The sequence below is a fragment of the Burkholderia lata genome (genome assembly GCF_000012945.1).
In the GTDB taxonomy this organism is placed as follows: domain Bacteria; phylum Pseudomonadota; class Gammaproteobacteria; order Burkholderiales; family Burkholderiaceae; genus Burkholderia; species Burkholderia lata.
The window spans coordinates 230,687-288,357 of sequence record NC_007509.1 but is presented as its reverse complement, the minus strand read 5'-3'; the positions used below and the strand labels follow the sequence as shown (position 1 = coordinate 288,357).

The 57,671-nt window shown below is 65.9% G+C and carries 48 protein-coding genes and 3 pseudogenes (1 of these 51 cut by a window edge); 18 read left to right on the top strand and 33 right to left on the bottom strand.

Annotated elements, in window-relative coordinates; translation table 11 throughout:
* Window positions 1-40 precede the first annotated feature (40 nt).
* From BCEP18194_RS01215 to BCEP18194_RS01175, 9 genes are all read right to left on the bottom strand, one after another.
* Entirely contained in the window at window positions 41-1,153 is a 1,113-nt protein-coding gene (locus BCEP18194_RS01215) for a porin (RefSeq protein ID WP_011349458.1), read from the bottom strand.
* Window positions 1,154-1,419: 266 nt separating this feature from the next.
* Window positions 1,420-2,250 (bottom strand): aspartate/glutamate racemase family protein, encoded by an 831-nt coding sequence (locus BCEP18194_RS01210; protein WP_011349457.1) that lies wholly within the window; start codon window positions 2,248-2,250, stop codon window positions 1,420-1,422.
* Between the two features lie 51 nt (window positions 2,251-2,301).
* Window positions 2,302-3,273, bottom strand: a complete 972-nt coding sequence (locus BCEP18194_RS01205) for a PDR/VanB family oxidoreductase (protein ID WP_011349456.1) — start codon at window positions 3,271-3,273, stop codon at window positions 2,302-2,304.
* A gap of 230 nt (window positions 3,274-3,503) precedes the next feature.
* Window positions 3,504-4,748, bottom strand: coding sequence for an aromatic ring-hydroxylating oxygenase subunit alpha (locus BCEP18194_RS01200; RefSeq protein ID WP_011349455.1), 1,245 nt, complete (start codon window positions 4,746-4,748; stop codon window positions 3,504-3,506).
* A gap of 53 nt (window positions 4,749-4,801) precedes the next feature.
* Window positions 4,802-5,164: a hypothetical protein gene (locus tag BCEP18194_RS41560; protein ID WP_011349454.1), complete on the bottom strand. Its 363-nt coding sequence runs from the start codon at window positions 5,162-5,164 to the stop codon at window positions 4,802-4,804.
* Between the two features lie 161 nt (window positions 5,165-5,325).
* Window positions 5,326-5,781 carry a nuclear transport factor 2 family protein gene (locus tag BCEP18194_RS01190; RefSeq protein ID WP_011349453.1) on the bottom strand — a complete coding sequence of 152 codons (456 nt, stop codon included), beginning with the start codon at window positions 5,779-5,781 and terminating at the stop codon, window positions 5,326-5,328.
* Window positions 5,782-6,142: 361 nt separating this feature from the next.
* Window positions 6,143-7,054, bottom strand: coding sequence for an AraC family transcriptional regulator (locus tag BCEP18194_RS01185; protein WP_041492409.1), 912 nt, complete (start codon window positions 7,052-7,054; stop codon window positions 6,143-6,145).
* A 50-nt stretch (window positions 7,055-7,104) separates the two neighbouring features.
* Window positions 7,105-7,683 carry a DUF2889 domain-containing protein gene (locus BCEP18194_RS01180; protein WP_041492557.1) on the bottom strand — a complete coding sequence of 193 codons (579 nt, stop codon included), beginning with the start codon at window positions 7,681-7,683 and terminating at the stop codon, window positions 7,105-7,107.
* The gene (locus tag BCEP18194_RS01175) at window positions 7,680-9,128 is read right to left on the bottom strand and encodes an MmgE/PrpD family protein (RefSeq protein WP_011349450.1); all 1,449 of its coding nucleotides are present in this window, start codon (window positions 9,126-9,128) and stop codon (window positions 7,680-7,682) included. The genes BCEP18194_RS01180 and BCEP18194_RS01175 overlap by 4 nt, the downstream gene beginning before the upstream one ends.
* Before the next feature lie 568 nt (window positions 9,129-9,696).
* On the opposite strand from BCEP18194_RS01175, the gene BCEP18194_RS01170 reads away from it, so the two are divergent.
* Entirely contained in the window at window positions 9,697-10,491 is a 795-nt protein-coding gene (locus tag BCEP18194_RS01170) for an SDR family NAD(P)-dependent oxidoreductase (protein WP_011349448.1), read from the top strand.
* A gap of 173 nt (window positions 10,492-10,664) precedes the next feature.
* Complete coding sequence (locus BCEP18194_RS01165; RefSeq protein ID WP_011349447.1) at window positions 10,665-12,176, top strand: aldehyde dehydrogenase; 1,512 nt, start codon at window positions 10,665-10,667, stop codon at window positions 12,174-12,176.
* A 384-nt stretch (window positions 12,177-12,560) separates the two neighbouring features.
* Here BCEP18194_RS01165 and BCEP18194_RS42225 read toward each other — a convergent pair whose 3' ends face one another.
* The gene (locus BCEP18194_RS42225) at window positions 12,561-12,692 is read right to left on the bottom strand and encodes a hypothetical protein (protein WP_279626882.1); all 132 of its coding nucleotides are present in this window, start codon (window positions 12,690-12,692) and stop codon (window positions 12,561-12,563) included.
* A 77-nt stretch (window positions 12,693-12,769) separates the two neighbouring features.
* Complete coding sequence (locus BCEP18194_RS01155; protein WP_081436518.1) at window positions 12,770-14,113, bottom strand: AraC family transcriptional regulator; 1,344 nt, start codon at window positions 14,111-14,113, stop codon at window positions 12,770-12,772.
* 433 nt (window positions 14,114-14,546) lie between these two features.
* Between BCEP18194_RS01155 and BCEP18194_RS01150 the strand changes: the two genes are divergently transcribed.
* Window positions 14,547-17,321, top strand: a complete 2,775-nt coding sequence (locus tag BCEP18194_RS01150; RefSeq protein WP_244272829.1) for a LuxR C-terminal-related transcriptional regulator — start codon at window positions 14,547-14,549, stop codon at window positions 17,319-17,321.
* A 76-nt stretch (window positions 17,322-17,397) separates the two neighbouring features.
* Here BCEP18194_RS01150 and BCEP18194_RS40965 read toward each other — a convergent pair whose 3' ends face one another.
* From BCEP18194_RS40965 to BCEP18194_RS41965, 14 genes and pseudogenes are all read right to left on the bottom strand, one after another.
* A complete protein-coding gene (locus tag BCEP18194_RS40965; RefSeq protein ID WP_157687087.1) occupies window positions 17,398-17,547 on the bottom strand; it encodes a hypothetical protein in 150 nt (49 codons plus the stop codon).
* A gap of 7 nt (window positions 17,548-17,554) precedes the next feature.
* Window positions 17,555-17,968 (bottom strand): zinc-binding dehydrogenase, encoded by a 414-nt coding sequence (locus BCEP18194_RS01140; protein WP_050781528.1) that lies wholly within the window; start codon window positions 17,966-17,968, stop codon window positions 17,555-17,557.
* A 29-nt stretch (window positions 17,969-17,997) separates the two neighbouring features.
* A complete protein-coding gene (locus BCEP18194_RS40960; RefSeq protein ID WP_157687085.1) occupies window positions 17,998-18,294 on the bottom strand; it encodes a hypothetical protein in 297 nt (98 codons plus the stop codon).
* An 18-nt stretch (window positions 18,295-18,312) separates the two neighbouring features.
* Window positions 18,313-19,467, bottom strand: a pseudogene (locus tag BCEP18194_RS01135) (aldehyde dehydrogenase family protein).
* Window positions 19,468-19,546: 79 nt separating this feature from the next.
* Window positions 19,547-20,191, bottom strand: coding sequence for a hypothetical protein (locus BCEP18194_RS38595; RefSeq protein ID WP_011349440.1), 645 nt, complete (start codon window positions 20,189-20,191; stop codon window positions 19,547-19,549).
* Window positions 20,166-21,317: a thiolase family protein gene (locus BCEP18194_RS01125; RefSeq protein WP_011349439.1), complete on the bottom strand. Its 1,152-nt coding sequence runs from the start codon at window positions 21,315-21,317 to the stop codon at window positions 20,166-20,168. Before BCEP18194_RS01125 ends, BCEP18194_RS38595 begins: the two co-directional genes overlap by 26 nt.
* A gap of 24 nt (window positions 21,318-21,341) precedes the next feature.
* Window positions 21,342-21,761 carry a hypothetical protein gene (locus BCEP18194_RS01120; protein WP_011349438.1) on the bottom strand — a complete coding sequence of 140 codons (420 nt, stop codon included), beginning with the start codon at window positions 21,759-21,761 and terminating at the stop codon, window positions 21,342-21,344.
* A gap of 33 nt (window positions 21,762-21,794) precedes the next feature.
* Window positions 21,795-22,916: pseudogene (locus BCEP18194_RS01115) on the bottom strand (acyl-CoA dehydrogenase family protein).
* Between the two features lie 23 nt (window positions 22,917-22,939).
* The gene (locus BCEP18194_RS01110; protein ID WP_011349435.1) at window positions 22,940-23,920 is read right to left on the bottom strand and encodes an NAD(P)H-dependent flavin oxidoreductase; all 981 of its coding nucleotides are present in this window, start codon (window positions 23,918-23,920) and stop codon (window positions 22,940-22,942) included.
* A gap of 2 nt (window positions 23,921-23,922) precedes the next feature.
* A complete protein-coding gene (locus tag BCEP18194_RS01105; RefSeq protein ID WP_011349434.1) occupies window positions 23,923-24,690 on the bottom strand; it encodes a crotonase/enoyl-CoA hydratase family protein in 768 nt (255 codons plus the stop codon).
* 9 nt (window positions 24,691-24,699) lie between these two features.
* A complete protein-coding gene (locus BCEP18194_RS01100) occupies window positions 24,700-25,500 on the bottom strand; it encodes an SDR family NAD(P)-dependent oxidoreductase (protein ID WP_011349433.1) in 801 nt (266 codons plus the stop codon).
* Window positions 25,497-27,029, bottom strand: a complete 1,533-nt coding sequence (locus BCEP18194_RS01095) for a class I adenylate-forming enzyme family protein (protein ID WP_041492406.1) — start codon at window positions 27,027-27,029, stop codon at window positions 25,497-25,499. The genes BCEP18194_RS01100 and BCEP18194_RS01095 overlap by 4 nt, the downstream gene beginning before the upstream one ends.
* 172 nt (window positions 27,030-27,201) lie before the next feature.
* A complete protein-coding gene (locus BCEP18194_RS01090; protein WP_011349431.1) occupies window positions 27,202-27,990 on the bottom strand; it encodes an enoyl-CoA hydratase/isomerase family protein in 789 nt (262 codons plus the stop codon).
* 770 nt (window positions 27,991-28,760) lie between these two features.
* Window positions 28,761-29,141, bottom strand: coding sequence for a hypothetical protein (locus BCEP18194_RS41965; protein ID WP_041492405.1), 381 nt, complete (start codon window positions 29,139-29,141; stop codon window positions 28,761-28,763).
* Here BCEP18194_RS41965 and BCEP18194_RS41960 point away from each other — a divergent pair.
* A pseudogene (locus tag BCEP18194_RS41960) lies at window positions 29,115-29,384 on the top strand (hydroxymethylglutaryl-CoA lyase); the annotation flags it as partial. The gene BCEP18194_RS41965 and the pseudogene BCEP18194_RS41960 sit on opposite strands and share 27 nt — an antisense overlap.
* A 129-nt stretch (window positions 29,385-29,513) precedes the next feature.
* Here BCEP18194_RS41960 and BCEP18194_RS01070 read toward each other — a convergent pair.
* Entirely contained in the window at window positions 29,514-30,650 is a 1,137-nt protein-coding gene (locus BCEP18194_RS01070) for a TIGR03364 family FAD-dependent oxidoreductase (RefSeq protein ID WP_425266309.1), read from the bottom strand.
* Between the two features lie 651 nt (window positions 30,651-31,301).
* Here BCEP18194_RS01070 and BCEP18194_RS01065 point away from each other — a divergent pair.
* Window positions 31,302-32,471, top strand: a complete 1,170-nt coding sequence (locus tag BCEP18194_RS01065) for a porin (RefSeq protein ID WP_041492403.1) — start codon at window positions 31,302-31,304, stop codon at window positions 32,469-32,471.
* A 163-nt stretch (window positions 32,472-32,634) separates the two neighbouring features.
* Here BCEP18194_RS01065 and BCEP18194_RS01060 read toward each other — a convergent pair whose 3' ends face one another.
* Complete coding sequence (locus BCEP18194_RS01060) at window positions 32,635-33,207, bottom strand: hypothetical protein (protein WP_011349426.1); 573 nt, start codon at window positions 33,205-33,207, stop codon at window positions 32,635-32,637.
* 573 nt (window positions 33,208-33,780) lie between these two features.
* The gene (locus tag BCEP18194_RS01055) at window positions 33,781-34,662 is read right to left on the bottom strand and encodes an endo alpha-1,4 polygalactosaminidase (RefSeq protein WP_011349424.1); all 882 of its coding nucleotides are present in this window, start codon (window positions 34,660-34,662) and stop codon (window positions 33,781-33,783) included.
* A gap of 599 nt (window positions 34,663-35,261) precedes the next feature.
* On the opposite strand from BCEP18194_RS01055, the gene BCEP18194_RS01050 reads away from it, so the two are divergent.
* Window positions 35,262-36,395, top strand: coding sequence for a GNAT family N-acetyltransferase (locus BCEP18194_RS01050; protein WP_244272823.1), 1,134 nt, complete (start codon window positions 35,262-35,264; stop codon window positions 36,393-36,395).
* Between the two features lie 36 nt (window positions 36,396-36,431).
* Window positions 36,432-37,433 carry a fatty acid desaturase family protein gene (locus tag BCEP18194_RS01045; protein WP_011349422.1) on the top strand — a complete coding sequence of 334 codons (1,002 nt, stop codon included), beginning with the start codon at window positions 36,432-36,434 and terminating at the stop codon, window positions 37,431-37,433.
* Window positions 37,434-37,665: 232 nt separating this feature from the next.
* Here the strand turns inward: BCEP18194_RS01045 and BCEP18194_RS01040 are convergent, their stop codons facing one another.
* Window positions 37,666-38,880, bottom strand: coding sequence for a chitinase (locus BCEP18194_RS01040; RefSeq protein WP_244272821.1), 1,215 nt, complete (start codon window positions 38,878-38,880; stop codon window positions 37,666-37,668).
* A gap of 694 nt (window positions 38,881-39,574) precedes the next feature.
* On the opposite strand from BCEP18194_RS01040, the gene BCEP18194_RS01035 reads away from it, so the two are divergent.
* Entirely contained in the window at window positions 39,575-40,978 is a 1,404-nt protein-coding gene (locus BCEP18194_RS01035) for a GGDEF domain-containing protein (RefSeq protein ID WP_011349420.1), read from the top strand.
* A gap of 97 nt (window positions 40,979-41,075) precedes the next feature.
* Here BCEP18194_RS01035 and BCEP18194_RS01030 read toward each other — a convergent pair whose 3' ends face one another.
* The 4 genes from BCEP18194_RS01030 to BCEP18194_RS01015 all read right to left on the bottom strand — a co-directional run bounded on the left by BCEP18194_RS01030 (window position 41,076) and on the right by BCEP18194_RS01015 (window position 47,419).
* Window positions 41,076-41,750, bottom strand: coding sequence for a lytic polysaccharide monooxygenase (locus tag BCEP18194_RS01030; RefSeq protein WP_041492549.1), 675 nt, complete (start codon window positions 41,748-41,750; stop codon window positions 41,076-41,078).
* Between the two features lie 418 nt (window positions 41,751-42,168).
* On the bottom strand, window positions 42,169-42,783 hold the full coding sequence (locus BCEP18194_RS01025; protein ID WP_041492402.1) for an HD domain-containing protein: 615 nt from the start codon (window positions 42,781-42,783) through the stop codon (window positions 42,169-42,171).
* A gap of 63 nt (window positions 42,784-42,846) precedes the next feature.
* A complete protein-coding gene (locus BCEP18194_RS01020; protein ID WP_011349417.1) occupies window positions 42,847-43,896 on the bottom strand; it encodes a patatin-like phospholipase family protein in 1,050 nt (349 codons plus the stop codon).
* A gap of 76 nt (window positions 43,897-43,972) precedes the next feature.
* Window positions 43,973-47,419 carry an adenylate/guanylate cyclase domain-containing protein gene (locus BCEP18194_RS01015; protein WP_011349416.1) on the bottom strand — a complete coding sequence of 1,149 codons (3,447 nt, stop codon included), beginning with the start codon at window positions 47,417-47,419 and terminating at the stop codon, window positions 43,973-43,975.
* A 542-nt stretch (window positions 47,420-47,961) separates the two neighbouring features.
* Between BCEP18194_RS01015 and BCEP18194_RS01005 the strand changes: the two genes are divergently transcribed.
* From BCEP18194_RS01005 to BCEP18194_RS00960, 10 genes are all read left to right on the top strand, one after another.
* Window positions 47,962-49,656 carry a 5-guanidino-2-oxopentanoate decarboxylase gene (locus BCEP18194_RS01005; RefSeq protein WP_011349414.1) on the top strand — a complete coding sequence of 565 codons (1,695 nt, stop codon included), beginning with the start codon at window positions 47,962-47,964 and terminating at the stop codon, window positions 49,654-49,656.
* The gene (locus tag BCEP18194_RS01000; protein WP_011349413.1) at window positions 49,653-51,125 is read left to right on the top strand and encodes an aldehyde dehydrogenase family protein; all 1,473 of its coding nucleotides are present in this window, start codon (window positions 49,653-49,655) and stop codon (window positions 51,123-51,125) included. Before BCEP18194_RS01005 ends, BCEP18194_RS01000 begins: the two co-directional genes overlap by 4 nt.
* Before the next feature lie 149 nt (window positions 51,126-51,274).
* Window positions 51,275-52,372: an ABC transporter substrate-binding protein gene (locus BCEP18194_RS00995; protein WP_011349412.1), complete on the top strand. Its 1,098-nt coding sequence runs from the start codon at window positions 51,275-51,277 to the stop codon at window positions 52,370-52,372.
* A gap of 4 nt (window positions 52,373-52,376) precedes the next feature.
* Window positions 52,377-53,300 carry an ABC transporter permease gene (locus BCEP18194_RS00990; RefSeq protein ID WP_011349411.1) on the top strand — a complete coding sequence of 308 codons (924 nt, stop codon included), beginning with the start codon at window positions 52,377-52,379 and terminating at the stop codon, window positions 53,298-53,300.
* Window positions 53,297-54,139, top strand: a complete 843-nt coding sequence (locus BCEP18194_RS00985) for an ABC transporter permease (protein WP_011349410.1) — start codon at window positions 53,297-53,299, stop codon at window positions 54,137-54,139. Before BCEP18194_RS00990 ends, BCEP18194_RS00985 begins: the two co-directional genes overlap by 4 nt.
* A gap of 40 nt (window positions 54,140-54,179) precedes the next feature.
* Entirely contained in the window at window positions 54,180-55,250 is a 1,071-nt protein-coding gene (locus BCEP18194_RS00980) for an ABC transporter ATP-binding protein (RefSeq protein ID WP_011349409.1), read from the top strand.
* Between the two features lie 51 nt (window positions 55,251-55,301).
* Window positions 55,302-56,126 (top strand): transporter substrate-binding domain-containing protein, encoded by an 825-nt coding sequence (locus BCEP18194_RS00975; RefSeq protein WP_011349408.1) that lies wholly within the window; start codon window positions 55,302-55,304, stop codon window positions 56,124-56,126.
* Window positions 56,127-56,169: 43 nt separating this feature from the next.
* Complete coding sequence (locus BCEP18194_RS00970) at window positions 56,170-56,934, top strand: amino acid ABC transporter permease (RefSeq protein ID WP_011349407.1); 765 nt, start codon at window positions 56,170-56,172, stop codon at window positions 56,932-56,934.
* Entirely contained in the window at window positions 56,931-57,587 is a 657-nt protein-coding gene (locus tag BCEP18194_RS00965; RefSeq protein ID WP_011349406.1) for an amino acid ABC transporter permease, read from the top strand. The genes BCEP18194_RS00970 and BCEP18194_RS00965 overlap by 4 nt, the downstream gene beginning before the upstream one ends.
* 40 nt (window positions 57,588-57,627) lie before the next feature.
* A protein-coding gene (locus tag BCEP18194_RS00960) for an amino acid ABC transporter ATP-binding protein (protein WP_011349405.1) crosses the window boundary here: on the top strand, window positions 57,628-57,671 show its 5' portion. It continues 682 nt past the right edge of the window; the window shows 44 of its 726 coding nt (coding positions 1-44); the start codon lies at window positions 57,628-57,630; the stop codon falls past the right edge of the window.

The following is a 57,671-nucleotide window of genomic DNA, read 5'->3' as shown; positions in this document are numbered from 1 at the left end:
CCCCTCGTTGCCGCTCACCGCGCCCCCGCCATGCTCGCAATCAGAACCGCTTGTTGATTCCCAGAACCGCACCGACTGTCGTACCCGGTACGCCGTACAGCGCATTGTCGATCGACAGGCCGAGGCGCTCATGGCCGTGATTGTTGGCCGCCCCGATCTCCGCATACAGCGACGTCGATTTCGACAGGAAGTATCGCGCGGTCAGCGCCCCGACGAGGCCATGATTGGCCGAATCGTGCGGATCCCGGACATACCACAAGCCAGAGTTGATATTCAGCTGCGGGAGCACGTAACAGTCGAACCCCACGTTCCAGACGTTGTTGCCGCCCCCGCTCGCGACACCGTTGGCGACGGTTGTCGGGACCTTGTAGCTGGTGAACGAGCCCTTCGCCGTGAACGCGCCGAAGTTGTAGAGCACGCCGATCATGCGACCGGAGAACGGCTGCTGGAACGTCGTCAATCCGGCGTTGTTCTTTCCTTCACTGGAGTCGTACATCGCCGCATTCACGACCAGCCCGCTGTACTGGTATCGAACGGCGACCGAATACTGCTGCCCCGCGCGGAAATCCCCGGGCATCCCGCCGGGCGCATACATGATGCTGGTGGAGAAGCCGGCGAACTGCGAGCTCGTATAGGTGACGGCGTTCGGATTGAACGTGCCGGAAAACGTCTGGTCGGCGTACACCGAAAACGCGGTGCCAAACTGTCCGGCATTGCGCGGATCCGACTCGTAAATCGCGAGCACGAAAGGCGAATACTGCACGCCGGCCTTCAACTGGCCGAATGCGCCATCGAGCGCGAGCCACGCCTGGCGACCGAAGAAATTGCCGTTGCTGTTGTCGAAACCGCCATTGACGAGGCTGACGCCGCTCTCCAGCTTGAACGTCATCTTCATCCCGCCGCCCAGGTCCTCCTTCCCCTGCAAACCGAACGCGGACGGCTCGAGCCCCGCGTTGATGAGACTGAACTGCTTGCCCGCGTTGCCCTGGGCCGTCGAACCCAGCGTCTTGTTCGTGAACAGAAGACCGACATCCAGCGTTCCGTAAAGAGTGACGCTGCTCTGTGCGCATGCGCAAGCAGGCAGCATCGCGATGCCGAACGCGAACAGCTTTTGCGTCGACGAAAGGTGACGATCTCCGAACCATGTAATCATTTTGATATCCGAAATAAATCGGTTATGTGAGGTGAAGCCGAATCGATGTACATCTCGTCCTGCTTCCTGCCGCCTGCCGTCGCCCTGCCGGTCAGGCACGGGCCACGCATCGGCGGCCCGATTTCCGTCGCACGGCCGATGGCCGGCGTTCACGGGGCCGGCCGCGATGGCCCGCCCCGCTCTCTGCGCTCAAGCGGTGGCACATGGCCTGGCGCGGCAATCATCCGCGACGTCGTCTCCGCGACTTCGGCCAGTGCCGCCCTGCGTCATGCCAGCAGCTTCTTCCCCATCGCCTGAAGTTCCTCGAGAATGTGCGGCGGCGTCGTGCGATAGGCGCCAGCGACCGCTTCCGACTTGGTCAGGCCGATGCTCCGCCTCAGGTCGACCATCGACTCCGCCAGCTTCACCATGGCCGCGGGGCCGACGATCACGGGCACGCCCGTCCCTCGCACCTCGGTATAGCCGGCGAGCGCAAGCAGCGCGCCGCCGGGATTGCAACCGCACAGCACGGTATCGGCACCGTCCCGCACGCATGCCTGCGCGGCTTCGTCGAACATCTCGATCCATCGATCCGGCTTGCCGTTCGCGGCATCGACGATCGCGGGCCAGCACGACGGATCGAGCGCCCGCACCGGCTGGTTCCGGATGGCCCGGTGCTCCCAGCCATGCAGCCGGATGTGCGCTTCGAACGGCTCGATGAAGGCGGGCGCGATCGTCACCCACGCAAACTTCTTGCCGACCAGCTGCGCCATCAGCATCGTCGACTCCGCACCGCCCAGCACCGGCATCCTGACCGCCTGCCGGCATTCCTGCGAATACGCATCGATGATGCAGACGCCGGCCAGCGCGGCATCGAAGCCCTCCTTCTCCGCATCGACGACCTTGTTCACCACCTGAACCTTCGTGACGGCGCGCGGATAAAGCAGGTTGTTCGCAAACGCCCGCGGCGCGTCCTCCATGTAGCGCAGCGTGATCTCGGTGTCCGGCCGCGCAATCTGCTGCGCGAACTTCAGCATCGCGCCATAGGTCTCGCGCACGCCGCCGAAGTCCGCGTCGTTCGAACGGTTTTCCGCCTGCCATACCATCCTGATTCCCATACGTGTCTCCTCGTTGGATCAACCTGCCGGGCGATCGGCGATCGCCCGGGCCTACAGATCGAGCACCAGCCGTGCCGATTTCGAACGCGAGCAGCACGGCATCAATCGATCGTTGTCCGCCCGCTCCGCGGGCGTGAGGCACACGTCGCGATGATCCGGCTCGCCGGCCAGTACGCGCGTCTCGCACGTACGGCATACGCCCTGCTCGCATGACGTCTCGATCTCGATCCCCACCCTCGCGAGCGCCTGGACGATCGACTCGTCCTCTTCGACCGTCACCACCTGCCCCGAACTCGCCACCTCGACCTCGAAACGGTCGCTGTCGGCCGCCACGCGTTCGCCGGCCGCAAAGAACTCGTAGTGCAGCTGCGCTTCCGGCCAGCCGGCCGCGCGGGCCGCGCCCAGCACCGCGTCCATGAACCCGGTCGGCCCGCACACGTACAGGTGCGTTCCGCTCTCGGGCCGCGCGAGCCGCGCGGCGATATCGAATGCCGGGGTATCCGGTTGATCGTCGAAATGGAACTGCACGTGACGCGCATACGTTGCGCGGGAAATGCGATCGAGAAATGCGGTGCGTGCACGCGATCGCGAGCAGTAGTGCATCTCGAACGGCGCACCGATCGCCGCCAGCCGCTCCGCCATGCAGAGAATCGGCGTCACGCCGATGCCGCCTGCCATCAACAGGCTGCGGGTCGCATCGTGCGCAAGCGGGAAGTTGTTTTTCGGAACACTGATCGCGAGCGCGTCGCCCACCTGCACCCGATCGTGCATGCCCGCCGATCCGCCGCGCGAGTTCGGGTCGCGCAGTATCGAGATCTGATAGCGATGTCCTTCTTCGGGTGCGTTGCACAGCGAATACTGTCGCGTCGGCCCGCCCGGTACCGCCACGTCGATATGCGAGCCGGCCGAAAACGCCGGCATCGGCTGGCCGTCCGTGCTGACCAGCTCGAAACTGCAAATGCCGACGGCTTCCTCACGTTTCGCCGCCACGCGGACTGTCAGCCCGCCCACCCCACTCGTCATGCCTCCTCCTGGAACGGCGAGCGCGAACACGCGCCCTTCCGGCGCGGCCAGTGACCGCCACCTTCGGGACCGAGCCGGCCCGCCACTTCACCCTGATTTTTCTTGCCCGATTGACGATGCGATCCGGTAACCGGTCGGCCGACGATGCGACGCCATGCGCTCGCCGGCCGCCTCGCCCCTCGCCCGATCCGTTGCCGTTGGCGAGACCGACGAGATCGGCGCCTTCCCGGTCAGTCGAGCGCGCCTTTCGCCGTCGGCGCCGCCGACCATTTGACGACCTGCTCGATCCCGTGACGGCACAGGACCTCGCTCTCGTTGAAGTAGATGACCGGCTTCGCGCCGGACGCCATGCCGACCTGCATGCTCTCGATGTTGCCCAGGTCCTCGAGCATCGAATCGGTGATGTGGGACGTGAAATGCTCGAGCTGCAGGCGCTCGCGGACCGTCGTCGCCTTCTTGTAGTAGAAGCGCGCCTCCCAGACGGTCGTCGACGCCGACGTCGGCCAGAACTCGTGCGTCCAGAACTGATTGGCCGAGATCTGCAGGTGCCAGTTCGGGAAGAACCAGTTGACGTCGCTCGCCCAGTGCTCGTGCTTCGTCGGGTTCACGCCCTTGTGCTCGACGACCGAGTTGACCTGCCCCGCCTTGCGGGTGCCCGTCACCGAATGGTCGGCCGAGAACAGCCATTGCGCGACCTTCGATTTCGCGAACGGCTGCGCGATCGGGTTGAGCCACCACGACATCGAGCGATGCGGGCCGTGAAGCCGGACGCTGATCGGCCTGCCGAACGGGTTCTGTTGCCCGATGTAGAACGGCGCCAGCGTCTTCGGGTGAATCGATGCCACGTGATAGGCCTCGCTGAAATTCTCGGCGACAGCCTTCCAGTTCGCGTTGAATTCTCCGCGCAGCACGATCGGGTGATCCGGGTTCTGGTACTCGATGCCGGTGAGCGCGTCGGCAATCGGCCCGAGGAATTCCGCGAGGCTGAGTTCCGGTTCCGTCGCGAGGTTGATGAAGATCCAGCCTTCCCAGATCTCGAGGGCAACCGGTGTCAGCCCGCATTTCTTCTTGTCGAGGCCGAAGAACCCGGATTCGTCGGGCACATGCGCCAGTTGCCCGGCATTGTCGTATCCCCAGCTGTGGTATCGGCACACGAAGCGCTTCGCATTGCCGGACGCGCGGTGCTCGACGATGTTCGCACGGTGTGCGCAGACGTTGTGAAATGCGCGAATCGTGCCGTCTTCCGAGCGCGCGACGATAACCGATGCGTTCAGCACCGCAAGCTGCTTCACAAAGAAATCGCCCGGCTTCGGGATGCGCTCGACGCGCCCGACCATCAGCCACGCGCGACGAAAGATCCGCTCGCGCTCGACTTCGTACTGTGCGGCGTCGGTATAAATCGACGTCGGCACGGCGCCGGTTTCCAGGCCAACCGATTCGGTGAAGCTTCCGTTGAAATCCATCGGATTATTCATTTGCATTCCTTCATTTTTTGTGCAAAGCCATTCCCGTCGATGACGGCCTGGAATCATCCGTGAGGCTGGAAGCCCGTCACGATCTGCAGTGCATGTTGCGGCGGCGCGTGCTTGATACCGGGCGCCTGGTGCATCTCGACCGCAACGGATGCGTGGCACAGTGAAAGCAGCAGGCGAAACAGGTTCCCGGCCGGCTCCGGCATGTCGTCCAGCGGGAACTGCTCCAGGTAGGCGGTCGCCTCCTCCGCCCGTGCGAACATCGCGTCGTAGAACCTGACGATCTCGTCGTATGGCATCGCCGCACGGCGTATCCATCGTTCGTGCGACGTCGGCGTGCTCCATGCGGCCAGGAACGGCTCGAGATCCTCGAAACCTTTCGGCAATTGGCCCGAATCGGGTGTTGCATCGTGATTCATCACACTCCTCCTTGTTCTGTCTTCGCTGATTCAAGAATGATTGCTGCCCGGCATCGATGATCGACGCCGGCACTTCGCCACGGATTCCTAAATATTTAATAGATTCATGACCCGCCCCCGGCAACGCCGACCGATGCCGGCGTTACCGTCGAATCAGCGCATCACCCGCCGATGTTCTCCTTGAAGACCGGGCTGACCGTGTCGAAGCTCGCGAACTTCAGATAGGTCGTCTTCCACTCGCCGGCGATTCTCGCGAACCGGAATGCGTATGTTCCCGAGAGCAGTTGCAGCACGCCGTCGTCGGTTTGCCGGTAATAGATCACGTCGGTTTTCGCCGTCGCGCGGTCGCCGTCGATATCGATCAGCGGATTGGTGATGTGGTGGTGGCACTTCGGCACTTCCCGCCACACCTTGTGAACGAGTTGCCGAATCCCGTCGATGCCGCTGGTCTGTCCGCGCGGCAGTTCGTACACGCCGTCGTCGGCCCAGATGCTCATGAAGATGGCTTCGTCCTTCTTGTCGATGCCGTGGCAGTACTTCGACATCAACGTCGTGATCTCGTGGCCGTCGACGAGTCGACCGATCTTCGCCTCGAGGCTCATATCCTTGCTTGCCATTCCGCTGTCTCCTGATCTGTACTTTTGTGTGTCGCTCAGGCTTCGGCATCCATGCCGAAGCCGGTCAGCCGGCGTCCGATGCCCGACTTCCGCCGGCTTGCCTGATCGAACACACCATGATGTTATTTTTTGCCGGGCGAGCGGGCATTGCTCAATAGTCCGCTTCTATTTTCCGATCGTACGAATTTCCGCCCTGTCCGCATCAGGAGGCGCCCCCAGGTTGCCCGGAGACAGTCGCGACTTGCCCGCGGCCTGCGCGTTGCGCGCCGCCTGACAGATCGAAGGGTGAATGGCGCAGGCAGAATCCGGCGCGACGAGTGCCATTGCGACTTCGACGGCCATGCATCGCCGCACCGGCGCCCTACGGCTGCCGGCGATATTGCGTCGGCGAACAACACATCGTTCGCTTGAATGCCGTGCAAAAGGCGCTCTCCGATTCGTAGCCGAGGGAGAACGCAATCGACGCAATGGTGTCGTCGCCGCTGCGCAGCCGGTTCGCCGCCGTCAGCATGCGCCAGCGCGTCAGGTAATGGATCGTCGTGGCGCCCACCAGGTCCTTGAAGCGTTGCGCGAAAATCGTCCGCGACAGCCCGGCGACGCGCGCCAGTTCCTCCAGCGTCCAGTGGTGTGCCGGATTCGAGTGAATCGCGCCGATGGCCGCACCGATACGCCGGTCGGACAGCGCCATGAACCATCCGTCCGCCGCGCCGTCAGGCGACGTCATCAGGTGAAGCCGCAACACCTGCACGAGCATCAGGTGCATCAGGTGATTCGACACCAGTGCGCCGCCAGGCTGCGGATCGCGCAGCTCGGAGGTCAACTGGTCGAGCGACCAGCGCAGCACCTCTGCCTGGCTGGACATCCGGGGCGTACTGATGAGCGGCGGCAGCGCGTCGAACGGCATCGCGGCATACCGGTCGGAAAACCCGAAGAACCCGCTGATCAGCAGGACTTCGCCGCCGCCGTTATGAACGGCGATGCCCTCGCGCGCAACCGCGTCCATCACGGCCGTCGAGTCTTGCGGTTCGAGTGCGAGGTCGGTGGACAACACGATCCGGCGCCCGCGGTTCAGCAGGAAGCAATCCCCTTTCTCGAAGCGGATGGGCGCCTCCACGCCGTCGATGATCGCCCAGCAGCCGCCTTGCAGCACGGCGGCGAACTTGATGCCCTCGTATTCGGGAAACGCGAACGACCACGCGCCGGCGGCGTCGAGCCCGGCGTGGAACTGGCTACCGGGTTTCAGCAGCGAAAGAATGTCCGATAGCGGGTCCATGGGGAATGCTGTCCGCTGCATCGAGTCAGCCCATCCATCGCACGACGGTTTCAATCCCGCACCGGCCGGTGAAACGCAGGCCAGCGTTGCATCACGAGTTCCCGCGACGCGCCGTACGCATAGCAACTGTCGATCTTGAGCGGCTTGCCGCCGGCATCGGTCGCATCCAGCAACGCTTGCGAGCGCAACGGATTGACGGCCTGAATGGCCGCCGTCGCGAGCGGCATCAGGATTTCCCGCAGATGCGTGCAGGTGTCGCCGGGCGGCAGGCGCTTGCGTACTTCGCCGTTCCAGCCCGCGCCGATGCGCAGCCCGACGAGCGCCTGCAGCGATTCGCCGCCACCCGGACACTCGCGGTACGGGTACGCGCGAATGAACGTGCTGACCGCTCGCACGATCATGTCGAGATCGAATACGATCCGCACGCCGATATCGTGGATCGGCTCGTTCGCCGGCACCACGCGCAGGCCGCTCGGCGGAGTGAAGTCTTGCGGCTTGCGATCCGTGACCTGCCCTTCGACTTCGAACAGGCCGTCGCTGCGCCGGAACGCCTCGAACGCGATGTGCCTCGCATGGAGTGGCTTGCGGGTCACGTCCGGCGTCGATGGCGTGGTCGACTCGATGCTCATGATTGCCTCCATTGCCGGCCCGCCTCGTGCGACGCCCGGGCGAATGCCTGCGCCAGGGCGCGACTGCCCTGGGCGTCGTCCCACAGCAGCGCGGCCAGTTGCGTGCCGGTGGCCGCCGATGCCGGGGCCCGCGATGCAAGGCCGTCGCCCTTCGCGAGGATCTGGTCGACGGTCAGCGGCCGTGCAGGTGTGCCGACGCTGTCGATCACGATCGCCGAGCGTGCCGCGCCGTCCTCGAAACGAATCGCCGCGCCGGTGGCAAACCGCGTCGGGTAGTACTGCGTCAGCGCTTCGCTGAGTTCGAAGCGCACGAGCCCCGCGATTCGCCGGATCTGCGGATCGTCGAGAAACGCATCGTCGTAGACGTCGTAGCGATACGGGCCATAAGCGAGCGTCGCGCCCACGATATACGGACAACTGTATTGCGCGGCCATCGTCGACGTCGGCCGCGCGAGCATGTGCTGATCGGCGATCAGTTGCGGACCGCTGATGACGATCTCGCGCAGGCCGGCGGTCGGCACGCTGAAGTTGTCGGTCAGCTCCCCAAGCGCGTCGATGGTCGAATGGAACAGGCGGCAACACGCGTACGGCTTGAAGCTGATCTCGTGGATCTGCAACCGCGCCGACGGCACGACCGCTTGCAGCGGGCCACCGAACAACGCAGCCAACCCGTAGACGCCTTCGACCGCGAGCCGCGGTGCCGTGACCGCATCCATCTGCGCGAACGCCGCGGCCAGTACGCCGTTACGCGCCGCGAAGCCCGCATGAACCCGCTTCACCTCGCCGCCGGATGCTTCCGCGGAAAACTGCATCGATCCGCTCGCCTGCGACAGCGCGTGGCCCCATGCGCGAATCAGCAACGCATCGGTCACCGGCTCGCCGCGTTGAAAGGCGTACAGCGCCGCGCACGCCGTGGCGGCGCCGAATGTCCCGAAGATCGCCGTCGGGTGGAAACCGCGATGCACGGTCTCGAGGCCGCCCGCCGCGATGCCGACCAGCGCCATCGCCTCGTAGCCCGCTGCCACAGCACGGAACAACTGTGCCTGCGACGCGTCGATGTCCGCCGCCACGGCGAGTGCTGCGGGAATGACGGCCGCGCCCGGATGGCTCAGCGTCGCGTTATGCGTATCGTCGAGTTCGTAGCTGTGCGATGCCGTGCCATGAACCAATGCAGCAACGGACGCCTCTGCTGTCCATTCGCAACCCGGCACGGGACTCGCGCCGGTGTTCGCGAAGCGGCGCGTCCACTCCGCGATCTGGCCGGTCCACGGCCGGGTCACACCCCATTGCGACACGATGAAGTTGTCGAGGAATAGCCGGCGCAACGCTTCCGTGTCGGCGGCGCTCAGGTGCCCGTTCGCAACCTGCGCGACATGGGCGGCGATCGTTGCGGTGACGTCGGTTGATACGGGGGCCGACGCAACGGCGCCGCGCTCGAACTTCATTGCCTGTCTCCTGCCGTGACGTGCCGGTCGATCGCTTCACGCTGCGGCGTCGAGTGCGTTGCCCGATGCGCGAATGAATGCGGGTGGCGCGCCACGCAAATGTATTGTGGCCGGCGATGTGAAATCCGCGCCGGATATGCAGCGAACTGCGCGTTGTCAGGATGATTCGTGCGTCGCGGCAAAGTCAATTCGAGCGGCGCGAGCATTCCGTACTTTGGAAACATGGCCGCGTCGATCCGGTCACACGACGTGCACGATCCGGGCACCGGCATTCATCGGCAAACCGCACGCGATGCCGATTTGTACGATCTAGCAATAAAAGCGGACGCAGCCGCATGCCCCGTTCGGCACCCGTCACTTACGATGCCATGCGGCGCATTTGTCCGGCGAAGCGACAGCCGCCCCGGAATCCGGTCGACGGGTTCCCGATCGAGATCGGACCGGGATCCGCGTTCGACGCATTCAGACACGACATTCGGAACAAGCGATCGCCGGAACCGGGCGAATTCATCGCGTTCGTCGATTGCTTCGCGTCAGCGCCAACGCAATAAAAAACCCAGGAGACATCATGCAGATAACGTTGAACGGCAAGGTTGCCGTCGTGACCGGCGCAGCCCAGGGCATCGGCCGCGCCATTGCGAAGCAGCTCGCGGAATCCGGTGCCGACGTCGTCGTGAACGACATCGACGAGCAGCGGATCGCGGCGGCCGTCGCGGCCATCAAGGCCGAGATTCCCGGTGCGAAGGTGCGCGGCGCGGCGGCCGATCTTTCAACCGCTGCCGGCTGCGACCGGCTCGTCACGCAAGTGCCCGACTGCGACATCCTCGTCAACAACGCGGCCATTTTCGAAACCGCCGATTTCTTCGACATTCCGGACGCCGCCTGGCAACGGTATTTCGACGTCAACCTGATGTCCGGCATCCGTCTGTCGCGCGCCTACCTGCCGGCGATGGGCAAACGCGACTGGGGCCGCGTCGTGTTCATCAGTTCCGAGTGCGGGATCAGCACGCCGCCCGACATGCTGCATTACACGATGACCAAGACCGCGCTGCTCGGCATCTCGCGCGGCCTCGCGAAGCGCATGGCCGGCACGGGCGTCACGGTGAACGCGGTGCTGCCGGGGCCGACGTTGAGCGAAGGCGTCCAGACCTTCCTCGAAGCGGAGATCCGTCGCACCGGCAAGACCATCGAGGAACAGGGCGCGGAGCTGGTCAATGCGCTGCGCCCGTCCTCGATCACGCGTCGCTTCCAGTCGGTCGACGAAGTGGCCAACCTCGTGCTCTACACCTGCTCTCCGCTCGCGTCGGCCACCACGGGCGCGGCCTTGCGCGCGGACGGCGGCGTGGCCGACACGCCCATCTGAGCACGCAACTGCCTCGCGGGCCCGGCACCGGTCGCGACACGCGGACCTGCATCGAGCCGAGCCGCGGTGCAACGTATCGACGCTGCGACAGCAGCTGAACCAGATGTCTTCGTTCGAGCCGATGCCACGCAGCAGATGTTCCCGAACGACGTACGACTTATCCGGAGTATCGAATGTTGAATGAATCGCTCGCCACGACAGATCATGCGCCGCTCAGGCGCTACGAACATCTGTACATCGACGGTGCGTGGGTCAAGCCGATCGACGGCGAACTGGCCGAGAGCATCGATCCGGCGACCGGCCAGCCCTGGGCAATCGCGCCGATGGGCGGGCCGCAGGACATCGATCGAGCGGTCGAAGCGGCACGCACTGCGTTCCACGGCACCTGGCGCAGCACGCCGGGGCATGTCCGCGCGGCACTGCTGCGCCGCCTGGCGGATCTGTTCAGCGCGGCAATCCCCGAGCTGGCGATCATCGAATCACGCGACAACGGCAATCTCGTCCGCGAACATCGCGCGAGCCTCACCGCGCAAGTGCAGTGGTACCAGTGGTTCGCATCGCTCGCGGACAAGGCGCAAGGCGCGACCATCCCGATCGACGACAGTGTCCATGCGTTTACGACGCGCGTCCCGATCGGCGTCGTGGGCGCGATCATTCCGTGGAACGCGCCGCTTCTCGCCACCTGCCTCAAAGTCGGTGCGGCGCTCGCGGCCGGTTGCACCGTCGTCGTGAAGCCCGCCGAGCAGACCCCCGTGTCGGCACTCGAGCTCGCACGGCTGGTTCACGAAGCAGGCTTTCCGCCGGGCGTGTTCAACGTGGTACCCGGCTATGGGCGTACCGCCGGCGCGCATCTGGTCAAGCATCCCGACGTCAACAAGATCTCGTTCACGGGCGCCAGCCAGACGGCGAAGCATATGGTGCGCGACGGGGCCGACAACCTGAAGCGCTTCACGTTCGAACTCGGCGGCAAGGCGCCGCATATCCTCTTCGCGGATGCCGATCTCGACAACGCGATCAACGCCGCCACCGCATCGGCCTGGCGGCTCACCGGCCAGAGCTGCGCGCTCGGCTCGCGCGTGCTGGTCGAGCGGCCGATCTACGATCGCGTCGTCGAAGCGTTCCGAACCCGCGCGAAAGCGGTACGCGTCGGCCTGCCGTCGATCGACTCGAACCACATGGGTCCGCAGTCGCATGAAACGCAGCTGGCCAAGACGCTGTCTTACGTCGACGCCGGCAAGCAGGACGGCGCCGAGCTGGTTACCGGCGGCCGGCGGATCACGACGCCGGAGCTTGCCGCGGGCTATTTCGTCGAGCCGACGGTGTTCGCGGGCGTGACCAACCAGATGCGGATCGCACGCGAGGAAATCTTCGGGCCGATCGCCTCGCTGATTCCGTTCGACGGCGAGGACGAGGCCATCGCGATCGCGAACGACACGCCGTACGGGCTGACCGCGGGCCTCTGGACGCGCGACGTCGGACGGGCGCATCGCGTATCGAACCGCATCGACGCCGGCATGGTCTGGGTCAACACCTACTCGTTCCTGCGCTGGTCGACGCCTTACGGCGGGTTCAAGGCCAGCGGCTGGGGGCGTGAGAACGGCATCGACGCGCTCGATCCGTATCTGGAAACGCGGACCACCGTGATCAGTACGACGGGGCAGTTTCCGAATCTGTACGAGGATTGAGCGGGTCGTGCGATGAAGGTATGCCCGGCCGCCGAGCGGCCGGGGTTGTCGCAGCCTTCCGTATGAGTGATCTTTGGTTCGCCAGCACGCCACGCCGGACGTTCCGGCAATCGCTGCATCGGCCTATGCCGGTCGCGGCCGGCGACGCTCGCCTGTTGTCACAAGCGAGGGTCGGCGACCTGCCTGCCCGTACCGCATCAGTCTCGAATGTCGAAGTGCTGAGCGCCTACTCAAAGAGAGGGGCATCATCGATTTTCGGCACTCCGTACATGAACGCTCGCCCGACTCTTCTCAACGGCTGCGCGCGATCCATGCCGCGGCGATTGCACCGCGGCGCGCGGACACCATGTCCGCCGTCCAGCTCGTCAAGCCTCGCTCGGCTGTCTACCCGGCATTGCGGATTTCGATGCGCTTCGATCCCGGCTTGCCCAGGATGGCGATGGCGACCGTCTTCATCGTGATGCAGACGCGAAGCGACGGCGTGCGGGCGAAGAGCCCGTACCAGATGCCCTGCACGCTCGCCAGTCTCGCTCGCGTCGTGGGCCGCTGCTCACGCACTGACACTGCGCTTTCGCGCATGATCGATGGCGCCGCTATCCCTTCGTCACCGTGGCGCGATACGCACCCGGCCCCTCACCCGTCCACTTGCGGAATGCCCGGTGAAACGCGCTCGGCTCTGAGAAACCGAGCTGCGCGGCGATGTCGCCGATGCCGAGCGTCGAGTTGCCGAGCAGGTGCACCGCCATGTCGCGCCGCAACTCGTCCTTGATGTGCTGGTATGAACGCCCTTCTGCACTGAGGCGGCGGAACAGGGTGCGCTCGGCGACATGCATCGCGTTCGCGACGCCCGTAAAATCCGGCCACTCAGCCACATCGATGCCGCGCAAATGCTGCCGGATCCGCGCGCTGACGCTACCGCGATCGCGGTAGCGTCGCAGGATGTTCGACGGTGCGCCGTGCAGAAACACGGCAAGCGACGCGGCGTCGCGGATCACCGGCAGATCGAGGAAAGTTTCGTCGAATGCAACGAACGTGCGCGTACCGTCGAAGCGCGTCGCCGCGCCGAACAGCATCCGGTATTCGTCAACGTGGTCGGTCACCGCGACACCGAACTCGACATCCGTGATTGGAATCCGACGACCGGCCAGCCAGCTTGATACGCCGATCAGAATCACGAACATCATGCAAAGCGCAAAGGGGCGCGGCGTTCCCGCACGACTCGTCAACACGAGACACGCGCGGCCGTCGCGACGTTCGACGCTCGGCCACAGATCGTCCATTGCCACCCGATAGAAGTGCGTGAAGCGATGCAGCGCATGCTCGAGACTGGTCGCGCCAAGCGCGCAGCGGCACGCGAGCGCGAAGCTGCCCGCTCTCACCGCATGACTGTCCATGCCGAAGAATTCGTCGTCCATTTGCTCCGCGAGCAGCAGCCACATACGACCGTAGTGTTGCGGCGTCACGCGCGCGAAATCGAGATCGACAAACGCCGATTCGATGTCCGATGCCAGCAGGATGCGCTCCACATCGATGCCCCGTGCCCGCGCGACCCTGATCGCCTCGCGTACGAAATGCATCGCGATCGAGCCATCGACCTTGCTCACGTCGGCCATCATGTTCCTGCCTCCCCACCACCCGATATCTGCGGCGACTGTACCGGAGAAACACCCGCCTCGCCAGCGCGTCGCCCGCCGGCGAATGTGCGTGCCGGTGCTCCGGCGAGGCAGACCAGCTTCAGATCCGGATTGATCGGTGACCTGGCGTCGGCACGCGGATGACCGGTTCCGGCCATCGTGGAAAAGACCCGGCCGAACGGCGGGTGCGGACAAACCTGTCTGTCCGGCACCCACTTGACGGGCCGGTGCCGGACCGCGAAGTCGATCGCCAGACGTCGTCGTCATTTGGCGTGGTACCACGCGACATGCGTGCGAACGCATCGATCCGGCGTACCTCGCGCAACGCCCATCAGCATCGATTGCGCTGCAGCCCGATCGCGCCTCGTCCGCCGCGCTCGTCGAACGGAAAGCACGGCAGAGGCGATCTGCCGCGCAAGCGTGACCGCAACAGCGAAGCCGTTTCAGCCAACGAACCGATTACAGCCCCTCCGATTATTCAAGAGGTCAGCGCGCGGTCCGCAATGACCCATCGCGCCAATGCTCATGGCGGTTTTAGGCATACCGCCGCCAGCTCCACACCGGTACGATCGATGTCACCCGCAGGAACCGGGATGATGAGGAACGTAACGCGGCGTGAACACGCCTGCGACCGGATTCCTCGACGACGCATATCGTCACCCGTCTGCGCCGTTGATTTGAATGAGCTTGCCGCACACGCCCAGCGTCATGCATGGCGAGCCGCCGAGACGCCAACATGAAATCACTGTCCCGACCTTTCGCGGCTCCGCTCGACATGTCGGTTGCGGCGCCCGCGCCGTTTGCATCGCACGCGGATACCGGCGCGCACCTCGATGCCCGGATCGCCGCGAAACTGTCGCCACCGACCGCCGGCGCAACCGATATCTCACGCGTCGCACCGCGCGATCTTGTCTGCTCGGCGCAGTCGGCCACGCTCACGCTCGTGCGCGCCCCGGCCGGTTTCGGCAAGACGACCGTCATGACGCAATGCTTCGCGCGCTTCGGCCGGCTGGGCTTCGATACCGGATGGCTCACGCTCGATCAGGGCGACAACGATCCGTCCCGTGTGCTGCACGTCCTGAATCTGTGCCTGCTGCGCATGGGCGGCGAACGCCCGACATCGGGCAACATGCCGTCAATCGAGGACGTCACGCTCGCGGTATTCGACCGGATCGCAGCACACGCCACGCCATTCGTGCTATTCGTCGACGAATTCGAAGCCATTCACGATCAGGGCGTCATCGCGCTGTTTCAGGAAATCGTCGATCGGCTGCCACGGCACGGACGCATCGTGATCGGCTCGCGCAGCCAACCGCACCTGCCGCTCGGACGCCTGCGCACCCAGGGGAAACTCCTCGAACTGGATGCGGAGCAGCTACGCTTCTCGCTCGCGGAAACCGACCGAATGCTGAACGGCCAGACCGGCATGGCGCTCAGCGTAGAGGATCTCGATCACCTGCAGCGCAAGACGGAGGGGTGGCCGGCAGCGCTCAGGCTCGCGTCGCTCGCACTCGAGAATCGCGACGCGACGCGTGCACTCATCGATCGCTTCTCGGGCTCCCACGAGGCGATCGCCGAATACCTGATCGAGGACGTGCTCGGAAGTCTGTCCGAGCCGGTGCAGGCCTTTCTGCTTCGCTGCAGCGTGCTTCGCCAGTTCAGTGTTCCGGTCTGCAGTGCGCTCAATCCCGGCGTCGACGGCGAGCACATGCTGCAGACGCTCGAGAAGGCCGGCCTGTTCGTCGTACGTGTTGACGCGCACGAACCGGCCTACCGGTTTCACAGCCTGTTCGCGGAATTCCTGCGCGCGCAGCTCGTGCGCCGGCATCCGGACCGCGTGCCTGGCCTGCATCTCGCCGCCTCGCACTGGTACGAACGGAACGGCTACCCAGTGCCGGCGATCGATCACGCGCTCGATGCGGAAGCTTTCGTTTGCGCCTCGACACTGTTGCAGCGCCATGCGATCGACTTTCTCGCGCAGGGCAGGTTGCGCCTGCTGGCTCGCTGGTTCGCTCGGCTACCGGCCGGTTGCGTGGCCGACCACGCTGAAGTCGGCATCGTTCACGCATGGACGGTATGCCTGACCCGCGGCCCGGGTGAGGCGATGGCGCTGCTGGGCGCGTCGGGCTGGCTCTCGGCCTCATCCGATACGGTGCGCGCGCACGCAAGCGCATGTCACGTCGCTTTGCTCGCCACGCTCGACCGCGTCGAGGATGCGTACGACGAAGGCCGGTGCTGCCTCGCCGCGCTGCCGAACGCACACCCGTTCGCACACAGCTCGCTCGTCAACTTGGTCGCCAACGTCGCAACGACAATGGGACATCGCGACGAAGCGCGCCGTCTGCTGGGCGCGGCGAAATCACTCGGCGACCCGCAAAGCGTGCTCAACCGGATGTACAGCGAAGCGACGGAAGGCCTGCTCGATCTTCAGGAAGGACATCTCCGGCTGGCGACCGCGCGCTTTCACCTGGCCGCGACCATCGCGGGCGGTCATGAAGCGACCGGCTTCACCGACGGCAACGCGTGGGCGGGCCTGCTGTATGCGCGTGCACTCTACGAAGCCGACCGCGTGAGCGAAGCGGAGCCGCTGCTCAACGTCTATGTCCCGCTCGCGCGCGACATCGGCCTGCCCGATCACGCAATCGCTGGCTACGCGATGCTGGCCCGCCTCGCCTTTCAGCGCGGCGATATCGACCCGGCCTTCCTGCTGCTCGCGCAACTCGAACGGCTCGGCCACGATCGCCGCCTGCCGCGCGTCGTGGCGAGCGCTCACCTGGAGCGTGCGAGATTGCTGCTGCTGCAGGGCAATGCCGAGGCGTCGCGCTCGCAGCTCGACCTCGCCGAGGCAGCTGCCGAGCCCTGGGCACGCATCGAGGCATTGCGCTTTCCGGCGCACGAAGTGGAAACGCTGACGATCGCGAAGCTGCGCTGGCAACTGCACTTCGGCGATCCGGACGCGGCGGCCCGCGCGCTCGCGCAGGCGCGCGGCGCGGCCGCCGCCGACGGGCGGCGCTGGCGCGAAATGAAATTACGGGTGCTCGAATGCCTCGCGTCGCTGCGCGCCCGACACGAGCGCGACGCGCTCGCGGCCGCCGCCCCGCTGATCGGCACGCTGTGCGCCGAAGGTTTCGTCCGCATGCTCGTCGACGAGGGTCCGCTCGCGGCGCAACTGGCGCTGCGCTGCCAGGCGGACGGCGCGACGCGCGCACGCGATCCGCTACTGGAAGAGTATCTGCACGCATGCATCGCGCCCTTCGACGTCGAGCGCGAAGCGCCCCCGGCAAGCGTGCCGGAAGACGGCACGGCTCTGCCTGCCGAATCGCTGACGCGCAAAGAGCTTCGCGTGCTGCAACTGCTCGCGCAAGGCTATTCGAACGGTGCGCTGGCCGAGAAACTGTTCGTGTCGGACAGCACGGTCCGCACGCACTTGCGCAACATCAACGCAAAGCTGAACGTACCGAACCGGACGAGCGCCGTCGCGGCCGGGCGGCGGCTCGGGCTGGTCGACTGACGTCGCCGACAGCCGCAACCGTGGCCGCCGGCTCGCCATCAGGCCACATCGCGGCGGCACGGTGCGTCGCCCGATATCACTCGAACCGCAGGATCGGCTTGATTGCGCGCCCGCTCTCTGCCTCCTGCATCGCCACCTCGATTTCCGAGAACGGGAAGTGCGAAGCGATCCGGTCGATCGGGACGCGGTCTTGCAGATACAGGTCGATAAGGCGCGGAATCAACACGTCCGGTTCAGCCAGGCCACTCGGGAACCCGCGGATGCCGACGCCCGCCAGCGCGACGTGCGGCTGGCTCAGCGTCACCTCCGCGCCCTTCGCCGAGACGCCGAGACGCCGAGCAAACCGCACTGGCCGCCGCGACGCCGGTCGCGTCGATGCTGGTATGCATGCCGCCCGGCACGATCGAATAGATCGTCGCGACCGCACTGCCCGCGCCGGCATCGATCACGTGCGTCGCACCGCGTTCGCGGGCCATCTCGGGCCGCGAACGCGGTGCGATCGATCGATCGATCGCGACGATCGTCGCGCATCCGGCCGTACGCGCGGCGAGGATCGCGGCGAGCCCGACCGGACCACAGCCGAACACCGCGATGCTCGTGCCGGCGTCGGGTTTCAGCCCGTTGAGCACCGCGCCGGCCCCGGTCATCACGCCGCACGCGGACGCGGGGGCGAGCTTCAGGTCGAGATCGGCCGGAATCTACGTCGCATTGTTCCAGTGCGCAAGCGAATGGGTCGCGAAGCTCGACTGCCGGAAAAACTGCCCTGCAACGGCTTGACCGTTGCGCGACAGACTGGTCGTGCCGTCGGGCCGCGCGCCGGACAGATTGAGCACGCCCTGCGATCCGCAATGGTTCGAATGCCCGCCGCGACCATGCGGACAAGGATTTCGCCGTTGCGCGGCGCTTCGAGTTCCAGCGCCTGCAGGACGAATGACCCGCTCTTTCGTTCGACGACTGCTGCGGTGATTTTCATGGTGTGCTCCTGTTCGGCTCAGTGCGCCAGCGGGCGCAGGACGACCTGGGTTTCGAGATATTCCGCCAGCCCTTCCGGCCCCAGCTCGCGCCCGAGCCCCGGCACCGTGCCGCCGCCGGAAATCATTGACGCGCCTTCATCCTTGCCGATCTCGATATAGCCGCGCACGCGTTCTGCGTGCGCCTTCGTGACGAGCGGACCGAGCTGCGTCTTCGGATCCTCCGGGTCGCCGACCTGCACGGCCTGGGCCGACGCATGCAGCGCATCGACGAAACGAGATTGCAGCGCCTCCGGCACGAAGATCCGGCGCTGCGCGATACACGCCTCGCCGTTGTTGTTGATCAGGCCGGTCAGCAGCAGCCCTTGCGCGACCAGCTCGAGCGGTGCGTCGTCCAGCACGATGGCGGCCGCGTTGCCACCCAGTTCGAGCGAGCAGCGCTTGAGCGTATCCGCGCAACCGCGCGCGATCTGCTTGCCGACGGCCGTGCTCCCGGTGAACGCGATCTTGTCGACGCCCGGATGTTCGACGAGCCGCACGCTGCCGGCCGTGCCGGCGGACACGAGATTGAACACGCCCGGCCGCAGGTCGGCCGCCCGCGCGACCTCTGCGAGCAGGAAGCTGCTGAGCGGCGTGTCGGGCGACGGCTTGAGCACCGTCGTGCACCCGGCGGCCAGGGCGGGCCCGAGCTTCGACAGCGCGCCGAGGATCGGAATGTTCCACGGGACGATCGCGCCGACCACGCCAACCGGCAGGTGCCTGACGCGTGCATCGAACTGCATCGCTTCGCGCGCGGCCTCGAACGGCTACCGCTCGATCAGGTCCGCGTAGTAGTCGACGAAATCCGCGGCGCGCAACACATGGACGTGCTCCGACGTCGCGATCGGAAAACCGCCCTCGCGCGACACCGCGACCGCGAACTCGGCGCTGCGCGCGCGGATGCCCTGTGCGAAACGACGCAGGTGCGCTGCGCGCGCCGATGAGGCGAGCCGCGGCCACGGGCCGTGATCGAATGCGCGACGCGCGGCGGCAACCGCTGCGTCGATGTCGGCCGGTGTGCCTTCGGGCGCCTGTCCGATCCTCGCCTCCGAATGCGGACTGATCACGTCGAGCTTGCGTTGCCCCGCCGGCGGCTGCCAGCAGCCGTCGATATAGAAATCGCTACGCACCTGCATGGATGTCATCTCCTGGTTCGCTCCAATATGCCGGCAGCGCCCACCCGATGCGCGGCGGGCACAAGCCACACGCCGCCGATCAGCCAGCTCTCGTGCCCGCCCGCATGGACCGATCTGTCAGCCGGTACCAGTCCACCCCGCCCGCATCTCGCGCCGCCTCGACTTCACCCTGCGCGATCAGCCGATTCAGGTGCGCAATGCATTCGCCGGAGGCCAGCCTCAACTGCCACGCCGAGCCGTCGAGCGTGCACCGGAACAGCGCGCCGAGCAGATCGACAACACGCACGGGCTCGGCCAACGCGCCGCGCAGCCGCTGAAGCCCGTTCGCGTGCCCGGCCGCGAGCTGTGCGAGCCGCAGGTGCAGTCCGCGAAACGGCAGCCCGTGTGCGGGCAGCACCAGCGCGCTGTCGGGCACGCGGCGCGAAAGCGTGTCGAGCAGCGATTCCCACGCGGCGACCGTCTCGGCCGTAAACATCCCGCAATCGACGATCGCCCAGCCGTTGCCATCGGCGATCACCCACACGCCGATGTGTAGCAACACCGGCAGCCTGATCCAGCGCACGCCGAACGCGAGTTCACGCATGGCGCCTGGCGCGCGGCCGCGCGAGAACGGGTAAACCAGCCGTGCATCAGCGGGACGGCGCGACGCTGGCGACGGACTCGTCGCGCCGGGAGGATCTGTCGATATCTGCATGCGCTCAGTCACGCCGCAGTACATGCGCATAGGCGACGGCCCCGAGGCCAACCATATGCGCGAGACCCGTTTTCGCGCCGCGATGCTGGCGCGCGCCGGCTTCGCCGCGCAACTGCATCGTGATTTCGCCGATCTGGCCGATCCCGGTCGGCCCGAGCGGGTGCCCCATCGCGATCAGCCCGCCGGACGGGCTCACCGCCATTTCGCCGCCGATGTCGTAGGCGCCCGCCTTCAGCTTGCGTGCCGCGTCGCCGGGGTTGCACAGGCCGAGCGCCTCGATGTATTGCAGTTCCTCGATCGCGAACGCGTCGTGCAGTTCCAGCACGTCGAGGTCGACCGGATGCACCTGCGCCTGCTGCATCGCGCAGCTACCGACGCGGCGCGTCAGTTCCGCGTCGAAATCGACGCCGGCCGGGTAGACGGTCTCGCTGATCGCCGCCGACGAAGCGACGCGAATCGCGCGCGCCGCATCGAGCCCGTGCCGGCGGATGCCTTCTTCCGACGCGACGACTACTGCCGCCGCGCCTTCGCCGACCGGGCAGCACTGCAGCGTCGTCAACTGGCCGGACACCGCGCGCGCATTCAGCACGTCGTCCAGCGAGCGCACCTTCTGGCGATGTGCATTCGAATTCGATGCGCCGTTGCGATGATTCTTCACCGCGACCCGTGCGATCTCATCGATGCCGACGCCGTACCGGGCCATGTACGCGTCGGTCAGCAGCGCGTAGTGCGTAAACGGCGCGATCGCGTCGCGCGCGAGATCGCTTATACCGGTCTTCGTCAGCGCGATCTGCGTCGGTCCGTCGATCTTGTCGACACCGACCGCGAGGCCGATGTCGGCGAGCCCGGCCGCGACTTCGATGCATGCGTGCCGGAACGCCGCCGAACCCGACGCGGATGCATTCTCGATGTGCACGATCGACCCTTCGTTGCTGCCGAGGTGGCTGAGCATCGGACGGCCGCTCGCGATTCCGAGCCGGCCGGTGCCGACGTAACTGGTGTCGACGGCCGCCCATTGCGCGCGCGCGTCCTGAAGCGCCTGCCGGACCGCGGTGAGACCGAGCTGGACGTACGGCGTGCCGGTCGGTTCCTGATAACGATGCCAGCCTACGCCGACGACGTAGACAGGCCGAAGTTCCGAGAGTGTCTTGACCATGATGGAAAAGTGGAATGCGTCAGGTCAGGCGGGATCGGCGGCGACGAAGCGCAGCGCGCGCACGGCCTGCCCGGCTTCGTCGACGGTCTCCTCGAGCCGCGTCACGAGCACGGCGCCATGCTCGATCGGCAGCGCTTGCGTGGCGGACAGCAGGCCGCGCACCACCGGCCCGTCTTCCAGCGCCACTTCGACGATCGTGAACGGCACGGCCGGCACGGGTTTCGGATGGATGTGCACGGTCGCGAACGCGCGCAGGCGGCCGCGCCCGGTCAGCAGCACGTCCTCGAGCTCGGCGCCGCTCGCGCCGGATACCCGGCAGCCGTAGCGCTGCGGCGGAAAGCTGATCTGCCCGCCGGGTGCGCGCACGGCCCGCAGCGCAGGCGCGCCGGGAAGCACGTCGGTTCCCGTTTCCGCATAGAGCGCGGGATCAAGCAAAGGCAACATGGTCCATATCTCCGATCGTGATGAAGCGCGGCGTCACATCGCGCGCGCGATGACTTCCTTCATGATTTCGCTCGTGCCGCCGTAGATGCGCTGGATGCTCGCGTCGCCGTACATGCGGCCGATCAGTATTCGTTCATGAAGCCGTAGCCGCCGAACAGCTGCAGGTATTCGTCGACGACGCGATTCTGCTGCTCCGAACCCCACAGCTTCGCCATCGACGCGGTCGCGATGTCCAGCCGCCCCGCGACCAGATCCCCGACGCAACGGTCGATGAAGCAGCGGGTCGCCTTGATCGTCGTGGCGATCTCCGCGAGCTTGAAGCGCGTGTTCTGCAATTCAGCCACCGGCCGCCCGAACGCTTCGCGATTGCGCACGTAGTCGAGCGTCGCGTCGTACGCGCCCTCCATCGCAGCGGCCGCCATCACGCCGATGATCAGCCGCTCGTACGGCAGGTCCAACATGATCTGGTAGAAGCCCTGCCCGTCGACACCGCCGAGCACGCGATCCGTCGGCACGCGTACGTCGTCGAAAAACAGCTCGCAGGTGTCCTGCACCTTCAGCCCGATCTTGTCGAGCAGACGCCCGACGCGGAAACCGGGGCAATCCTCGGTCTCGACGATCAGGATCGACGTGCCGCCCGCGCGTTTCGCCGGATCGGTCTTCGCGACCACGAGCAGGACGCCCGCCAGGAGGCCATTCGTGATGAAGGTCTTCGTGCCGTTGAGCACGTAGTGATCGCCGACCCGTTCGGCGCGCGTTCGCAATGCCTGCAGGTCGGAGCCGGCGCCCGGCTCGGTCATCGCCAGCGCGCCGACGATCTCGCCGCGCGCCATGCGCGGCGTGGTATACATGCTTCTGCGTTTCCGTGCCGTGATTCAGGAAGTAATGCGCGACGATCGAGTGGATCGACGGGCACATGCCGGTCAGGCTGCGGCGCGCCATTTCCTCGTACAGCACGGTCTCGTGCCGAAAATCGCCGTCGCCGCCCCCATCGCGGTCCGGAATGTCGGTGCAAAGAAAACCCGGCTCGCCCGCGCGCTGCCAGATCTCATGGCAGACGTGGCCGCGCTTCCTGGCCGCTTCGTCGCCCGGCAGCATCTCGCTTTCGACGAAGCGGCGCACCGACGTGCGGTACAGCTCGAGATCCTCGTCCATCCAGGAGGGCCCGAAATCGATCGTCATCGCGCCCCCCCTGTAATGGCCGCCATCCGTTCCCGCGCCGCGTCGTACTCGCGCTCGGTCGTCGCGACGAGGTGTTCGACCGATTGCACGCCCGATACGCCACCGACCGCGTGTCCCGCACTCCAGATGTCTTTCCAGCGGGCCGGCCGTTCGGTGTCCTTTGCCTGACCGAACAGCACCCGCGCACGCTCGGGCGTGATCGATTCGTCAAGGGCATCCGGATCAAGCCCGGCCGCGACGAGCGACGGCCGCAGCATGCTGGCCGGCAGCCCGGTGACCGCTCGCGTCAGCATCACGTCGTCGGCATCCGACCCGACGAGCATCGTCTTGTAGGCGTCCGACGCGAGGCTTTCGTCGGTCGCGATGAAGCGGGTGCCCATGTACGCCAGATCGCATCCGAGCGCACGCGCCGCGAACAGCGCCGCGCCATCGCTCACGCCGCCGGCAAGCACGATCGGTCCATCGTAGAATGCACGCACCGCACGCACGAACGCGAAGCCGTTGAGCCAACCGGTCTGGCCGCCGGCCCCCGCGGTCAGCAAGACCAGGCCGTCGGCACCGGCTTCGATTGCACGCCGCGCGTGCCGAATCGACGCGACGTCGGCGAACACGAGGCAGCCGGCTGCGTGCAGTGCCGGAATGACCGGCGCCGGCGAACCGACGCTCGTGATCGCCATCTCCACGCAATGCCTGACGATCAGCGCGACTTCGTCGCGCAGCCGGCCGGCGTCGCGATGCATGATCAGGTTCGGACACCACGGTGCGGCGCGGCCGGGCATCTGCGCGAGCGTCGCGACGATCCGCGTCAGCCACGCATCGAGTTCGTCGAGATTGCGCGCGTTTGCGGTCGGGAATGCGCCTACCACGCCGTTCAGGCACGCGGTGATCACGAGGTCGGGGCCCGACACGCGCAGCATCGGCGCGGCGATGAGCGGCAGTCGCAGGCGCTGCGTGATCCGGGAAGGCAGGCCGCGCATCGTCAACGCCCCTTCCACACCGGCTTGCGTTTCTCGAGGAAGGCCTGCACGCCCTCCTTGCGGTCTTCCGATTCGAGCGCCCGGTTCGCGATCGGCATCTGCAGCGTCCAGGCGTCGTCCTCCCGCCAGTCGATCGACGCGCGCACCGCCTGCTTGGTCGCCGCGAGCGCGGTGGGCCCGTTGACGAGCATCCGTTCCGCCAGCTCGATCGCGCCCGCGAGCGCCGCGCCCGGCTCGGTGATGCGGTTGACGAAGCCCCAGCGCTGCATCGTGTCGGCGGCTTGCATTTCGCCGGTCAGCAGGAATTCCATCGCGATGTTGTACGGGATCCGCCGCACGGTACGGAACAGCCCGCCGCCGATCGCAAGCACGTTGTGCCGCACTTCCGGCAGGCCGAAGCGCGCATCGCTCGCCGCGACGACGAGGTCGCACGCCATGCACAGCTCCATGCCGCCGCCCACCGCGACGCCCTCGACGGCTGCGATCACCGGTTTCGACGGCGGCCGCCGGAAGATGCCGAAGCCGCCTCGCTCCGGCGTCGACGCCGCTTCGCCGCGTGCGACCGCACGCAGGTCGGCGCCGGCGGAAAAAGTGCCGCCCGCGCCGGTCACGATGCCGACGAACAGCGAGTCGTCGGCATCGAGCAGGTCGGCCGCGTCGTTCATCGCGCGCGCGGTGGCCGCATCGCACGCGTTCTTCGCTTGCGGCCGGTTGATCGTCACGATCAGGATCGGGCCGCGGCGTTCGGTCAATACGAGAGGTTCGTTCATCGTCGCGCCTTACATCGAGAACGAGAAACCGCCATTGACCGGGTAGGTCTGCCCGGTGATCCAGCTGCTCGCGTCGGACGCGAGGAACAGCGCCATCGCCGCGATGTCGGTCGGCTGGCCGACCCGGCGGATCACGTACGACGCAAGCACCTTCTTCATGAATTCCGCGTTGTCGAGCGCCGCCGTTATCGCAGGCGTTTCAGTCGCCGAAATCGCAATGTTGTTCGCCGTGATGCCATAGCGCCCCGCACTGCGCGCGATGCCGCGCGTCAGCCCGGCCGCACCGGCCTTCGCCGCCGAATACGCCTCGAGCCCGTGCCCTTCGCCGCAGCGGCCCGCGTCGGAAATGATCGTGATCAGCCGCCCGCGCTGGCGCTCCACCATGCCGGGCAGCGCGTGCCGGCAGCAGTTCATCACGCCGTCGAGGTTCACGCCGAGGAAGCGCTGCCAGTCCGCGGGCTCGGTATCCCAGAACGGCTTGCGGCTGTCGCGCCGGTCGGGCTGCGCACCCGAATTGCCGGCATTGTTGACGAGAATGTCGACGCCGCCGAGGTGCCGATTCGCCGTATCGAACAGGCGCTCGACGCCGGCGTAATCGGTCACGTCGGCCTGCACCGCGATTGCCTTGCCGCCGGCGGCCTCGATCTCGCCCGCCACGTCCTGCGCGCGCTCGACGAAGTAGTCGTTGACCACGACCGACGCGCCGAACGCCGCGAGCATCTGCGCGATGCCCTTGCCGACGCCCTGTCCTGCACCCGTCACCAGTGCGACACGGCCCTCGAGATCAAACAACGTCTGTTCCTGATTCATACGCTTCGTTCCTGATTTTTCCAGAAGGGGTTGCGCAGTTCGCGCTTGAGCACCTTGCCCATCGTGCTGCGCGGCAGCTCCGCGACGAATTCGATGGTGCGCGGCCGTTTGTACGAGGCCAGTAACGGCTGGATGAACGCCTGCAGCGTGTCCGCATCGAGCGACATGCCGGGCCTGAGCTCGACGAACGCCTTCACCGCTTCGCCGAACTCGTCGTCAGGAATCCCGATGACTGCGACGTCCTGGACAGCGGGATGCGTGATCATCGCGGCCTCGATCTCGGCCGGATAGATGTTCACGCCGCCCGAAATGATCATGTCCTTGATGCGGTCGCTCAGGTAGATGAACCCGTCTTCGTCGAGCCACCCGGCATCGCCCACCGCGAAGTAGCTGTCGCTGTCGAGCACGTCGCGGCCGAGCATCGGGCCGTTCAGGTAGCGGTCGATCACGACCGGTGATTTCACCCAGACCGCGCCGACCTGGCCGGCCGGCAGCGCATGACCTGACTCGTCCTTGATGCGGATGTGCACGTGACGATGCGGAAGGCCGCTCGAACCGGGCTTGCGCTGCATGTCTTCCGGACGCAGGTGCGCGATCATGCCGACCTCGGTTGCGCCGTAGCCTTCGTGCAGTACGTGGCCGAAATGGCCGATGGTCCATTCGCGCACGGTGCTCGGCACGGGTGCGGCGCCGACCCGGATCGAGCGGATCGACGAGATGTCGTAGCGGGCGAGCACGTCGGGCGCCAGCGACGCGACGCGCTTGAGCATCGTCGGCACGACGGTCCAGTGGTTGACCCGCCAGCGCTCGATCACGGCGAGGGCCGCCTCGGGCTCGAAGCGGCGCATCATCACGATCGGGTTGCCGGCGCGTAGCGCGTTCCAGCAGAGATTCGGGCCCGCGCCGTGATGCATCGGCAGCGTCAGCAGCGTGACGGCGCCCGCGCGTTGCGGGTCGACCGCCTCGATGCTCTGCACATACTCGAGCATCTCGGGCGTGACTTCCGCACGGATCATCGCAACGCCTTTCGGCCGCCCGGTCGTGCCGGACGTGTAGATGATCAGCGGCGGACGACCTGTCGAAAACAGGTGCGTCGGCGCCGGGGTATCGATCAGGTTTGCGAATCGAACGACATCGGGCGCCTGCCCGGCGCCGAGCGAGATCCGGGCCTTGAGCGGCAAACCTTCGCTGGCGGCGAGGCACACGGCCGGATCGTCGTCGTCGAACACCAGGAAGGTGGCCCGACTGTCTTCCAGCACGAAGCGGGTCTCGACCGTCGTGAGGCGCCAGTTGAACGGCAGCACCGAACAGCCGAGCTTGGCCGCGGCGGCGTGCACGATCTGCCACTCGTGGCGGATCTGCGACCGGATCGCGATGATGTCGCCCGGTTGCGCGCCGAGATCGAGCAAGCCGCGGGCTGCGCGGTCTGCGGCATCGTTCCACGCCCGGAAGGTCAGGGTCGTGTCGCCGTCGACGATCGCGATATCGTCGGGGCGGTCAGCCGCCCAGTGTTCAAGGGAATTCGGCACGCAAGCGCCTGCGTCGAATGGCGACGCAGGGACGGTCTTGCACGGTGCCTCTGATCGGACAATCATCTGCGCGTCTCCTGACTTGTTTGACTCCAGTCTATGGCTGGCCTGATTCGCATTCTTCGTCGCTTCCGACGATTTTCGCGCGCGTGGATCGTCACGCGGCTACGCACTATCGCCCGCAATACCACGGCGCGCGCTTCGCGAAAAACGCGCTCATTCCTTCCGTGAAATCCTCGGTCCGCGCGCAGCGCAGAAAGGCTTTGCGTTCGGCGTCCAGCTGTACGTCGAGCGGGCGATCGAACGACGCGCGTAGCAGGCGCCTGGTCTCCCCATACGCGCGGGTCGGGCCGGCCGCGAGCCGCTGCGCAAGCGCGTCGACTTCCTGTTCGAGCGCGTCATCAGGCACCACGCGGTTGACGAGCCCGAGCCGCAACGCGGCTTCCGCGTCGAGCCGATCGCCCAGCAATGCGATCTCCATCGCGTGGCGCAGGCCGACGACACGCGGCAGTTGCCATGACGTCGAGCAGTCTGGGCTGACGCCCACCTGCGTATAGGCGAAGCTGAAGCGGGCGCCCGCGCCGGCGATCGCCAGATCGGCCGCGAGCGCGCCCCCCAGCCCGCCGCCCGCGACGAGGCCGGCCAGGCTCGCGACGACGGGCGCATCCATTTCGGCCAGCAAGCCGATGCCTTCGTGCATCGGATCGATCAGCAACGCCGCGCCGTCGACGGGGTCCTCACGCATGCAGGCGAGGTCACCGCCCACGGAAAACGCACGCCCCTCACCGCTGATGACGACCGCGCGTACCGTCGGGTCGCCGGCCGCCGCGCGGCAGGCCTGCGCGAAGCCGCGCGCGGTAGGCACGTCGAGCGCGTTCAGCGCGTCGGGACGGTTGAAGTGAATGCGCGCGACCTGCTGTTCGACGCGATAGCGCAGCGGCTCGGAGGATGCCTGTTGCATGGTTCGCTCTCTCGGGTGATGCGGGGCTCGCCACACCGGCTTCCCCGCGTGGCAGGATGCCCGCCTCGCACGACGACACACGCGACGCGGACAGGAGCGGCGGTGTATGCGCCCGGCACCGGCGCATCACGCGGCCGGCTCGGCCGAACGAGTCGACCATCCGGTCGACGGCGGCCGCACCGGGCCGCGCCGGCGCATCTGTGCAGTACGGCGCCCTGCTCGCCGACCGGCGACACGATGCCAATCACGACGTCGTCGACCAGCGCGATGTCGAGCATCGTGCAATCACGCGCGGCCGCCCACACCTGCGTGGCGAGCTGCAACGCGGTGATTTCGAGTCGCGCGCAGTCGGCGCGCCCCCTGCCACGTGGCGTCCGGACGTGGTCGTAGATTAGTGCTTCGGTCATCGGGGTGAACTGCTGGAAATGAGGTTTGTCGGAAGGCGCGGGTCTCCCGCCGCGCGTCCGGCCCTATCTCGCCGTCGCTGCGTGCAACAGCCGTAAGCAGGCCCTGGCTGGTCCATTGTGTGGCACCCGATGGAAAATCTGGAGAGCGAAAGATGCCAATCTATGCGATCGGCTGGCGGAAATTGCCATGCCTCCCGTGCGGCGGGCACGCGCCGGTGATCGACCGGTTACCCGATCAGGCCCGTGCGACGCGCAATTGCGATTGCCTGCGTGCGATTGTTCGCGCCGAGCTTCGCGCTGAGGTTGCGCCGACTGATCGCCGGCACGTGCCGAATCGGTGGCACGCGCGGCAACGGCGTTAGCCTAACGCGCGCGCTCGGCGTTCTGCCTGACCGTTTGCGCGAGCTCCGTCATGCTGGCCGCCGTCTGCTGAAGCGACGCGGCCTGCTCTTCCGTGCGCCGCGACAGGTCCAGGTCGCCCGCCGCGACTTCGCCGGCGGCAAGATGAATCGTCCCCGTCGCGACGTGAACGCCCGCAAACAGCTTCGTCAGCCCCGAATTGATGCCGTTCAGCGAATCGAGCGTCGCGCCGATCACGTCGCTGCGCTGCACGGCGAGCTGCCGGGTCAGGTCGCCGGCGGCCAGCCGCCCCGCGGCTTCGTGAGCGAGGCCGAGCGGCCGATCGACTCCGCGTCGCAACGCAATCCATGCGATGAATTGCAGGCCGGGCTGACGATCTTTCATTCGTCCGTCGCCGGTCTCGGCGGATGCCCGTATGCGAAAGGTGCAACGGGCAACGTCGCCACCGAGGATCTGCTGTACCTGCTCCAGGGGCTCGGCATCGAAACCGGTGTCGATCTGACTGCGGCGGTCGAGACCGGGGAGTTCATCTGCCGGTCGATGGGTCGTCCATACGGTTCGCGCGCAGGCCGTGCATTGGCAGCGCGTAACAGTGATCTTGCGGAGCGTGCCGTCTTCCGACCATGAATCGTCAGAGTGCCAGGCGCATTCGATGGACGGAGACCTGCTGTCCTTCGCATCACGGCGATCAGATCTCGTTGCCGCCCATTGTCCTCCCGAGTCCTTTTGATGCGCCGAGCTCATTCCAGGCCCGGCTCACCAAGCGGCAAACACATCCTGCGCGATCCCGAAACCCGTGCTCATCCCCGCCCCGCTCGTCACGACGACGACACGTGTAGCGTCGTCCGGTACCTCGATCACGCAATCGGCATCGGCCGCCGACGGATAGCTGCCGGTCCAGCGTTCGACGATGTCCAGTTCCGGCATCTCGAGCGTCTCGTGCAGCAGGCGCACGATCTGCGCATCGATCTCCTGCGTCGCAAACGGCAGCGGTGCAGCGCCGTATTCATGCGAATCGCCCACCACGAGACTGCCGTCGGCGCTCTGCACCGCGATCAGGTGGATGCCGTATCCGAGGCACACGGGCTCTTCCGCCTTCAGGCGCGTGCGCAATGCGTCGGCGGCCGGCAGCGCCGCGAAACCCGAGTAACGCAGCAGGCTCAGGTCGCTCATCACCGCGGCGTGCAGCGCCAGCGGGCGGCGCGGCCGCACGCGCAGCATCTGCAACTGGCACAGCCGCACCTTGTGCCGCGCGAACCAGTCGCCATACAGGTGACGGCTGTCCGCATTGCCGCAGACGATCACGCGCTCCGCGTGCACCACGCCGCGCGACGTACGCACGGTCGGCGTGCGCACCTCGTGCACCATCTCGCCGTAGCGGAACCGCACGTCGAAGCGTTCCGCCAGCCAGGCGGCCAGCTGCGGGATCGCGGTACGCGGCTCGATGCGCAGTTCATGCGGGCTGTGCAGCACGCCTTGCGCGCCGTCCAGCCGCAACTCCGGCGCCACGGCCGCCGCTTCGCCGGGCGTCAAGACCCGGCAGCCGTCGGCCATGCCGGTCTGCATGAAGGCATCGATCAGGTGCATCGCCTCGGGGCGACGCGCAATCAGGTGCAGGCCCTTGTGCAGCACGTCGATGCCGGCTTGCGGTGCGACGTCCGCCCAGACCTCGCGGCTCGCTCGCGCACGCCGCCAGCTGTGTTCGGCGTGCTGCCCGGTGACGGTAACGAAGCCGAAATTGCGGATCGACGCGCCCACGCAGGCGGCGTCGCGTTCGATCACACAGACGCGCAGCCCCTTGAGTGCTGCCGTATAGGCATGGGCGAGGCCGACGATACCGGCGCCGACGACGACCACGTCATAAGAATCTGCCGCTGCGATAGCGTTCACGATTGCACTTTCCTTCTGTCGAGATGACACGCGCCGCCCCTTCGGGGCGAGCGCATCGGTTGCTGCTGGTCGCGTCCCATGGACGTATTCCCGGGTGCGAGGCGAACGGACCCGTGCGCTCCCGGGACTGGCGCCCGATTCCGCACTATCGCGACGCGAGATGACATCCGAATGAAAAACCACAAAAAAGCATTAATTGGCATATTTTGCCATTTCACGACACGGAGGAAGTTTACGTCGAACCGTCGGCTCGCTGCATTCGCCCGCGCTCCAATCACGTTGATCGATTCCACCGTCGGCATAGGGATAACCGGTCGAAAAGCAGTGACTGTATCGCTCGAACACGATGCGCTCGCCCATCGGAACAGCAATCCACGCAACACACCCCCAGCCTTGTCACGCATCCGAAGCGGATCTCCGTCGCCCGCAACGCGACGTGGCAATTTCAGCCAATTAATGCTCTTTTGTGGTTTTTCATGTGCATGTCACCAAGGGCCGCAACACTGCCGTGTCTCCGGAAATCGCGTCATCGGGAATCCGGCCGACGGACACAACGGAGGGTCGACGGAATCGCCGCGAGCGTTCGGATCGACCTTTCAATTGATTCACAGTCCTTAATTAAACAAGCACCGCTCTCGCATGAAAAATTCAACGATGAAGAAGTTCGCACTGTCCGCTCTCTCGCTGTCGCTGCTGGGTGTCGCCGGCGTGGCGCACGCACAGTCGAACGTCGCGCTGTACGGCGTGATCGACACGTCGATCACGTACGTTCACGGCAACAGCGGCACCGGCAACAATCTGTGGCAAATGGGCAGCGGCAACCTGTCGGGCAGCCGCTGGGGCATGAAGGGCAGCGAGGATCTGGGCGGCGGGCTGAAGACCGTGTTCCAGCTCGAAAGCGGCTTCAATTCGGGCACGGGCCGCCTCGGCCAGGGCGGCCGCATGTTCGGCCGCCAGGCGTTCGTCGGCCTGCAGAGCAGCCAGTACGGCACCGTCACGCTGGGCCGCCAGTACGATCCGATCGTCGACCTGGTTCAGGGTGTCACCGGCGACAACTATTTCGGCGGCATCTTCGCGACGCCGGGCGACGTCGACAACAACGACAACAGCCTGCGCGTGAGCAATACGGTCAAGTACACGTCGCCGGTGCTGTCCGGCCTGCAGGTCGAAGCGATGTACGGCTTCGGCGGCGTCGCCGGCTCGACGGGCTCGGGCCTCACGTACGCGATCGCAGCCGCGTACAACAACGGCCCGCTGGGCATCGCCGGCGGCTACTTCTACACCAACAACGTGAACGGCGTCGCACGCGCCACGGGCTGGAGCGGTTCGTCCGACGCGATCTTCGACGGCCCGATCAACAGCGGCTACCTGAGCGCGAAGAGCATCGGCATCGCACAGGTCGCGGGGCAGTATGCGATCGGCCCGGTCACGCTGGGCCTCGGCTACAGCAACGCGCAGTACCGGCGCGACGGTGATTCGCTCGCCGGCTTCGCCAACACGCAGAAGTACAACACCGGTCGCGCATTCGTCACGTACCAGGCATCGGCGCCGCTGCTGCTCGGTATCGGCTATGCGTACACGAAGGCGAGCGGCAACGTCGACGCGAAGTATCACCAGGTATCGGTGGGTGCCGACTATTCGCTGTCGAAGCGTACCGACCTCTACCTGATCGGCGCGTACCAGCATGCGAGCGGCCAGCAGCAGGTCGTGAACGCGAGCGGGCAGCTGGTCACGCAGGATGCGCAGGCGTCGATCGGTTCGTACGGCTACGCCGGCACGAAATCGCAGGAGATCGTCGCGCTGGGCCTGCGTCACAAGTTCTGATCGAGACGCCGGACGGTCCCGGGTGCCAGCGTGCAGCCGGGGCCGCCCGGCGGCCTCACGCGCGACCTTGCTTCCCCTTGGGTCCGCGCTTCGCATCGCCCTGCCTGGCGATCATTGCCCTCGCGGGTTCCTCGCCGACTTCGTCACGGCAAATACACGCACGTCACGACGCAATGACCGACGGCAAGTCGCCCGCCAGCAGTTGCTGCGGCACCTGGCTGAACGCGTAGCGCCCGGTACCCGGCTGCAGGTCGAACACCCAGACGATGTCGAAACGCTCGCCCGGCCACTTCGACGGCACCGGTCCGTTCGACAACGGCAGATGGGCGGCGATCGCGGGGATGTCCTCGTGCTGCCAGCAGATCAGCACGACGCCCTGGCTGCGCTGCGCCGCCGTCGCGACGTCGGCCTCCTGCCCTTTCGTATAGGTCGTGTCGAGCTTGAGCGGTATGCGCTGGCTCAGCGGCGTGACCGTCTCGGTCGGCCGCCGGCTCTTCGCATGCGGCGCAACGCCCGCCGCGAACAGCACGCCCGGCTTCGCGAGCACCGCGCTCTGCAGCGGGCCGCGCGCGGGATCGAACAACGCAACCAGCGCGCCGGCGCGTTGCCAGCCCAGCGGAATCAGGCTCTCCTTGTCCTGCTCCCCGTTCGCGTTCACGCCGTACGGCTTGCCGTTGTCGTCCGGCTTTTCCGCGTGACGAATGATCATGATTTTTTTGGCAATGGGCGCAGTCACTGTGATCGATTCCTTTCGTGGACAGGTTCACGCAGATGAAAAGGCCACGCCCGTAGCGGCGTTGCAACCCGTGTCACTGTGATAGCAATGGATCCATGCGAACGCAAGCGAATTCCATGCACGAGCCCGCGCCGTACGGAGCCGAAACCCGTTGCAAGGGATTCACCATACATCGCCCCGCGGCGTCATGCGCGCTACCCGTGCGTCGTGACGTCGTGGCGTCGTGATCGGGCGACTCGCGCATCAGCCGGCTCCGCGCGATCCGTTCGAGCACGTCGCGATGCCAGTGTCGTCATCACTTCACTGTCGAAGCGATCGCGCTCGGCGAGACACGACTCGATCCTGCAGACATCCTCCGACAGGGATGCCAGACCATCCACGTTGACGCAAAACATCGCGCGCGTGCGAGCTCGCGAAATGGCCGCGGCTTCGCCCGACAGAAATCGGCGTCGCGTGCGGCCTGTTCCGCGGCTACCACGCGACACTCGACCGCGATGAAGCGGTCAGGACCGACGCGCGCGCGGCAGTCCCGCGCGCCTCGCCGTGAAGAAGCCCGTCATCCGCGCCCGCCGCTCACTCGAACCGGCAAGCCGCGCGCGGCAGCGCCGAGAGCGTGTCGCTCGACAGTTTCAGAATGCCGTCGAAATTGGCCTGATTGTCCGCCGGGCAGAAATCCGCGAGTTTCATGCCGTCCGGACGCGTGTACTCGACATTGAACACGGCCTTGTTCAGTGCGATGAAGCTCGCATAGTCGCCGCACTCGTGGAATCGGTTGCATTGCTCGTTGAGCGCCCAGTCGGCCACTTTCGCCATCGCGGCAGCGATACCCGAGCCGTTCTTGAGGCCCATCGACATCCCGCGATCGTGGGCGGCGGCGATCAGCGCCGTGTTGTATCGCAGCTGATCGTCGCGCGTCAGCGGAAAGCCGGTTTCCTGGCGATAGCTGTCGTCGAGGTCCGGCTCGATGCCGTCGCAGCCCTTTTGCTTCGCCTGGTCGAGCCGCGCCAGCATCAGGGGCATCAGGATCGCGGTCTGGCGAATGTCCAGCCAGCGCTCATGATCCTCGTATCCTTCGACGGGGTTGCCGAGCACGCTGTCCGGAAACTTGCCGGCGTCTCCTCGGGTGTCTTCCCGCCCGCCCACCTCCATGTAGCAGACGACATAGATGCCCTTCGCCTTCAGGCGCCGGATCGTGCCCGCATCGGTCAGCTCCATGTCGACGTCGAACATCTTGCGCGGGTTGTTCACGCCGTCCAGCACTGTCTCGTTGATCCGGTTGCCGTCGATCTGCCATTGCCAGCTCGTGCCGGGCACGAGCGGCTTCCACGCGGCGGCCTGCGCTGCACGTGCCGAAGCGGCCGCGAACGCGCTGCCGGGCACGGACGAATCCGAGTCGCCTCCGCACGCCGCAAGCAGCAGCATCAGCACGAATGAAGCGAACGATCTTGCGGACATGGCGAATCCTTTGCCTGTTGGCGGCTTGTCAGGATGCGAGGGTGCGAGGAAGACGCGTGCAGCGCAACGCGGGCGAGGCATCTGCCGATGCTGCAGTGGTACGGGAATGCGCGAGATACGTGCGGATGGTAGGCGGGAACACCATGCCCATCTGTTCCGATTTGTCGATTTTTGTCGGCACTGCGGACGGCGGCAGGCCGTCAACCTCGCGACGACCAGGAACCGCCGAAGCGTGTCGGCCACGGCCGAAAAAAATTGGAAGTCTTATATGAACGCCACTAATGCATAAAAAGTAAAAATAAAACAAGCGCGTTTCTCAAAACCATAACTGGAACCGATGTCACACAAAAATTTATTTACACCAATCCAATCACTCGACCGAATTATTCAATCACGAGCAGCAATTTTCGCGCTCCAATTTTATTTCTTGATCGCTTTTTCAGGCGACCTGAGACACCCGACCTCTAGACCAGCCACATAAGCGGCTCTCAACCATTCGCCCTCCGACTTCATTCTCATTTTCCACAACCATCACCTTCATCGTTCAAATGAAATTAACAATGGTTATGCCGATTAAATTTGTTTGACAATTAAACGTAATGCTAATTAAAGTCGTCGCCGACGATGCGCAGGTCGCCGCTCGACTCGCGCAGCCATCAACCATCACCAGGGCAAGCAACGCGATGAATTCAATTGGCAGCAACATGGCAGGCAGGAATAGCGTCAAGCCCAACGACAGCGGCCACCGGCAATTGCGGATACGTCGCGGAACGGTGTCGGACACATCACGCATCTGCGCGCTGTTCGAACGGGAATATGGCGACTCGTCGCATCCCTGTCTCGATGCGGGCTACGTGAGGAGCGCCGTATCGAACAAGTCGGAGCTGTGGTTTGTGGCCGAAGAGGAGACGCAAGCCGCGATCGGTTGCATGAGCGTCAGCTACAACGCGCAGAATCGCTCATGGGAATACGGTCGCGCAATGATTTCCCGGCACCATCGTCACCTGGGCGTACTGTCGGCGTTGATGCAATCCGCGATCGACACGATGCCGGCCGCGGATCATGACCTGGCATTCGCGATTGCCCGCACCGATATCGCGCTGCGCGCGTTACAGCGTCATGTCGATGGCGTCGTGGTCGGACACGACGGGTCGCCCGACAGCGCGCATGGCGTGCGTGAACATCACGTCATCGCAATCGAAAAATTCCGCTCGCCGCGCTTCAGACATGGCCTGCCGCGCTCCCCGATATTCCGCGAGTCCGAGGTTCTGCGCAGCGCGATCTTCGAACCGCTCGGTCTCGCGGGTACGCCGGAACCCTACCCCGATACCTGCTTCTGGGGGCATGGGGACGACTGCTCGGATGGCTTCACGTTTCGCGCCGACGAGCGGGCCGATGCGATCTATCTCTGCCAGCATGTCGGCGGCCCGTTCATGACCGAGCGCGATGTCGCGGCCGATCTGCTTCGTTTCCTGAAACGGCGAAGCACGGCGACCTATGTTGGCGCGATCGTCCTCGCCGACAAGCTGACACTGGTCAAGGCAATGCTTGACGCCGGATTCCGCATCACGGCCTATCTGCCGGCATGGCACTGGAGCCGTGGCGCGCGCTATGACTGCCTGCTACTCGCCCGGCGGGACGACGGCTTCGCGAGCAAGAACGGACTTGACGAACACATCGACATGCTCGATGCCGCCTACCGCGAAATCGGCCAACGCATCCTGTCCGCCTGACACCTCCCCAATCCATCCACTCAATCGAGGTAGTACATGACCAAAGACGAATGGCGCGCGGTCAAGGCGACATTGCCGAACGGGCCCACGGGAAACGTCACGCTCGCGCTGTGGCTCGCCGATATCGCATTGCTTGCCGCTGCGTGGATGCTTTGGCTTGCCGGCGGGCTCGGACGTCCCGCGGCACTCGTCCTCGCGATGCTCGCGCTGATTCACCTCTATCTGATCATGCACGAGGCACTGCATAACGCCGCATCGCGTTCGCACGGTTGCAACGAGGCCATCGGGCATCTCTGCGGATGGATCATCGGCTTGCCGTACCTGCCGCGGCGCAGGACGCATCTGGGCCATCACGCGTGGACCGCGCATCCGTCACGGGATCCGGAGAATCGCAAGATGATCCAGAAGTTCTCCGTGATGACGGAACGCGGCGCACGTACGCTCGAATTCATCTGGCGGCACTGGATCCCGATGATGGCGTTCAATCATTTCCTGAGCCACTGGATTACGCCGTTCCTGCAACGCGATACGCCGGCGAACCGCGCGAAATCGAACACCGAGATTGCATTCAGCGCGGTCTACGTGGCCGGTTATGCGGCGGTCGGCGCGCTGGCGTATCGCGCGGGTGTGCTCGGCAGCCTCATCGCGTTCTCGACGATCCTGTGGATCGTGTTGCTGATGGCCGTCGAACTGCTCAACCTTCCGCATCACGCCGAGATCCCGCTGCTGGCCGACGACGCGGCACGCCCGCCGCTCTGGGAGCAGGACGTGGTCTCGCACAGCTGCGCCAACGTGCCCGTCTGGTCACGCTGGGTGATCCTGAATTTCAATCTTCACGTCGCCCATCATGCGTATCCATGGTTGCCGTGGTACGACCTGCCTCGCGCGCAACGGCACCTCGACGCGGTCTCGGCCGCCGAGGTGCCGCGCCAGACCCACGAGTGGGCCTTCGCCGTGACCAAGCGGCGCCGGCCGCTGCTCGAATTGATGGGGCATTTCTTCGACAAGCGTGGCGCGTCGTCCGGGGGCGGGCGCTGACCCTCCGCCCCGACGATCCCGTCCGGCGAGTGTCGGCGGCCCGGCCGTCGACACTCGCGCGCCTTGTCAGGAGGGCTCACCGGTTGACCTCGACGATTTGAGCGGTAGTTGCCGTTCAACGGAGGCACTCGGCCATTCCTCCGGTTGCCGGTCGCGGAAGCCGGAGACCACGGGAAACCGCATCGCAATGATGCGGACGGCCCACGTGGCCTCCTCCTTCGCCCATCTTCGTTCATTGGCCGGGCGCGAGGTCGTTGGCAAACCGGTTCGTGTAACCGAGCGTACCGACACCGCCGATCGAATTGCACGTCGACGATGCGGCGCCGGGCGGGCAATCGACGTCACGGTCGAACGACCAGAAGTGGACACCCACGAGACCATTCTGTTTCACGAACTGCGCAACGGTATCCACGTCCGCCGGCGTGAAGGTTTCGCCGGCCACATCGTTGCCGCCGATCATCGGCGTCAGCTCGATCTGGCTGTACGGCACACCCCAGTGGTCGTGCAGGTTCATTGCCGCCTGGATCGCAGACTGTCCCATCTGGCAGGTGCCGCTCGCCACCACGCAGTTCCCCGCACTCGCCGACCCGTAGTCCATCGTCATCAGGTCGATGGTGTAGTTCTTCAGGCCGTACGCCTGGATCGCCTGCATGACCCAGTCGCCATACACGTTGAAGCTGTCGGGTGCGCTGGGGCCCCAGGAACTGGCCGTGGTCGCGCCTTGCTGGGAAGGGGCGAGTGTGGCCAGCGTAAAGCTGAAGCGCAGGCCGGGATAATTCTGCTGGGCGACTGCCACACGCTGGACGAGATCGTTGATCACCTGTTGCGTCTGCCCACCCTCGATATCGAAATCGATCCCGATCAGGTTGCTCGACGCATAGCGATTGATGAAGGCCGTCATGCCCGCATCCGTCCCGCACGTGAACATGCCGGCCGCGCCACCGGTGGAAATCACGTAATTCACGTTGGCCGCGGTGAAAAGCGGCACATTGGCGGCCGCCATCGCGCCACCGTCGACGCCCGCCCAGTTCTCGCTGCCGCATTCACCGGTCGCGAATGCGAGCGTCATCGTACGCACACCGGTTGGCAGCACCGACAGCACCGGGCTCAACTGACCCGTGACGTTCGTCGAGATGACGTTCGTGTTCCAGTTCATCGAAATCGTCGCGTCCTTGTACGGGCTATAGACGAAGGCCGGCGCCGTGCCGGTACTCGTCCCGCCCGCCGCGGCAGCGCCGCTGCCGGTGCCGAAAAATGACCCTGCCAGCAGAAGCGCCAGCGCGCCCCTCAAGGTCGATCGCTTCATGAATCCGGTTTGGTTGCTCTTCATTTTCATGCCCTCATCGTGTTTGACGCATGACCGGCACCGGTCTTTCACGCAAACCGTGCCGGAGAATATTTCAGGAAGATGCGCTCCGCCCACACGGGCGTAACGGAAACCCGCCACGCGCCATGACGGCGAGCGCCAGTATTATTGATACGCACTACCGATCAAATATCGCCATCAAATCAACCCTGGCGTCCCCCGGTGACCAGGTCCTGGCCTTTCAGCGCCGTGTAACTGCCCGCGGCGCCGCATCTGGTTCGTGGCGCCCCCTTTCGATTGACAAAGCTCCGCCCAGGTCGAATTCAGAAGAAATCAACCTTACAAATTGCCATTCGATGAAAAATTTCTATACTGATCCTGCTTTTTATATCAACGACGGAAAACGCTAAGACTTCGGCCAATACTGATGAAACATGTCATCCCCCACTTTCGTTCGGGACCGGATGTCCTTAACAACGCGATGCAAGCGGTTTCGTGAGGTTGTCACGCCCGCCCGTGAGGTAGCCAATGTAGTAAAGCTTCACTCCGGCGCCGTCGCTTCGCTTTGTTATACTACATAATCATCAGGCAGCAACCCTGGAATCGATTATTTCCACCAATATCGAAATCCGAAATATTCACGCGATCGCATTTCCAAATTGAAATTGTCGCCATTCGATAATTCAAACAGATATCTCGCAGCCATTTGGCCGATTGTTCAAATCGGAGAAATTAAGACGACATGCTTTTGCCTCATTGTTTTGACGGTCGACCCGTCATCACGTGACGTTGCCGTTCCCGCCCTTGATGCATCCACCGAACCCGGAGGCCGAACATGACCGTCAATGCCGCCACCCAAGCGTCGACCCGCACTGCCCAAGTCGTCACCCGGGTGTACGCGAGGCTCCTGCTGGTCGGCTTCGCGCTGGTGCCTGCGTATCTGATCGCCTACCTGTACTTCTTCCAGGACCCGTCGCTGAAATTCGAGAATCACGCCTTTCACGAACTGGCGATTGCGGCCGCCACGCTCGAAGGCGCGTTCGTCACGTATGTCTGCTGGCGCTGCTATCGCCTGTCGGGCGAGCCGTTGCTGCGCTGGCTTACGCTGGGCTTTCTGGGCTTTTCGCTCGTCTATGCGTTGCATGGCGCGTTCACCGGCATGGCGCATCACAATATCTGGCTGTTCCTGCTGTACGGGCCGGCGTCGCGCCTGACCATGTCGATCCTGATCTTCGTCGGGCAGCTCACCTATAGCCGCAAGGCCGACAGCGCGGCAACCCGCGCCGATCCCCGCATCTGGTTACCCTGGCTCGCGCTGTTCGGGCTCGTCGACGTTGCGGTCGCCGTGATCGCTTTCTCCCCCATGGCCGGCAACCTGTGGGTACGCCTGTCGATGGAGGGCGGCGCACTGCTGCTCTCGGTCGTGAACGTCGTCGCGCTGGTCGTGCGCCGCATCCGCTCGCCGCTGATGACGATCTACGGCATCTCGGTCACGTCGTTCGCGCTCTCGTCGCTCGCCTTCATCCTCGGGCGGCCGTGGAATCACATGTGGTGGCTGGCGCATGCGATTTTCGCGGCCGGCTTCTTCCTGCTCAGTTTCGGCGTGGTGCAGGCCTTTCAAACGACCCGTTCGTTTTCGAAGATCTACAGCCAGGCGGAACTGTTTGCCCGGTTGCGGGAAGCAATGGCCAGGACGGAGCGCGCGCTGCAGGCGCTGCAACGGACCAACGAAAAGCTCGAGCATCTGGCGGCCACGGACCCGCTCACGGGCGCGACCAACCGGCGGCAATTCATCGAAAGCGTGGAGGCGGAAATCCACCGCGCCAAGCGCAATGGCGCGCCGTTCTCGTTGCTCGCGCTCGATCTCGACCACTTCAAGGCGATCAACGACAGTTACGGGCATCAGGCGGGCGATCAGGTGTTGCAACGCTTCGTCGACAAATGCGTCGATGCGATCCGGCCGTACGATGGCGTCGCGCGGGTGGGCGGAGAGGAATTCATGGTGCTGCTGCCGCAAGCCGCGCTGGACACCGCCCAGTCGATCGGCGAACGCATCCGCGCGGCGATCGCGGGCGCGCCGTTCGAGGCAGGCATCGGCGAACCGATCAAGGTCACCGTGAGCGTCGGCGCGTCCGAATTCGGTCGGGATGGCGAAACGATCGACGCGATCCTGCGCAAGGCGGACGAACGCCTGTACCGCGCGAAGCATCTAGGTCGCAACCAGGTGGTCGCCGGGTAACCGGTTGCCGTGTCGGTGCGGTCCACCGCGTCCGTGTCAGGCGTTCTTCAATCCATGACGCCCCGGGCGTCGCCCGGCGCGTCATGTCGCGGCCGTATCAGAACGGGCTGCGTGTCGTATCGCCATGAGTGAACGTCGCGTCGACGACCTGATAGAACGCCATCGCCGTATCCGCGACCTCCCAGACCGCGAGGATGACGTGGTAACCGCTACGCATCGGCAACCGGCACTGGTGAATGGTCGGCTGCTGCGGCACCAGGTTCGCGTTCGGATCCCAGTAGGGCTGGCCGGGATTCTGGATCGTGCAGAACGGCGTGGGCTCGAACTGCGCGCGCGTCAGCTTTTCCGACGGGTTCCAGTCGGCGCGCGTAATGAAGTAGTTCCAGCGACGCGTCTTGTGCACGGCGCTGAATTCCCATTTGAAATTCTGCAACGCGCCCGGCCGTAGCGGGATCTTCTGCCAGCGGCCCGGCGACTGCTCGTTCAGCACGGGCAGCGGGCCATTCGTGCTGGCGCCGGCGATTTCGCCGTCGATCGGCGGTGCGGCATTCTTCGCGTCGGCCGGCGCAAACGGATCGGACAGGCCGCTTTGCGTCGCGGGGAAGAACTTGCCGTTCTCCATCGCGTTCGCGTGCCACGCGTCGACAGGGCAATCCGGATTCTGGCCTTGCGTGCACAGCACGATGCGCGATGGCGGTTCGGTCAAACGGCCGTGCGCGTGAGCACCGGCCGCCGCGACCAGCAGCGCCACGCCGGCCAACGAGCGTGGCATCACGGAAGCGGCCACTCTGCGGATGATCTTGTTCATGAGCCCTCATGCGATTGATGTCGGAATGGATATGCGCACGTCGAGCCTGCCGCAAGATCCCGGGCAGAGATGCCTGTCGACGTGTCGGCGCGCACACGGATCGGCAAAAGCGGCGGCCAAATGAAACCGCGGCAAGCGATGATTCATCGTCATGCTTTCTGACAAATCACTTTCACCGAATCGAACCTTATCGACAAAAATCGGAAAAATAAACGTCCCGCATGGATCGTTTTTTAATTCGAATCAAACACTTGAATCATTTTTCATTCCAACCGGATTGGGCTCGACATCAAATGCGAAATGGAATGAACCGCCCATTCATCGAGAACAGCATTCCCGATTGCTCTGCAGGCGGCCTGGCGCATCGGACTGTCTGTCGCCGTTACTCCTGAATCGGCAACGCCAGCCGCCAGCTCAGGTTCCGGCGCGCGCTCGATTCGCAACGCGTGTAGAAAAAATCGGTCAGATAGATGCGCGGACGAACGAGCAGCCAGCGAAGAATCGACCGCTCATGAAGGTCGTAAGCCCGGTCGTCAAGATCGGGGCGCTCTGCCCGGAGCAGGCGGCCGTCTTCGCGAAATCGGCTGCGAGAAGCACCCAGCACGGCCAGGTCGATGTCGCACACGAAACGGGTATCCAGTTCCGCCGCGATTCCGACGTGGGTCGTCGCGAGAATCATCGCGCAGATCCGGTCGCACGCGCCGATTCGCCCCGCCGCCAGGTGCCGGAACCAGTCGGCGCTGCGCTGCTCGTTGTTCTTCGCGCCCGGGACGTAAATCACGTCGTGGAACCAGAGCGCGAGTTCGACCGCATCCGGATCGGGCATCGCGCCGCGCGCGAGGTCGACATGACGCAGGCAGCGTTTCACGTGTGCGAGCGTGTGGTAATGCCGCATCGGCTCCGCATAGCCTTCCGCCAGCAAGCGATAGACCTCCTCGGCATGGATCCCGCCGCTGCCCGACCACAACGCAACGAACCGCTCCTGCGTCTGGTTCACGTTCGCTCCTTGGCCGGTGGCGGCTGCACAGGCTCGCCCCACGCCGACATTACCGCCATGCACTCAGAGAAATTCCCTGCGAATGTCGATGCTCGACCGCTGCCCGATGTTTCCGTAGTGATGCGCGAGCCATGCATCGGCTTCGCGTCGTCCGTGGTCATGCAACTCGCTCAGGAATCCCCAGTCCGCGTTGTACTTGCTCGATACGCTCAACGCGCTCAACGCGTCGTCGGCGCGAATGGAATGGATCAGCATTTCCTTCATCTCGCCGCGCTTGATCGTGCCCTGCTGGATCAGGTCGGTGACGAACGCGATCGCGCGCATCTCGCGCATCAGCGACGAGTTGAAACTGATCTCGCTGATGCGGTTCAGGATCTCCGCGGCCGTGATGGGCACCCCGCGGCGCACGAGCGGATTGATGTGCACGATCACGACGTCGCGCGTCGCGCAATTGTAGATAAGCGGATAGATGGCCGGATTGCCCATGTAGCCGCCATCCCAGTAGTACTCGCCATCGATCGCGACTGCCTGGAACAGTGTCGGCACGCATGCCGATGCCAGCACCGCGTCGGCACATACATCCTCGCCGGTGAAGATGCGGATCTTCCCCGTCTCGACGTTGGTGGCGCAGAGATACAACCGGATCGGGCAATGCTTGCGCAGCGCGTCGAAGTCGACCTGGCTCTCGAGCACTTCGCGCAGCGGATTCAGGTTGTTCGGATTGAACTGATACGGCGAGAACACGCGCAGCATCATGTCAGTGAAGGCATAAAGCGGCGAATGATCGAGCCCGAAGCTGTGCGTCCCCTTCAGCCACGGCACCCAGCGCAACGGGTTGTAGCGCTCCGCCGATCGCGCGACCGCCTCCCAGAAGTCGTGCAGCGCCTCGCGCGCACCGTCCTCGCCCCCTTTCAGCAGCCCGCAGGCAAGCACGGCAGCGTTCATCGCGCCGGCGCTGGTTGCACAGACACCCTCGATGTCGAGCCTGCCGTCTTCGAGCAGACGATCGAGCACGCCCCAAGTGAATGCGCCGTGCATCCCGCCACCCTGCAGCGCCAGCGTGATCGGTTTGCGCGGACCATCGTGGCGGCGTCTCGCGTGCGTGGTTGTCATGCCCGTCTCCTCGAGCAGCGGCAGTTCGAGGACGGCGCGTGGTCACACGATGCGTCGTCGACCGCCGCAGGTCCATTCATCCTGCGTACGCGCCCAATGCGTCCAGCAGCGCTTTTGCCTCTTGCAGGTCGCTTGTATCGAAGCCTTCCGTGAAGCATGCGTATACGTCGGACAGCACTTGCCTGGCCTCGTCGGCCCGTCCCTGTCGTTGCAATAGCCGGGCGAGGTCCGACGCTGCCCGCAGTTCCAGCGCCCTGGCACCTTGCCGGCGCGCGCGCGCAATCGCTCTGTGAAAGCAGTCGATGGCTTCGTCGTCGCGTTCAGGTGCCGTGGTGACCGTGCCGGCCAGACAGATTCCCGTGAGCCGGTACAGCTCGGCTTCGTAGCAATGCTCGCCGGATTTTTCGACGATCGCCATCGCCTCATCCAGCATGCCCCGTGCGGCCTTCTCGTCATCCGCGCGCCAGTAACTGTCGGCGAGCAACGCGAGGGCATAAGGACGTTGATCCTCGCCGCCGGCAGCCCGCTGCGCGTCGAGGCCCAGCCGCATCTGTGCAATACCGTCCTGGAGGCTTCCTTGCACGCTCGTCGCCCAGCCTCGCAGCAGCGTCCCCCACGCGAGCCAGTACGGCAATCCGTGCTCGGTCGACACGGCAATGACCGCTTCCGCGCGCTCGGCGGCCAGCATCGGCTCGCGCCGCAGTTGATGCAGGTGCGCCGTGTACGTCAGGCTGAACGCCAGAGAGGGCCCATGAGCGAGCTTTTGCGCGAGCGCAAGCGCTTCGACGCTGCGTGTGAGCGCCTGGTCGGGATACCCCTGAATCCACAACGTCAGCATGAGAAAACAGAGTGCCCGGATGCCGGGATCCACCCCGTGTGCGAACGCGTGTGCCTGATGCTGATCCGGATCGTAGAGCGCGAGCGCCTGTTCCGCGTGGGTGCGGGTAGCGCCGAAATCGCCCAGGAAAAACAGGCACGAACCCAGCGCGCTATGCGCCTCGATGAGCAGGCCCGGATCGTTCGCCTCCCGCGCCGTCCTGAGCATCTGCATGCCCAGTTCCAGGCCGAGCGCATGCTCGCCGCGCACCCCGTGATGTATCCGCAATCCCAATTGCGTCGCGAAGCGTTGCGATGCCTCTCCGGTGCGCTCGCACAATTCGAGTGCGCGCCGATAGGCCTCGCCCACCTCGTTCGCGCCATACCCGCGCACATCCATCAAGACGGGCCCGAGGGAAAGCAGCAATGCCAACTCCGAATGCGCGCGCATCGGTGTGTCGGGCAAGCCCTTCAACAACGCCAGCGCTGCGCCGAGATGATTCATCGCATCGTGATGGGCCGCATGGCGCAACGCCTGCTGAGCCGCGCGATGCAGGTATTCGACCGCCTTGGGAACGTTTCCGCTCTGACTGTAGTGATGCGCAAGTTCGCTGCAGTAATCGGCGATGCGTGTCGGGAACAGCACCTCGATCGCATGCGCGGTGCGCTCGTGCAGCGTGGTACGCCGCTCCGTGAGCAACGAGCGCCCTGCCACCTCCTGGGTCAGCGCGTGCTTGAACGAGTAATTGACTTCGGGAAAGGCGGGGCACTCGTAGATGAACTCCGCCGCCTCCAGATGCGCGAGGAGCCGCCGCAGCTCGTCGTCCCGCGCCGTCTCCTCGCCGCAAATGCGCCGGATCAGGCTGAACGGAAACTCGTGGCCGATCACCGCGAGCGCCTGCAGCAGTTCCTTTTCGTCGATCGGAAGCCGGTCGATCCGGGCCGCGAGCACGCCCTGCACGGTGGTGGGTATGTGCAGCGTGGCCGGCGTCTCCACGATGCGATAGCGCCCGGCCTCGCCGAGCAGCGACCGCTCCTCGACGAGCGTCTGGACCACCTCCTCCATGAAGAACGGGTTGCCCTCCGTCTTCTCCAGGATGAGCTGTTTCAGCGGCACGAGCGTGCGATCCTCGCCGAGCAGCGCCGCGAGCAGTCCTTGCGCATCGGCCGGACCAAGCGGTTCGAGCCGCAGGGTGCTCCCATGCGCCGCACGAACCCACGCGGGCTGATACTCGGGCCGGTAATTCACCAGAAGCAGGATGCGAGCATCCGGCACGTGGTCGATCAGGTAGGTGAGGAAGGCTTCCGTTTCACGGTCCAGCCATTGCAGATCCTCGAACAGCAGATGGACCGGCTGATTCCGGCTCTCTCGCGCGAGAAGCTGCCTGATTGCGTCGAAGGTACGTTCGCGCCGGATCTGCGGATCCATCTCGACGAGTACCGGCCCGCCTTCGCCGATGCCAAGCAGATAGAGGACGTACGGCACGAGGTCCTCGAAACTGCGCTCGAGCGTGAGCGCCTTGCCGATCACCTTTTCCCGGCAGCGCCGCTCGTCGTCCTGTGTCGTGATCTGAAAATAATTCTTCAGGAGTTCGATCAGCGGCAAATTGGAATACGCCTTGCCGTGCGATACGGAAAACGTCTCCAGCACCAGCGCGCCGCGCCGCGAACGCTCCTTGAACTCGTGGAACAGGCGAGACTTGCCGACGCCGGCGTCCCCCGCCACGCCGACCACGCGCCCCTGTCCGGCGCTCACGGTCTCCCGCGCCCGGTTCAGGTGTTCCATTTCCGTTTCGCGGCCGACGAAGCGCGCGAGACCGCGATGCGCCGCCAGTTGCAGGCGCGTGCGCAACGCACCCAGGCCCAGCACCTCGTAGACGCGCAGCGGCGCGGGAATACCCTTGAGCTGCGTCGCCCCCAGCGCCTTGAACTCGAAATAGCCTTCGGCCAGCTTGTGGGTGGACTCGCTGACGAGAATCGACGTCGGTGCCGCGATGCCCTCGATCCGCGACGCGATGTGGATCGTATGCCCGAGCGGATCGTATTCGGTGTGCAGGTCGTCGGTGCGGATCGAGCGGACGACGACCTCGCCGGTGTGAACGCCGACGCGAATCTGCAGAGGAATGCCTTCCTGCAGACGAATGCGATCGCCATGCTGCCGCATCGCCTGCTGCATGCGCAACGCAGCGAAAAGCGCGCGCTGCGCGTGGTCTTCGTGGGCGATCGGTGCGCCGAACAGCGCGAGGATGCCATCGCCGAGCGATTTGGCGACATACCCCTCGTAGTAATGGACCGCTTCCATCATCAGCTCGACCACGGGCACGATCAGGCGATGCGCCACTTCGGGATCGAGATCGTGGATCAACGCGGTCGACCCGGCCATGTCGGCAAACAGCGCGGTCACGGTCTTGCGCTCACCGGCGGGTTCGCCGCGCGCGGCCATGGCCGCGTGTTCGGCACGGATGCGCTCGGCAAGATGATCGGGCGTGTAATGAACGGGAGTCGGCGGCGGCTCCCGGCCCGATGGCCGGGACGGCGGCGAGGCCGCCGTGGGTGCGGCCAGCGGCGTCCCGCAGTTGCTGCAGAAGCGGGCCACCGGCGCTACGTCGTGTCCGCAATGCGGACACGTGCGGGACAGCACGGCCTGGCATTCCTGGCAGAACCTCGCACCGGGAGGATTCTCGGAACCGCATAGGGTGCAGCGCATAAAACCCTCTTCCAGCCAAGGGTCGACATCAAAATATTATGCGCCACTCGCCGCGGATATTCAGGTTGACTATGTGATTTCGCATGCCGACTGGCGTCGCGTACGCGGTTAACCCGGGCCCGCCATCGTCGGCAAAAGCTCCGCGCAAGAGGCCGGTTGCGCCGGTTGCGCCTTGCGCCCGTTCATCCGCCTGCGCGCCATTCGTGCGCCATTCATGCGCCAGCCGCTCGCTATGCGCCGGCCGCGCAGCCACCCGCGCTGATCGGCGGGAACCTCGTCGATTCGCTCCCCTTTCCCGCAAGACATGTCGATGCCGTCATGCAGCGCCGGGATGTCCGTGCGACGCGCGTTGCAACCCGAGCTTCCGTGAAAATCCGCAGTCCGCCACCTGCACCGCGAATCGACGCCGCCATGCACGGCACTCATGCCGCGCATGAAAACTAATCGATTGTTGGCACCCCGGATCGACGCCGACAATCCGCACCATGCCCCCTCGTTTGCGGTTCGGGCCACTCACCCTCCCAATCGGCACACCACGATCCATGAACCATCCAGCCACCGTTTCCTCCATCGCCGGGGCCCGCAAGGCCACGGCAGCGCCCTGTCATGCCCGCCCCCGCACGTGCGGCGAAGCGCTCGTCGACCTCCTCGAACGCCACGGCGTCGAATGCGTGTTCGGCATTCCCGGCGTGCATACCGTCGAGCTCTATCGCGGCCTCGCCGCCTCGTCGATCCGCCACGTGACGCCGCGCCACGAACAGGGGGCCGGCTTCATGGCCGACGGCTATGCACGCGTCACGGGCCGGCCGGGCGTGTGCTTCATCATCACCGGGCCGGGGATGACCAATATCGCGACCGCGATGGCACAGGCCTACGCGGATTCGATCCCGATGCTGGTGATCTCGAGCGTCAACGCGCGACGCGAACTCGGCAGCGGCGACGGCCGCCTGCACGAGCTGCCGTCCCAGCGCGACGTGTTCGCAGGGCTCACCGCGTTCTCGCACACGCTGCTCGATGCCGCCGACCTGCCGCAAGTCCTTGCGCGCGCATTCGCGGTCTTCGCCAGCGCGCGGCCGCGGCCCGTGCATATCGAGATTCCGCTCGACGTGATCGTGATGCCGGCGCCCGCGCTGTCCGACGCGCCGCCCGCGCTGCCCGCGCGGCCAGCACCGGATGCGAATGCGCTCGCGGCCGCCGCCGACCTGCTCGCGCACGCGCGCCGGCCGCTGATCCTTGCAGGCGGTGGCGCCATTCATGCGGCGGCGGAATTGCGCGAACTCGCCGAACGCCTGCACGCGCCGGTCGCGCTGACGATCAACGCGAAAGGGCTGCTGCCGGCCGGCCACCCGTTGCTGATCGGCTCGACCCAGTCGCTGCCGGCCACCCGTGCGGCGATCCGCGACGCCGACGTGGTACTCGCCGTCGGCACCGAGCTGGGCGAAACCGATTACGACGTCACGTTCGACGGCGGCTTCGCGATCGACGGCCGGCTGATCCGCATCGACATCGACGCGCAACAGCTGATGCGCAACGCGCGCGCCGAGATCGCCATCGCCGGCGATTCGCAACTGGCGCTCGGCGCGTTGTCGACCCGCCTGCACGAAACGCCCGCACCGACACCCGATGCCGGCTGGGGCGCGCCGCGGGTGGCCGCCGTGCGTGCCGCGATCGCAGCGACGCACGACAGCGCCGCCCAGTCGCAAGCGCTGCTGATCGATACGATCGTCGCCACGCTGCCCGGCGCGATCATCGCCGGCGATTCGACCAGCCCCGTCTACGTCGGCAACTTCACCCACGATGCACCGGCGCCGCGCAGCTGGTTCAACTCGTCGACCGGCTACGGCACGCTCGGCTACGGGCTGCCCGCCGCGATCGGCGCCAAGCTCGCCGCGCCCGCGCGCCCGGTCGTGTGCCTGATCGGCGACGGCGGCCTGCAGTTCACGCTGCCGGAGCTGGCGAGCGCAGTCGAGGCGCGGCTGCCGGTGATCGTGATCGTCTGGAACAACCACGGCTACGGCGAGATCCGCAAATACATGGTTGCGCGCGACATCACGCCGGTCGGCGTCGATCCGTATACGCCCGATTTCCAGGTGCTCGCACGCGGCTTCGGCTGCGCGGCGCACACGGCCGCGACACCCGGCGCGCTGGCCGCCGCGCTGCGCGACGCCGCGGCGCGCGCGATCCCGACCGTGATCGAAATCGACGAGGCAACCTGGTTCGGTCAGGTGCAGCGATGAATACAACACCCGATCTCGCGTTCGATCCGCCGCTGCACACGCGCCACTTCATCGACGGTGCCTGGCGTGCGAGCGTCGACGGCGCGACGTTGCCCGTCGTCGATCCGTCGACGGAAGCCGTGCTCGCCGACGTCAGCGCAGGGAGCGAGGCCGACGTCGAGCACGCGGTGCAAGCCGCGTCGCGCGCGTATCCCGGCTGGAAACGCACGACGGGTGCGATGCGTGCGGCGCTGCTCCGCGCGATCGCGCGCGGCGTCGACGCCCGTCGCACGCGGCTCGCCACACTGCAGTCGCTCAACAATGGCAAGCCGCTCGCCGAAGCCGAGATCGACGTCGCGGACGTGATCGCCACCTTCGACTACTACGCGGGCCTCGCGGAGCGCCTCGACACCGACGGCGAAACCGAGATCGCGCTGCCCGACGCGGACCATCGCGCGTGGATCCGGCGCGAGCCGGCCGGCGTCGCCGCGCTGATCGTGCCGTGGAATTTCCCGATGGTGACGACCGCATGGAAGCTCGCGCCCGCGCTCGCGGCCGGCTGCACCGTCGTGCTGAAGCCGTCCGAGATCACGCCGCTGCCCGAGCTCGAACTCGCCGCGATCGCCGCCGAAGCGGGGCTGCCGCCCGGCGTGCTGAACGTCGTGACAGGCACCGGCCACGACGTCGGCGCCCGACTGTGCGCGCATCCGCGCGTCGCGAAGGTGTCGTTTACCGGCAGCACCGCCGTCGGTGCGCAGGTCATGAAGACGGCTGCGGACACGATCAAGGGCGTCGGCCTCGAACTCGGCGGCAAGTCGTCGATCGTCGTGTTCGACGACGCCGATCTCGACCACGCGGTTGAACTCGTCACCGGTGGCGGCCTGTTCAACGCCGGGCAGATGTGTTCGGCGACCTCGCGCGTGCTCGTCGCCGCGTCGCTTGCCGACGACCTGATCGCGCGCCTCGCGCAGCGCATCGACGCGACCGTCGTCGGCCCGCCGTTCGCCCCCGGCGTCCAGATGGGCCCGTTGACGAACCGCGCGCAATACGAGCGCGTGCAGCGTCACATCGCGCAGGGCCGGGCCGACGGCGCACGGCTCGTGACGGGCGGCAATGCGCTCGACGGCCCCGGCTATTTCATCAGGCCAGCGCTGTTCGCCGACGTGCCGGCCGACAGCTCGCTATGGTGTGAAGAAATCTTCGGGCCCGTGCTGTGTGTCCGCGCATTCGACACCGAGGACGAGGCGATCGCGGCCGCCAACGATACCGAATACGGGCTCGTCGCAACCGTCGTCACACGCGACACGGCACGCGCCAGGCGGGTCGCCGACGCGCTCGAGGCGGGCGTCGTGTGGATCAACACGCCGCAACTGATCTATCCGCAAACCTCATGGGGTGGCTACAAGCGCAGCAGCATCGGACGCGAGCTCGGCCCGTTCGGGCTCGCCGCATTTCAGGAGATCAAGCAGGTCATGATGCCGGCCGGCTGAGGTCGCCGCGCCATGCGTTTATGTCATGCCGCGCATGCGGATATTTCGTTTGTTGCGGAAATTTGACCTCCCTACAGTTCATCCACACCCCGCGCCGCAGTTCGGCGACAGGCATCGGACCACACGGCATCGTTCATCAGGAGACGGCCATGCAACACTTCAAGGCGGGCAGAAGGCAGGTGATCAAAACCCTCGGCACGGCGCTCGCTGCATCCGCCCTTCCGATGCCATTCATCAGTACTGCGAAAGCACAGACGAGCAGTTTCGCGGGCAAGACGCTGCGCCTGCTCACGTGGTCTGACGATACCGGCGCGGCCGCGCTGCGCAACATCGCGGAAAGCTTCAGCAAGCAGACCGGCGCACGCGTGATCGCCGATCGCGCGGACGGCACGTCGGGGATGGTCGCGAAGGTCAAGGCCGCGGGCGAGCGGCCGACCTACGACGTCATCACGCTCGCCGGCGTCGGCGCGTCCGGTCTCGCGGACGCGGGCCTGCTCGCGAAGCCGGACCTGAACCGGCTGCCGAACCTGAAGGACGTCGCGCCGCAATACCGCACCGGCGCGAACGGCTTCGGCATCGGCTATTTGCTGTGGTCGGACGGGCTGATCTACAACACGGCGACCGTCAAGAGCGCACCGTCGAGCTACGAGGCACTGTGGGATCCGAAGTATGCGGGCCGCCTGTTCCTGCCGCCGCCCGAGTGGGCCGAAGCGGTCGACCTCGCGATCATCGCGGCGAAGCTGGCCGGCGGTTCGCAGCAGAACATCGACCCGGGATTCCGGAAGCTCGCGCAACTGAAGGACCGCGTGATGACCCTCGGCGAAAACCCGAACCAGGTCGCCGACCTGTTCCGCACGGGCTCGCTCGACATCGGCGGCATCTATTCGCCCGCGTTCTTCCCGGACCAGATCCGCAAGCCCGACTACAAGATGGGCGTGACGTACGGGATGAAGGAAGGCTTCGCGACGCAGCTGATGTTCACCGTGATTCCGAAGGCGCACCCGGGCGACCTCGACCTGATCCACGCGTTCATCAATCATTCGCTCGACGCCGGCGTACAGGGCCGGATGGCGGCCGACGTCCTGAACGGCCCCGTGAACGGCAAGGCCGTGATTCCCGCGGCAAGCCGCGCGTTCGTGCCGTCGCCGCAGCAGATCGCGGAGAAAGCCGTGCTGCATGACGACAAGGCGCTCGCGGCGGTCCAGCCGGCCTGGATCAAGCGCTACACGGGCCTCTTCTCGGCGTAACGACATGGCCTCCCTGTCCTCTCCCCACGACGCAGGGCCGGCCGGCGTTGCAACGGCCGGTGCGGGCGCCGACGCGCCCGCGCTGCCCGGCGTGCCGCCCTGGCTGCTGCTTGCGCCGATCCTCGCGTTCCTCGCGGTGCTCGCCGCCGCGACGGTCACGGTATTGCGCATGAGCGTCGGCGTGTCCGGCGACGAATGGCGGACCTTCACGCTGCAGAACTACCTCGACCTCGCGGACCCGTACTTCACGAAGTCGTTGTGGCTCACGCTGCGCCTCGCGTTCGAGAGCATGGTGTGCGCGGTGCTGCTGGCGATCCCGGTGGCGCTCGCGATGGCGCGGACCGAATCGCGGCTCGCGCGCCGGTTGCTGCTCGCCGGCGTGCTGTTGCCGCTGCTCGTGAACCTGCTGCTGCAAGGCTATGGCTGGCTCGTGATGCTCGGCCCGGCCGGGTTGCTCAACCGCGCGCTGCTGGCCACCGGCGTGATCGGGCGGCCGCTGCAGCTGCTGTACCGCGAGCACGGCGTGCTGCTCGGGCTGATCCAGACCGCGTTCCCGCTCGCCGTGCTGCCGCTGTCGAGCGCGCTGCGCGCGGTGTCCCGCGCGTACGACGAAGCCGCCGCGACGCTCGGTGCGAGCCGCTGGCAAACGCTGCGGCACGTGACACTGCCGCTCGCGATGCCCGGGCTCGTCTCCGGCGCGCTGCTCGTGTTCGCGTACAACGCCAGCGCGTTCGCGGTGCCGCTGCTGCTCGGCGGCCGGCGCGTGCCGATGCTCGCCGTGCTCGTGCACGACCAGGTCGCACCGCTGCTCAACTGGCCCGCCGCCTCGGCATCCGGCGTCGTGCTGATGGGTGCGACGCTCGTCGTGATGGCGGTTTCGCAGCGCCTCGTGCGCGCCCTGCAACGTGCCGACGAGGTGAACCGATGAATGCCCTGCTCCTGCGCGCGCCCATGCCCGGCCGCCTCGGACGCGTCACCGGCGGGCTCGCGACGCTCGTACTGTTGCTCGCGTCGCTGCCGATCCTGACGATGATCACGATGTCGTTCGGCGCCTCGGGCACGCTCGAATTCCCGCCGCGCGAGTTCAGCCTGCACTGGTACCGCGCTGCCTGGCAGACGTTCGTGTCGTCCGATGCGGGCAGTGCCCAGTCGATGGGCGCCGCGTTGACGACGAGCCTCGTCGTCGCGGTCGCGACGATGCTGATCGCGACCGCCGTGTCGGTGCCCGCGGCATACGCGCTGTCCCGCTACCGCTTCCGCGGCAAGGCGCTCGTCGAGCAGCTCGTCGCGTTGCCGATCGTCTATCCGCTCGTGATGCTCGGCCTCGCGCTGCTGATCGTGTTCAACGCGCTGCCGGTCGAACTCGGCATCGCGCGGCTCGTCGTCGCGCACGTGATCCTGACGCTGCCGTTCACGGTGAAGAACTGTGCGGCCTCGGTCGCGTCGATCGGCCCCGATTTCGAGGAAGCCGCGTGCCTGATGGGCGCGAGCCCGCGCCGCGCGCTCGTCGACGTCGTGCTGCCGCTGATGCGGCCCGGCATCCTCGCCGGGATGCTGTTCGCCTTCATCGTGTCGTTCAACGAATTCACGGTGACGTTCTTCCTGTACAGCATCGACACGATGACCCTGCCGGTCTGGCTCTACAGCCGCACCGTCTCGTCGCTCGACCCGACCGTGTTCTGCTTCGCCGTGTTCACCGTCGCGATCGACTTCGCGCTGATCTGGATGCTCGAAAAACTCGTCGGCGACAAGGGTGTCGCGCTCTGACGCGCGCACCGCCTCGCCCTCGCCCGTGCAAGGAACCCTCATGACCCAGCTCATCCTCCAGAACGTGACGAAGCGCTTCCATCAGGCGTATGCGGTCGATCACGTCGACCTGTCGGTGCCGGACGGCAAGCTCGTCTGCTTTCTCGGCCCGTCCGGCTGCGGCAAGACCACGCTGATGCGGATCATCGCCGGCCTCGAAACGCCGACCTCCGGCACGCTGACGTTCGCCGGCCGCGACCTCACGCGCGTACCCGCCAACCAGCGCGACTTCGGCATGGTGTTCCAGTCGCTCGCGCTGTTTCCGCACATGACGGTCGCGCAGAACATCGCGTATCCGCTGCGGTTGCGCAAGACCGACAAGGCCGCGCAGGCACGGCGTGTCGCCGAACTGCTCGAGCTGATCCAGCTGCCGCACATGGCCGACCGGCTTGTCACGCAACTGTCGGGCGGGCAGCGCCAGCGCGTCGCGATTGCCCGTGCGATCGCCTCGTCGCCGCGCCTGCTGCTGCTCGACGAACCGTTGTCGGCACTCGACGCGAAGCTGCGTGAGGCGATGCAGGTCGAGATCCGGCTGCTCCAGCAACGGCTCGGCATCACGACGATCATGGTCACGCACGACCAGCGCGAAGCGATGACGATGGCCGACGAGATCGTCGTGATGGAGAAAGGCCGGATCCAGCAGGTCGGCCGGCCGCTCGACATCTATCGCGATCCGGTCAACGAATTCGTCGCCGACTTCATCGGCCTCGGCAACATCCTGCCGGTCGCGTGCGACGGCGACGACGCCATCGTCCTGCCGGGCGGCCAGCGTCTCGCGATCCGGCGCGCGCCGGATGCGCCACGCGCGACCGATGGCGTGCGCCTGCTGATTCGTCCCGAGGACGTCTGCGTGCGTCCGGGCCAGCCGGCTTCGGCACCGAATACGCTGGCCGGCACGATCACGTTCGTGCGCGACGTCGGTGCGTCGATCGAAGCGACGATCGACTGCCGGGGCTTCACGCTGACGGCCGCGACGACGCCGCGCGAGACGCCCGACCTCCACGTCGGCATGCCGGTGCTCGCTGAACTGCCGGCCCATGCGTGCAAGCTCATCGCCGCCCGCGGCGCCTGATTCCCTTTTCCGTTCTCCCGCGCAGTCCAGCGCAGCAACGAGGATCTCACCATGAACGCAATGTCCCAAGCCACCCGCCGCGTGCAGCGCCTGCTTGCCCGTACCGTCCTCCTCTGCGCCTGCGCCGGCACCGCGGGCCTTGCCGCGTTCGCGCCGCTCGCGCATGCCGATGCACTCGACACGATCGCGAAGTCGGGCGTCGTGCGCATCGGCGTGTTCGAGGACTACCCGCCGTTCGGCTCGATCGGCCCCGACATGAAGCCGCTGGGCTACGACATCGACATGGCGAACCTGATCGGCAAGGCGCTCAACGCGAAAGTCGAACTCGTGCAGGTCACCGGCGACAACCGGATGGCCTATCTGGCCGACCGCAAGACCGACATGCTGCTGTCGGTCGGACAAACGCCGGAACGCGCGAAGGTGATCGACTTCTCGAACGCGTATGCGCCGTACTACCTCGCCGTGTTCGGCCCGAAATCGCTGGCCGTGAAGGGCAACGCCGATCTCGCCGGCAAATCGGTCGCGGTTGCGCGCGGCACGCTCGAGGACCTGAGCGTGAGCAAGGTTGCGCCGCCGAGCGCGACGATCAAGCGCTTCGACGACCCGAACGGTGCGATCGCGGCGTTCCTGTCGGGACAGGCGCAGTTGCTCGTGGTCGGCAACGACGTCGGCGCGACGATCATCGCGCGCCATCCGTCGATCGATCCGGAGCAGAAGTTCTCGCTGTTCAGCTCGCCCGACCACGTCGGCCTGAACAAGAACGAGCCGCGCCTGATGCAGAAGGTCAACGACGCGATCGCCGGCGCCCGCAAGAGCGGCACGCTGAATGCGCTGTCGCAGAAGTGGCTGCACGCGGCCCTGCCGGCCGACCTGTAATGCGCGCCGCCCCCGCCCCGCATTCACGACGAAAGGCATCGCGATGACCTACGTGTTCGACTTCAGCGATTTCGGCCTCTACGCCGGCATGCTCGCGCGCGGCATCGGCGTGACGCTCGGCCTCACCGCGGCCTCCACCGTGCTGGGCGGCCTGATCGGCACCACCGGGGCGTGGGTCGCGCTCGCCGGCCCGCGCTGGGCGCGTGCGCTCGTCGCGGCCTACGTCGAGCTGATCCGCAATACGCCGTTCCTGGTCCAGCTGTTCTTCATCTTTTTCGGGCTGCCCGGGATCGGCGTGCACATCGACGAAGCGCAGGCGGCCGTGCTGGCGATGACGGTCAACCTGGGCGCGTACGCGGTCGAGATCCTGCGTGCCGGCATCGAATCGGTGCCGCACGGGCAAGTGCAGGCGGCGCGCGCGCTCGGGCTGCACGGCCGGCAGGTGTTCGGTCACGTCGTGCTGCCGCAGGCGCTCGCCAACGTGTATCCCGCGCTGCTCGGGCAGGTGCTGATCGTCATGCTCGGCTCCGCGGTCGTCTCGCAGATCTCGGTGCCCGACCTGACCTATGCGGCGAACTACATCCAGTCGCGCAACTTCCGTGCGTTCGAGATCTACATCGTCGTGACCGCGATCTACCTGCTGCTGTCGATCGCGTTGCGCATGCTGCTCAACCGCGTCGGCCGGCGGCTGTTCTCGGGCCGCACCCAGCGCGGCGCGGCGGCCGCGCCCCAACGCGCCCGGTTTGCGCGCTTCACGTGGCGCGCCCGCTCTCCCGAAACCCGCCTTCCCACGGAGCGTGCACGATGATCGAATTCACCTTCCAGGACATTGCGTGGAACCTGCTGCTCGCCGCGCGCTGGACCGTGCTGCTTTCGCTGATCACGTTCGTCGGCGGCAGCGTCGCCGGGTTCGCGCTGCTGGCGATGCGCATCTCGGCGTCGGCCGCGCTGCGTCGCTTCGTGATCCTGTACGTCGAGCTGTTTCAGGGCACGCCGTTGCTGATGCAGCTCTTCCTTGGCTTCTTCGGCTTGCCGCTCATCGGCATCGACGTGACGCCATGGGTGGCCGCGTCGGTCGTGCTGACGTTGAACGCCAGCGCGTACCTGACCGACATCTGGCGCGGCTGCGTCGACGCGGTACCGCGCGGCCAGTGGAACGCGGCGGCCAGCCTCGGCATGACGTGGACCCAGCAATTGCGCTACGTGGTGTGGCCGCAGGCGTGGAAGATCGCGCTGCCGCCGACCGTCGGCTTCCTCGTGCAGGCGGTGAAAAGCACCGCGCTGACGTCGATCATCGGGCTGACCGAGCTGACCAAGACCGGCAACATCATCACCAACGCGGTATTCAAGCCGTTTCCGATCTACGCGATGGTCGCGCTGCTCTACTTCGCGATGTGCTTCCCGCTGACGTGGTACGCCCGCGTGCTCGAACGTCGCTATCGCGTCGCGAAGGCACGCTGAACCGGCACCGCGCGCGCTTCATTACGATCCAGGAACTTCCATGATTTCCATCAGCAACGTTTCGAAGTGGTACGGCCAGTTTCA

Excerpts from the sequence above, each read along its gene's own strand:
- BCEP18194_RS01170 (WP_011349448.1), top strand. The coding sequence starts at position 9,697 with ATGCAGATAACGTTGAACGGCAAGGTTGCCGTCGTGACCGGCGCAGCC.
- BCEP18194_RS01000 (WP_011349413.1), top strand. The coding sequence starts at position 49,653 with ATGAATACAACACCCGATCTCGCGTTCGATCCGCCGCTGCACACGCGC.
- BCEP18194_RS01190 (WP_011349453.1), bottom strand. The coding sequence starts at position 5,781 with ATGGCAAGCAAGGATATGAGCCTCGAGGCGAAGATCGGTCGACTCGTC.
- BCEP18194_RS01020 (WP_011349417.1), bottom strand. The coding sequence starts at position 43,896 with ATGACAACCACGCACGCGAGACGCCGCCACGATGGTCCGCGCAAACCG.
- BCEP18194_RS00970 (WP_011349407.1), top strand. The coding sequence starts at position 56,170 with ATGACCTACGTGTTCGACTTCAGCGATTTCGGCCTCTACGCCGGCATG.
- BCEP18194_RS01005 (WP_011349414.1), top strand. The coding sequence starts at position 47,962 with ATGAACCATCCAGCCACCGTTTCCTCCATCGCCGGGGCCCGCAAGGCC.
- BCEP18194_RS01045 (WP_011349422.1), top strand. The coding sequence starts at position 36,432 with ATGACCAAAGACGAATGGCGCGCGGTCAAGGCGACATTGCCGAACGGG.
- BCEP18194_RS00995 (WP_011349412.1), top strand. The coding sequence starts at position 51,275 with ATGCAACACTTCAAGGCGGGCAGAAGGCAGGTGATCAAAACCCTCGGC.
- BCEP18194_RS00975 (WP_011349408.1), top strand. The coding sequence starts at position 55,302 with ATGAACGCAATGTCCCAAGCCACCCGCCGCGTGCAGCGCCTGCTTGCC.
- BCEP18194_RS00965 (WP_011349406.1), top strand. The coding sequence starts at position 56,931 with ATGATCGAATTCACCTTCCAGGACATTGCGTGGAACCTGCTGCTCGCC.
- BCEP18194_RS01155 (WP_081436518.1), bottom strand. The coding sequence starts at position 14,113 with ATGCGTTCGCACGCATGTCGCGTGGTACCACGCCAAATGACGACGACG.
- BCEP18194_RS01150 (WP_244272829.1), top strand. The coding sequence starts at position 14,547 with ATGAAATCACTGTCCCGACCTTTCGCGGCTCCGCTCGACATGTCGGTT.
- BCEP18194_RS01210 (WP_011349457.1), bottom strand. The coding sequence starts at position 2,250 with ATGGGAATCAGGATGGTATGGCAGGCGGAAAACCGTTCGAACGACGCG.
- BCEP18194_RS01215 (WP_011349458.1), bottom strand. The coding sequence starts at position 1,153 with ATGATTACATGGTTCGGAGATCGTCACCTTTCGTCGACGCAAAAGCTG.
- BCEP18194_RS01110 (WP_011349435.1), bottom strand. The coding sequence starts at position 23,920 with ATGCGCGGCCTGCCTTCCCGGATCACGCAGCGCCTGCGACTGCCGCTC.
- BCEP18194_RS01140 (WP_050781528.1), bottom strand. The coding sequence starts at position 17,968 with ATGACCGGGGCCGGCGCGGTGCTCAACGGGCTGAAACCCGACGCCGGC.
- BCEP18194_RS01090 (WP_011349431.1), bottom strand. The coding sequence starts at position 27,990 with ATGCAACAGGCATCCTCCGAGCCGCTGCGCTATCGCGTCGAACAGCAG.
- BCEP18194_RS01050 (WP_244272823.1), top strand. The coding sequence starts at position 35,262 with ATGCTAATTAAAGTCGTCGCCGACGATGCGCAGGTCGCCGCTCGACTC.
- BCEP18194_RS01065 (WP_041492403.1), top strand. The coding sequence starts at position 31,302 with ATGAAGAAGTTCGCACTGTCCGCTCTCTCGCTGTCGCTGCTGGGTGTC.
- BCEP18194_RS01185 (WP_041492409.1), bottom strand. The coding sequence starts at position 7,054 with ATGGACCCGCTATCGGACATTCTTTCGCTGCTGAAACCCGGTAGCCAG.
- BCEP18194_RS01180 (WP_041492557.1), bottom strand. The coding sequence starts at position 7,683 with ATGAGCATCGAGTCGACCACGCCATCGACGCCGGACGTGACCCGCAAG.
- BCEP18194_RS01030 (WP_041492549.1), bottom strand. The coding sequence starts at position 41,750 with ATGCCACGCTCGTTGGCCGGCGTGGCGCTGCTGGTCGCGGCGGCCGGT.
- BCEP18194_RS01055 (WP_011349424.1), bottom strand. The coding sequence starts at position 34,662 with ATGTCCGCAAGATCGTTCGCTTCATTCGTGCTGATGCTGCTGCTTGCG.
- BCEP18194_RS38595 (WP_011349440.1), bottom strand. The coding sequence starts at position 20,191 with ATGCGCATGTACTGCGGCGTGACTGAGCGCATGCAGATATCGACAGAT.
- BCEP18194_RS41965 (WP_041492405.1), bottom strand. The coding sequence starts at position 29,141 with ATGAAAGATCGTCAGCCCGGCCTGCAATTCATCGCATGGATTGCGTTG.
- BCEP18194_RS01165 (WP_011349447.1), top strand. The coding sequence starts at position 10,665 with ATGTTGAATGAATCGCTCGCCACGACAGATCATGCGCCGCTCAGGCGC.
- BCEP18194_RS00980 (WP_011349409.1), top strand. The coding sequence starts at position 54,180 with ATGACCCAGCTCATCCTCCAGAACGTGACGAAGCGCTTCCATCAGGCG.
- BCEP18194_RS01120 (WP_011349438.1), bottom strand. The coding sequence starts at position 21,761 with ATGTTGCCTTTGCTTGATCCCGCGCTCTATGCGGAAACGGGAACCGAC.
- BCEP18194_RS01035 (WP_011349420.1), top strand. The coding sequence starts at position 39,575 with ATGACCGTCAATGCCGCCACCCAAGCGTCGACCCGCACTGCCCAAGTC.
- BCEP18194_RS01105 (WP_011349434.1), bottom strand. The coding sequence starts at position 24,690 with ATGAACGAACCTCTCGTATTGACCGAACGCCGCGGCCCGATCCTGATC.
- BCEP18194_RS01175 (WP_011349450.1), bottom strand. The coding sequence starts at position 9,128 with ATGAAGTTCGAGCGCGGCGCCGTTGCGTCGGCCCCCGTATCAACCGAC.
- BCEP18194_RS01100 (WP_011349433.1), bottom strand. The coding sequence starts at position 25,500 with ATGAATCAGGAACAGACGTTGTTTGATCTCGAGGGCCGTGTCGCACTG.
- BCEP18194_RS01205 (WP_011349456.1), bottom strand. The coding sequence starts at position 3,273 with ATGACGAGTGGGGTGGGCGGGCTGACAGTCCGCGTGGCGGCGAAACGT.
- BCEP18194_RS00990 (WP_011349411.1), top strand. The coding sequence starts at position 52,377 with ATGGCCTCCCTGTCCTCTCCCCACGACGCAGGGCCGGCCGGCGTTGCA.
- BCEP18194_RS41560 (WP_011349454.1), bottom strand. The coding sequence starts at position 5,164 with ATGAATCACGATGCAACACCCGATTCGGGCCAATTGCCGAAAGGTTTC.
- BCEP18194_RS01200 (WP_011349455.1), bottom strand. The coding sequence starts at position 4,748 with ATGAATAATCCGATGGATTTCAACGGAAGCTTCACCGAATCGGTTGGC.
- BCEP18194_RS01015 (WP_011349416.1), bottom strand. The coding sequence starts at position 47,419 with ATGCGCTGCACCCTATGCGGTTCCGAGAATCCTCCCGGTGCGAGGTTC.
- BCEP18194_RS00985 (WP_011349410.1), top strand. The coding sequence starts at position 53,297 with ATGAATGCCCTGCTCCTGCGCGCGCCCATGCCCGGCCGCCTCGGACGC.
- BCEP18194_RS01125 (WP_011349439.1), bottom strand. The coding sequence starts at position 21,317 with ATGGTCAAGACACTCTCGGAACTTCGGCCTGTCTACGTCGTCGGCGTA.
- BCEP18194_RS40960 (WP_157687085.1), bottom strand. The coding sequence starts at position 18,294 with ATGAAAATCACCGCAGCAGTCGTCGAACGAAAGAGCGGGTCATTCGTC.